The following is a 52,294-nucleotide window of genomic DNA, read 5'->3' as shown; positions in this document are numbered from 1 at the left end:
TGACTTCTTGTCACTTATATTCAGAAACTCGCATTTACTGCGAGTTTCGTGAGAACAAAAGTCAAGCGGCAAACTGGTCCAAGGCGAAGCCTTTTTAAATGACCAGTTTGCGTGGTTTTTGGAACGCAGTGACAAAAATCTATAGATTTTTGTCACTTAGTTTTTATGGCGATTCTTCCCTAAGAGAATCAGCATAATAAATCTTGCGTTTGTAACAAAATATCTTTTAAATAGTCTTTTTGGTGATTGAGACAATCTGTAAAGCCACTCAAGACTTAAAAGCTGCATCCACTTTGGTGCTCTTTTTATTGTTCCTGCATGGAAATCAAACGCTGCACCAACTCCTACCATGACACCTCTAAAAAGGTCCTTATGTTCTGCCATCCAAAATTCCTGCTTTGGAGCTCCAAGTCCAACCCAGATAATGTCAGGGTCTGCCTTGTTTATCATTTCTACAATTTCTTTTTCTTCTTCTACCGTAAGTTGTCTAAATGGAGGCGAATAGTATCCTTTAACTATAAGTCCTGGATATTTTTTTTCAATCTGAATCTGTAACTGTTTAAGTGTATTCTCTGATGCCCCATAGAAAAAGTGTGTTGTTTTTCCATCCATGGAAGCAAGAAGCATTGCCTCGACGAAATCCGGCCCAGCCATTCTGACAGCATTAGCATCAGCTTCATGTCTTAATATGCTCGCAATTGGTGCTCCATCCGGGAATGTTAATGCTGCTTCATTTTCTACATCTTTTAATGCTTCATCTTCATAAGACATAACTGTTGTGTGTACGTTTGAAAAACAAATATACTTTCCTTTCAGTTTTTTAAGATGATGTCTTACATAAAAAACAGCTTCGGAAATATTAGAAATCGTATAATTAACTCCTAAAACACCATATTTTCCAAGCATTCCTGAATAATTAAGGCTTTCGCTTCCTGCAAAAATACTGAGATTTTTCTTCTCGACCACATCTCCAAGTGCTGTAAGGATTATCTTTGATGGTATACCTTTTTTCTCAAAAAAAGATACTTCATTAAAAATTCTCTCCTGTGTATAGTCTGGAAGATATACTATAGCCTGCATGAAACTTTTATTTTTTATATCTTTTCTATCTGTAAAAACTTCAATCTCTTTTTCATCATGTGTTATATTTTTTAACTCCTTATCCGCGTCACAAAGATACACTCCTGCTATGCTGTTTCCATCTGTTACATGTATTTTTCTAATCATAAGTGCAGCATATTTCTTCTCTGTTACAAGGAGATTTCTTACTTTTTCTTCAAGCGGAAGAATATGTGACAATATTCTATAACGATAATATAATCTTACAGCTGAATCAAAAACAGTATTTAATACAAAAAATAGTCCTAAAACGGTTCTTGATACCTGCAATGTCCATTTTGTAAGAAACAGATAGAACATTACACAAATCAAAAGATAAATCTGAGATTTTACGACAATAGCAATAACTTCAAATTTCTCCTGATATGGTGGACAACTCCATTTTCTGCGCTTTAGATGATAAATAACTATTTCTGATAAAAACAAAAACAAAAATAAAGACATGTACAAATCCACTTGTATTCTCGTCACTGCATAATAGTGGCTTAGGACGAAATATCTCATAAAAAAAGCTGTTGCAAATGAAAAGATGAATGCAACAATATCCAAATACATAGTATGTCTATGGTAAATTTTTTTCAAAGTATTATTAGTCGAAACTTTCATAATTCTCTCGTATCTTTTCTTACAAAATGCGTACAAATACGCGCATTTTAACCAATTAACAGTAACTTTTATCCTTATCTTCTAAAACCAAGACTTATTCTGCATATAATCACAGCCAAGGTTACTTTTATCATATAGTAAATGGAACGTTTAGCACTAATCGAACTGTCTCCGCTCATTCTCTCATGCATTATAACCGGCATCTCATATATCTTCCCTCCATTTATAAGACCGGTTACAATTGCCTCTGGCTCGGGATAATCATCCGGGTAATTATCCGCATAAATTTTGATAAACTTCCTGTTTACCGCTCTAAATCCGCTTGTTACATCTTTTACTCTTTTTCCTGTAAGAACAAAAATAAGATTACTTAAAAATCTTATTCCGGCACGTCTCATGCCAGAAGACTGAAAGCCTTCTTTTTCAAGAAAACGCGAACCTATAACTATGTCAGCCTTGCCCTGTTCTATCATTTTCACCATTTCAGGAACAAATGAAACATCATGCTGACCATCACCATCTACCTGAATAGCTATATCATAGTCGTTATCAAATGCATAACGATATCCACACTGTACTGCGCCTCCAATTCCCATATTTACTACATGTGACACGAAAGAAGCTCCGATTTCTCTTAGGTGTTTTTTGGTATCATCGCTTGAACAGTCATTTACTATAAGGTAGTCTGCTTCAGGACACTTTGCTTTTATATTATTTATTACGTTATCTAAATTTCTGCCTTCATTATAAGCAGGAATAATCAATAAACATTTCATATTGACCTCACGATTTAAGTATCATAGCTATTCGTTTCTCTAGCTCTGTTAGTTTATCATAAATATAATCTGCTGTCTGAGGATAAAGCCTTACCTGGTTTACAAATTTCTCATAGTAAGCATCATCTTCGTTCAATCTTTTTACTTCACTTATATTATCCTTATTATCACTATCATAATTCCAGAAGATTACACTTTGCGGATTTATTAACTCTTTCTCAGGTTCGTTACAAGCTCCATGATAAATCGGAATAGTACCTGCTTTAAAAGCTTCAAATATTTTCTCTGTGCAATACCCCTTGGCATCAACATTTTCAGGACAGATATTAAATCTGAAATCAGGAAGAAGGAGCTCTTTTTCATCATTATAAACAGTCTTTAACACATCAGAATTGTTACGCCATTTTCCTGCATAAGTAATGTCTATAACGCCTTCAAGATCTCTTACAATTCTATCTCTTGTACCATAATCATCATGACTTGCAACAAGAACTGCCCCTTTAGCATTTTCTTTTACTCTTGACTCATTGAACTCTCTTACCTGTCTTTTGCATGCTTCATAATCGCTTTCTGGATTAATCAAGTATGGAATCCATTCAGGAAGTCTTAAATACTTCTCTATATCATCCCTTTCTCCCATTCCAAGAGCAAGATCAACATATTCAGTAGCATATCTTCCATAGTGTTTTTGCCTGTATTTCCAGTAGGTTAAAACACTTCTTCTAAGATTCATATCTTCGTAACAGATGTGTGATTCAAGATTTTCCCCAGAATAGAAAACTTTTGCACCTGTAAAGGAATCTTTTAAATTTCTTCCAGCTCCAAAAACAGAATAAAACCTTACAGGATACTTATTATCCGGAAAGTGACACTTCATAAATCTATAGAACCAGTCCTGTCTTGGATCAACTTTCCACCAGTTTTGGAAAGAATAGGGACTAACTTCATAATATTTACTTCCCTTATTCTGTTGATATATTCTTTTGGTTCCTTTCATGAAATCAATAATTTTCATTCAAAACCTCTACTTTAATTTTAATTTGCTAAGCGCTATGTCCAAAGGTAAGAAAAGCCCTATCTGATATACAGCCTTCTTTATCAGAGAAAGTCCTGAACGTTGCAGGTAAAATGTTCCCTCTTTCCTCATTCTATCTTTATACTCTTTCCACATAGCTTTTGTATTTTCGGCATTCCTGATTTCATAACCCACAGTAAAAAGGCTTCGGATATGCATATTGCAGGCAAGATCAAAAAGCTCCTTTTCATTTTTCTCAAGGAAAAAATCACAGGCATTTTTGGATGCAAGTATAAGATCAAATCTTCTCTTATCAAAGCCTGAATGCATTATACTTCCTACTCTGTAACGATATGCGATAAGTTTATCATCTATATATACTGTTTTTGGGGCACTGTAAAATATTCTATACAAAGTCGCCATGTCTTCTCGTACATGTCCAACTGGAAAAACTATCTTATTATCTATAAAAAGCTTTGTCTTATAAACTTTGCCCCACAATACAAAGTTTATTCCATGATAATTGTCCTCAAAAAGAGCTTTTGTTGCCTGTTTATTTCCAAGAACAACTTTGCGGGTGTCTTTGTTTTTCTCCCATATAATGTCATTATCTTCTAAAAAATTCACAAAATCTGCTGCGTAAATATCTGCATCTTCCTTCGATATATGATAATACATCTTTTCCAGAAAATCAGGCGCCATTAAATCATCTGAATCAAGAAAGGTAAAATATTTGGATGTCACTTTACTTACTGCGGAATTTCTTGCAGAAGACACGCCACTGTTTTCCTGAGTAAAAAGCTTTATTCTATCATCCTTATCTGCATACTCTTTGCAGATTTCATAGCTTTTATCAGTTGATCCGTCATCTATAAGAATCATTTCCCAGTCTTTTTTGGTTTGTGCAATAACAGATTCAATAGTATCTTTTATATAATTTTCTACATTAAAAAATGGAATTAATATTGATATCATTTCTATCACTTCTCTAATATCAGTGTTTAATATCTACCGAGCTTATATATATACTGTTCTTCAAAGCCATCGCTCAAAAACATTGCACCATAACTTCCTCCGGAAGCCCCTGCCAAAAGGAAGTTGCACATAGATGCTACTGCTATTGAAATAAGATATTCTTTGTTACGCTCATATGGTGTCTGAATCTTATTTGCAATATCTGCAATATACTTTCCCTCTGGAACTTCATAATGGTTTTGTTGATAACTGTATACTTTTTCTGGAAATTCATCTTTGAATCTTTTCCATATCTTTTCATCTTCTGTTGCAAGATAAATATACTTACAGTTATGTCTTTCCATCATCTCTTTTGCCTTATTTATAAGGTCTTCTTGCTGTGGCTGAATAGGATGATTATGAGGTTTTAACTTTATATAATCTGTTCCTCTTGCAACAATTGCCAAAACTTTATTATCTCCAAAAGTTTTTTCTTTATACTCTATTGCAGCTTCCTTATGACTTGGCAATAGTTTTAAATACTTTCTCGATAAAGAAAGCCACATATCCAGCTCTTCCTTGCTTTCTAACATGCCATAATCCGGATAAAGCTTTGGCGGATGAATTTCTCCTAAAATAACATTTTTCTTTTTGGATAAATCCTGAAGCATCACACCTTCTGGCTGCATAAAAAACTGATCCCATGCATTAACTTTTCCGTATTCATCACTTGTAAGCATAGAATTGGGGCTATTCTGCATATCTATAACCGGAATGTATCCTTTTTGCTCACATACCCTTATTGAAGCCAAATTGGTGCAGGCAAAAGAAAATAAGCCGGCATTAATATCATGCCGGCGTATTACATAATACACCTTATCTTTATCTTCTTTCCCGGGGTGAGTCATGTGTTCTCTCCAGCGAAAGTCATTTATTTTCTTTACAATTCTTAGTTTTTTTAAGGCGCTTTTCATCCTAATCCTTTTCCTGTAACAAGGCTTTTCCATTTCCTATTCTATAAACCTTATCACAATTACGAATAGTACTTAATCTGTGAGCAATAATAATAAGTGTCATCTCGCCATGAAGCGCATCTATAGCCTGCATAACTGCCGCCTCTGTATCATTATCAAGTGCAGAGGTCGCTTCATCAAGAATAAGTATTTCAGGCTCACTATATAAAGCTCTTGCAATTCCAATTCTCTGTCTTTGACCGCCTGAGAAACGTACACCATGTTCTCCAACTATTGTTTCATATCCGTCAGGCAAAGAATTAATAACATCCATAAGCTGTGCTCTCTCACAGGCTTTTCTTAATCTATCATAGTCAATATCATCTTCATCTATACCAAAAGCAACGTTTTTGGCTATTGTGTCATCCATAAGATAAATACTTTGCGGAATGTATCCGATTGCATTGTGCCACGCATCCATTCTTCCCTTGATATCAACATCATCAGCTAATATCTTTCCGCTTGTCGGAGGAAGAACTCCCAAAATAAGATCAGCTATTGTAGTCTTTCCAGCACCTGATTGTCCTATAAAGGCAACAGATGTATTCTTTTCAATATCAAAGCTTATGTCATTTAAAATCATTTTCTTCGAATCTTCATAATGGAAGGAAACGTTTTTAATATGAAGTGCATTTTTAAGAGAAAGCTTACCATCTTTTTGTCTGTCCTCTAGACAGATATCCCTTGTCTGAGTTCTCTTCATTTCTTCAAGATCATTATAAATTGCTGTAATTGCAGGCTTCTGATATACAATTGTTCCCAGGTACTCTGCTATTCTGTTTACAGAAGGAAGCATACGAACTGCCGCAACTGCAAATATAGAAATTGTAGGTATAAAGTAGTGAGTATTAACACCCATTAAAAGCTTAAGTCCTATCGTTCCAAGAAGAGCACTCATAGCTGCTGCCTCTATAATAGGCTTTGGAATAGAAACCATTGTGTGGTAGGTATATTCACTTCGTACTCTTCCTGCAAAAGCTTCATCATATTTTCTATAGAAAAAGCCCTCTTTGTTCATGACTTTAACTTCTTTAATTCCATTAAATCCCTGCTGAACCCACTTATTAACCTGTTCTTCATAATGACGGTTCTTCTCACCCATCTTCAAAAGATACTTCTTGTACACTTTCATGAATAAAAGCATTAGAATGCACATAATAAGTCCGATTGCAACGGTAATTGTTTTATCTCTAATGAATAGATAAAGAATCAGTACTGAAACGGTCAAAAACTCTGTTGTAAGCATGACAATAGCCTGAACTGTTCCAAAAAAATCAGCAATATCCTGATTAACATTTCTAAGAAGCTCTGAGCTGTTCTTTTTCTTATGGTAGCTATAAGACTGATTAAGGTAAAAACGCATAAGCTTTGTAGAAAGTTCGCGCATATTGGAATAAATATATTTATACTGTCTGTTGTACATAAATATAATATATGCGTTCTTAACAATATAAATAATGATTATGCCAATAAGCATTGCCAGCACGAACATATTCGGATCTGTTATATTAAGAAATCCTGCTATTGTACTATATGGCTCTGTAGTAAGAATTATATCTTTATCAAGAATACTATTAATAACTGGTTTGACCGCAGATACTCCTAACAGTTCTAATACAGTTCCTATTAAAATAAAAATAAGTAAAATAACGCTGTCAACTTTCTGCTTATGAGTAAAAATCGCTCTAAGCTTACGCAGTTCGTCCATTAAAAATTCCTCATTTCTTTCCTTTGCTACCAGGCAAAACTAATTTACTGACTTTGTTTAACCAAAATACCAAGCGCAAATCTGACTATAATAAGTGCAAAAAAAGCACCAAATACAGCACTGCTTATAATCCATCTTGCATACTCAAGATTAGCAGTCTTTCCATCATAACCAAACATTGGAGAAGATTCAGATATATAATCTAAAACCAGATTTCCTTTTGCTTTTTCCTCGTTAACTCTTTCTCTGGTCATATATGTCTTTGGCCACTCATCTTTTTCATTCTTGTCTTCATTAACATATACAGTTTCAGGCTTTAAAACACATACTTTGCAGGTAATTCCACATGCCACTGCTCCAATAGCACTAACTAGTAGTGCAAGCACAAATCTTTTTCTCCAAAAAGATGCTGTTTTGCAAAATGCTTCATAGATTTTCTCATAAAAGGGAACAAATCCCGGCAGTTTTTTCTCTCCAAAGCTACAGAACCTTATTTCCTTATCCATAACTAAAGAAAGCTTCGCACTTTTTTTGGATAACATATAAAAAACATACTCACCCATAAAAATAAGTCCTATGTTCTTATAAGCAAGGTTAAACATAAACGGTTCTGTCATTCCTGCAATGCTAAGTCCTAAAATAATAGCCAGTTCTGTCTTTTTATTCTCCTTTACCATATGATAAATCATGAAAAGATAAAGAAGTGTAACTACTGCAAACGGAATAAGACCTGTTTGACAAAACAAATATACCCATGAACTGTCAATTGTATAGTTAGCATTAATCGGATGAAAAACTGTTCCAAACAAAGTTGTTGGCTGCTCTGTAATGTAATATCTTGATAATTGGTATCTTGTATTGAGTGCTTTATTTATCTTATCAAATAACTCACCCTTTATTACTAAGGGTCCAATAATCATAAAAGACATGCATAATGGAGTAATTAAATTTGCCAAAACCTTTTCTATTGTACTAAAGCTTTGTCTATTTGCAAAATATAAATTTATAACAAGATATGCTGACACTGCCATAAATCCGGTCATGCTGACAGAATATAAGAAAACATATATATTTCCCAACATCAAAATAACAAACAAAATATAGTCAGTTTTTTTGTCAGTATTATTATTCTTCGCCTTTTCCATAGATACCACATATGCTACCAGACACACAAGAACAAGATATGTAATATGCAATACGTTACTATGAGGATATCCCAGCGAATGGCAAATTAAAAATCCGCCAAGCTTATAGTGAAGAAAATATATTTCACTAGCTCTTTTTCCTGTAACACCTATAAGCACCATGAAAAAGAAGCATATTCCTAGAATCACCGTTCCTAGTTTATATACCCTTTTTACAGAAACATTCTTCATTCCTGTAATCATTGTCATGCAAACTAAAAGTCCTTTTTCTCCAGAATAATGATAATTTATAAGTCCAAGCAAAAGAAGTACTGCGATACACAAAAGCTCTTTTACTGTATATTTTCCAAGCAAAAGCTTACACATATAAAAGAAAGCTCCTGCTACAAGGAGTAAATTATATAGTTTCTGACCTTCGTAAAGTCCTATAGATTTTGCGAAAAACATTACGGCAAAATAAACAAGATAACAGTACTCTTCTACTGCTACCCTGCTTACAGTTTTCACCTTTTCAAACGGCATTTTACAGTTCCTCTCCACGGTATAATTTCATGGTTTCTCCAACAACTCTGTCCCAGTTATATTTCCTGCAAATAAAATCTGAAGCTTCATCTTTATATCTTTGTATCATAGCTTCATCACCAAGAAGCATTTCGATTTTATTCTTGAGGTCAGGTACACTACTCTTCTTAAAATGAACTGCCTTATCTTCGACAACTTCCAAATTTTCCATAATGTCACTTACAAGACAGCAGTTTCCATAACTCATAGCCTCCAAAAGACTTACTGACATTCCTTCAACATCACTTGGGAGACAGAAAATCTTAGCATTAGAACATAATTCTGTAAGAACCTGATCATGGACAAAGTCTGTAAGAATAACTCTATCATCCTCTGCTGCCATTTTCTTTATCTGTTCCATATATTCAGCTGCATTGCTAAATCCTCCTGCAATAACTACTTTGCAGTCAGTATCAATTTGTTTAAATGCTTCCAAAAGGTAATGAAGCCCTTTTTCAGGGACAATTCTGCATAAAGTCAGAATATAATCGTTGCCCTTTAATCCGTAAAGCTTTGTTATTTCTTCGGGGGCATGCTTTTGCTGACGCATTATTCCATTGGAAATATAGTGAGTTTTTCTATGATATTTTTCCCAGAAATAGTCCTGAACGTTTTTGGACAAAACTATAACTTCATCTGCATGCTTTGCAGCCATTTTCTCACCTGCAAGAAGCATCTTAGATGCAAATTTCCCCCACTTGGCTCTCTGCCAGTCAAGTCCATGAATTGTTGCTATTACTCTTATCCCAAAAAGCTTAGGAATCCAAAGCATAAGACATGGACCCTCTGCATGATAATGAATTACATCATAGTGTCCAAACAAAGCTCTTATCGATGCCAAAACAGAATAAACTATAGCATTAAGCTTTCCATTTTTAAAAGTAGGGATAGTGATCATTCGGATATTATCATAATAAAATCCCGGTTTTCCCTTCTTTTTCTTATATTCTTTTTTATTTAAATGTTTTGCATAGCGATTATAGCAGTCTACATTATAACCCATTTTGTAAAGACGAGTTGCAAGCTCCCATACTACAACTTCAACGCCACCCTCTCTGGACGGAACTCTTTTTTGACCTATCATCGCTATTTTTATTTCTTTATGCTTTTTCTTTCTGGATTCAGTTTTCACATTTTCCCTGCTATTACTCAATTTCCTTCTCCCAAGCTTTAATACAATGCCTTAAACATTTTATTCTATACCATTAACACCTTTTAATGTTCCGCCAACAAGGTCACACTTATCACAGAGCATAAGTCCTTTTCTTCCTGTCTTCTTCATGGCCTTGCGGATTTCTTCATGTTTTTCACTATGCCATGCCTGCATAATAGTCATGGTATTCATATCTCCAAGGTCATATTTTCCAAGTGCATCTGCTGCGCAAAGGCTGATATGTCCTGTCGGGCGAATAATAAGTTCTTGGAATGGAAGTACACACTTGGCTTTACTTCTATGTGCTTCGTCCTTTTTGTTAGGAGACTGTCCTCCACGTGAATTAAGAATTTCATGTTTTAATCGGAGGCTGAAAAGTACCTTTTCATGAAGTTCTTCATGACTTTCAACGTAATCGTATACAGGCTGAATTACAGGTGTAATAATCTGTCTGTCATCATAAATATCAAGTACCATTTCATCAAGATATGGAATTATCTGCTTGAATTTCTCTAATCCCATAACACTTCCATTTGTATACATATGAATAAAAGCATTCGGAACCTTTTCTCTTGCATACTCATGGAACTTAATTATTCTTTCATCAAGAAATGGCTCGTTATTACTGTAGATAGCAAGCTGACCGGAATAATTTAGTTCTGATAAATCGTCAATTATTTTATAAAAAAGCTCATCGGTCATTTTAGCATATGGTCTTTGAGGCTCATGCACATTTACAGGACAAAACGGGCAATCCCCATTACATCTGTTTACTGTTTCAATTTCAACTTCAAGAGGAAGCGGAAGATTATCCATGTCATAGCTATCAACTATTCTGTCATTAAGCTTTTCCATTCCTGTTTTGAAAAATTTATGATAAAAGTCTTTTAACTTATTCTTATGTTCAAATGAATTTCTACGTTCAACACGTACCATAGTGAAAAAATCTCCTTACATTATGTGACATACAACAAAATAAATAAACAAAATCACTTACTATAACAATACTTTATGAGTTTATCAGCATATTCCTTTGTTGTGTCAAATCGCTTAACTTTGCACCCTTCTCTTAATTCATCAAGCATCTTCGTATCATTATAAAGGTTCTTTATTGTATTTGCCAGTTTTTTAGCATTTCCACTTTCAAATAATACTCCAGTTGGTTTTTTTAAACTACCTGCAACATCCTTTGATGTAAGTATAAGCTCCGGTATTCCTCCAATATCTGCCCCTATTACAGGTGTTCCATATGCTTGAGATTCCATTACAGAAAATGGACAGTTTTCATACCACTCTGAAGGATATACAGAAAAAGCAGCCTCTGCTATCAGTTTTCTCAAAGGCTCTCCTGAAAGAAATCCTTTAAACGTTACATTAGGAAGCTTTTTTACTTCCTCTTCAAGTGGTCCGCTTCCTGCAAATACAAAAGGGATATCCTGAAGAATTCTTGCAGCTTCAAGCAATGTTCCTATTCCCTTTTCTTTACTGAATCTTCCAAAATAAAGAACGTAAGGCTTGTCACTACTTACAAATTTTTCCGGAATAGAGTCCGCATCCATAAAATTGTGCATTGCTATAGTTTTATCCGCAAACATAGGATTTGTATCCATCTTTTTTTTCATAAATTCTGAAGGACACACAATACTATCAATAAATTCATATGCCTTTTTATGTTTCCAGAACTCTGCTTCCAACATTCCCACAACACTTTTAGCCATGCTCCCGTGGATGCACTTGTTTTTCATACAGTTGCTAAAATTTCCGCCAATACACTTATTGCAGTTTTCATTTTTGTTAACATCACGAAGCATATGGTTAGGGCAAAGAAGCTGAAAATCGTGCGCAGTAAAGATTATCTTCACATCTTTTTTATTCTTTTTTCTCCAGCTTTCTATCTCTACAAGTATCGATGGTGTAAGTTGATAATTAAAGTTATTAATATGACAAACATCGGGCTTAAAGTCTTCAAGTACTCTATGAAGCTTTTGTCTTGCTTCCTTTGAATAAATTGTCTTTATTGGATAGGTAATTTTGGAAAGGCTGTTTTTTCCATGAAAATCCATATCACTTGTATATTCATTAAGTCTATTACCTACAATTCTGCCTTCATGCTCCATTCCAAAGTATTGAACTTCATGTCCATTTTCTGCAAAAAATCGGCCCAATTCAAACATATATGTTTCTGAACCGCCATTTGGATGCAGAAATTTGTTTATCATTAAAATCTTCATTTCAATCTCCGCTATTAAAAATCAAGCTTAAATAAATTAACTTTTTCCACCCTGAAATTTCCTTCTGCTTTTTGCTGTGCACCATTTTTCAGAATGTTATTATTTTCCTTACTATGATCTTTTGCCGCCCTATCTGTCTCAATATACCATCTTACATCCTGTAAGAGATATCTGGCATCAGCATCGCTTTCTATATACGCGTCTTTATCAATAACTTTAAAGTTATATTCAGGCAAAAAAATTTCCAGACACATTTTCACATATCCATAATCATCACTCATGTATGCTATTGTGCTATCTGCAGGAACTGTTTTTCTTACTTCTTTACAGAACTCCACAGTTTTGTCTTCTAATACGACTCTGCACAAGTTTCTGTATGACATAAACCCTGTATGAACATCACTTATTATTACAACAAACGCAAATAAAATTCCAACTATGCTAAATAAAATATGACTCTTTTGACCAGCTCTAAAATACAAAGCTACTCCAAGATAAAACAGTACAACCGAAGCCAAAAGATATCTTGATAAAAGAATCGGTCTATTTGTCAGCTGCTCATAGATACTTCCCATCCCCCATAAAAAAAGCGGAGCAAATGTAAGTACCAGACAAACATAACCGTACTTTTTATTATCATCTTTTCCAAAGATAACGTAAAAAGCCGAAACAAGCACAAAGAATACTATTGTATATATCCAAAACTGAGCAAGTATTCCTGTAAAGTTAGAACTTCCATATGTGAACAATTCTCTAAGAGGCGCAAGTCTTGAATCTGGTTTGGAAATCCAATATGCATTGTTTACCGACGAAACCTGACGAAGCGTAGCAAACAAAAACCATGGCAAATATAAAATCACCGATATCAGGACGCTTATACAGAAAAAACTGATTTTTTTCTTATATAATTTTAGTTTTTCCTCTTTGTTTTTTCTATAATGCAAAATACCTGACAAAATTGCCACAAAAAGTGCAGCATACAAATATGCTACCATAATTAACGTGTAATAATGTGTATAAGCGCCCAATAGTCCGGTCAAAACAAAGTATGTATAATGCTTTTTTAGCTTACTTATATCTTTTTCCAATACTATTTCGCACATTGCCAGTCCGCAGCCTATAATGAACAGTTCAGACCATACATACATTCTTACTTCTACAGATTTTTGCAAAAAGAAATTATTAGACAAAAGAAGCAGCAAAAATACTATTCCACTTATCACGCCTTTCTTTTTACATATAATCCACGAAATCAGCAGAATAGAAAAAAATGCTATAACAGAAAACAGCTTGGCAAATATAAGATTATATCCAAACACACATCTGAATGCTTTGAGTAAAACATAATAAAGAGGTGGATGAACATCAAGAACTAATGTATGAATCATGTCTTTCCATGAAAGCATAGTCCATTTAACGCTGTAATATTCATCATAATTTATGGAATTGTCTATAAAAAGCAATCTAAAGGTACAAACAACCATAGCTATTACCAGCATTCCATAAACAATATATAGGGATTTTTCAAATCTTTTTTTGTTAATCTTTAATTTATCCATATTCACCTTAAAATCAGTACTGTCCCATTCGCACAACCCATATTCCGTTTATCTTCTTAATACATCCATTATTTGGATAACATGACATTTCTTTAAACTCTGTGCTGCTTAGAATATTCTCTCTTTCTTCTGCGGTAACACTTTCTGGTCTTATTCCCATGTATACTCTCAAAACAGATAATCCTACTCCTTCTGACAAAAATCCGTTTTCTAATGCAAGTCCTTCAATATCTCTATATCGCTCTCCATCTCTCATATCACTTGCAATCGGGATTTTATAGGTATCATAGTTTCCCAAAAGAATCAGCTTTTCATCATAATTGTAGCCTTCGATTTCCAGTCTTGACAAAATTCGATTATAGAAGTTGACTGAACGGTTTAACGCTGTCTGTGTTCTTAAATATGCTCCATTATCAACTTTAAAATATGCAAAAGACATCAAAAGAATACAAACTGCCAATATATAAGAAATAAACCTTGCAAATTTTACACTTTTTATCTCCAGTATCAACATCTCTGAAATCTTGATAAAATACAGGTACATACAAACATATGCAAAAGTCATTACTGTGGATGCATGTGTTACTGTAGGTGCCATAAGATATGTAAGAGACATTCCAAGAGGAAGAAGTATCAATATAAAAAGAATTGATAATACTCGCCCTATATTAGATAAAATCTTCTCTCCATTTCTTTCCATAGTAATTGTAAAAGCAGTGAAAACAAGAGTTAAAACTGAAATCAAAACATTCATAACAGTCGGAAATCCCTCTAGATATCCATGCATTGCTGTCAGAAAATACTGAGCAAATCTATGATAAGCTCTTACAAAGGCATAGATTAAATCTGTAATAGATACTTTTCCTATTTCTCCCATTCCCTTGTAGTTAGCAAGAGTCACTCCGCTTAATCCAAGCAGAATAAAATACACTCCCATTCCAAGTCCCAAGGTTACAAGGAAGTAAATTCCTAGCTTAAAATTCGTCATTAAATCTGCTTTCTTCTTATCTGCTCCAATAAGCCTGAATGCAATGATAAGAAGGAAAAAAGTTACTGCAAGACTAAAATATGCCTGATAGATCATCATGCTAAGCATAATAAAAAAAGTTCCTAAAACTACGCCTATACCAAGCGCACTTACTTTTGCTTCTTTTTCGTACTTTTTCCAGAAAGTATATGCCCAAAACACACCAAGAAGTATTAACAAAATTGCAATTTCGAATGTTGGTGACATAAAACCATAAAGAAGATTAGCTGTAACAGACGGAAATGTTGTTACTATAGCTGAAATCAAAAAAGCACTGCTATTTGTTTTTATTTCCAACAGACATACCATAACACAGACTGCTATCGCCAAAAAGAAAATGGAACTTAGTCCCTGAAGCGCAGGCGCACCCCATTTTGAAAACATTCTTTCAATATAAGGTTCCAAAAATCTTCCAAGATATTTTCCACCGCCTTCATAGGCTCCTACTCCAAGGTCATCCCAATTGGTAAGCTTATTAGTTATTATAAAAAGATGCGTCAATATTCCACATACAATCGATGTGATAAAAGCTGTTTTAACTACACTTGACATTTTTTTCCAAATATCTATTAATACTTCCTTAGAGTTTTGACAATTTCTATTCTCGCCCATTTTTCCTCCAGTTACTCAAAAAGCAAAAAACATGTTTTTCCAAACGCGAAATAAGCGTTGCTATTTTTAAAAGAATATACAAAAAGGTATTTTTTTCCTGATAAGTCTTGTTAAAATACAGTTTTGACTTCATGTATATTCTATATGTTCTCATCTCTGATAATGAATTTTTTATTGATGCGGAATGGTTGTGCCTGTAAAAAGCATCTGTAACAAGCCCTTCTTTATATTCCGGAGCAAAATAGCTTATTTTTTTTGCCAAACACATTTCCTCATAGAATAAAAAAGTATTCTCATCAAGATATCCCACTTTTTCCAAAAGACTTCTCCTGACAGCAAATAAACTTCCCTGAATTGCATCAACTGTCTGAACTCTTTTGTCTTGAATTGTATAGGGATACTTCTTTTCAAAATATCTGTTATAAGAATAAAAACATAAAAGAATTTCCTGTAAATAGGTAGGAATTTTTATATATGGTCTTTCATCGATATTTCCATCCATTTTCTGCATAATAGCACCAAGAACGCCATATTCTTTTTTTTCATCAAATGTATTTAAAATATTTCTAACTAAATCGGCATTAAATTCAACATCAGGATTGGCAATAAATACTATGTCTACACCTACTTCGTTGCATAAAAACCTGGCTCCGATATTATTCCCGCTTGCATAGCCTTTGTTTGCACCACTTTGTAAAACTGTAATTTTGTCTGATTTCTCAAGACGTTTTAGTTTTACATATGAATCATCAGTTGAACAATTATCTACAACACAAATTTTATCAAATTCTTTGATGTCTAATGATTTTCTAGCAAGGTTAACCGTTCTTGCGCTATCATTATAATTCAAAAGTACCAGTCCTGCTTTTTGCATGAAATACTCTTACCTTCACATTTCTTCTTTATAATATTTTGATAATCTATACTGTCTTAACGTTCTTATTATTCTGCAAAAAATAGTTATAAGAGGAAATGGAATCCTGTTTTCTCTAAGTGCCCTATAAGCTTCTTTAGTGTTCCTTATATAACCTTTCATGCCTTCGCTGCTTGTTCCACCTATGAACATCCTGATAAGAACTTTAGGAATATAGTTCATTTTTACCTTTTTGCTTTTTAGGATCCTTAACATGAATTCGTAATCAGATGAACTTCTATACTCTGTTTTGTAAAGACCAAATTCATCATAAACACTCTTTCTAAGATACATGGTAGGGTGAGCTGGAAGCCATCCGCTTATAATCGATGCTGGCGGCATATGCCAATATCTTTTACACTCTATTCCATTTGCATATATAAGATCAGAATATACTCCGTCGAAATTCCCCTTATTAAGCGCATTTATGAAAATAGATATGGCTCTTGTGGTTGTAAATTCATCATTAAAGACCGCTATTACATCTCCCGAAGCCATTCTGATACCCTTATTCATGCCATCATAAATACCATTATCTTTTTCAGAAACCCATTTAACACTTTTACCAGGATATTCTCCATCTTCAATCTTTGCAGAATACTCTTTTATAAGTTCCAATGTTCCATCTGTTGACTTGGAATCAACAATTATCAATTCTATGCAAGGATAATCCTGCTTGAGCGCATTCTCAATAGATATTTTGAAATGCTCCCTGCAGTTATATGTTGTCATAATGAGTGATACTTTTTCTATCAAAATCTATCTCCATAAGACAAAAAGCCCGGAACTATGCCAGGCTTTCAGTTTTTAGTGCTTATCCAAATCTGTCTTAAGCTTCTTAGCAAGTTCTTCTACTGAAAGAAATTCCTTATTATTTCCAGAAGAATACTCAAATCCCTCTTCAACTTTCTTTCCACCAGGAACAACCATTGAATCACTCCACCAATTGTAATATGGATAGATGATATAATTCTTTTCATACTCGTATGTACGAGGTGCATCTTCTGCTGTAATCATAACCTCATGAAGTTTCTCACCTTCACGAATACCAATCTCCTTAACTTCGCAATCAGGCTTCATTGCCTTTGCAAGATCAGTGATAGTAAAAGATGGAATCTTTGAAATGAAGGTTTCTCCACCCTGACTATCCTCTAATGCCTTAATAACAAGTTCAACACCCTGCTCAAGACTAATCCAGAAACGTGTCATACGGAAATCTGTGATAGGAAGAACTGTTTCACCCTGATCAATGAGATTCTGGAAAAATGGAATTACAGAACCTCTGCTTCCTGCAACGTTACCGTATCTTACTACTGAAAATCTTGGTCCATCATTTCCTGAATATGCATTTGCAGCACAGAAAAGCTTATCAGAAACAAGCTTTGTTCCTCCATACAGGTTTACAGGATTAACAGATTTGTCTGTAGAAAGCGCAACAACCTTCTTAACATTAGCATCAAGACAAGCATCAATAACATTCATCGCACCATTAATGTTAGTCTTAATAGCCTCATTTGGATTGTATTCACATGCTGGAACCTGCTTTAATGCAGCAGCATGAATAACATAATCTACACCTTTCATAGCTCTATGAAGACGTTCTGCATCTCTTACATCTCCAATAAAGAAACGAAGGATATGAGCATATTCCTTGTACTCATTCTGCATTACAAACTGCTTATATTCATCGCGAGAATAAATAATAATCTTCTTTGGTGAGTAATGTTTTAATACATAACTTACAAAATGATGTCCGAATGAGCCTGTGCCTCCGGTTACCAATATAGTTTTATTATTTAACATATTTTTTCTCCTTTATAATCAACGCCTTTTAATTATACTTTTATAAAATAGAATAAGCAAATAATTAATCGTTTTTACCTTCAAACTGAGACTTAAGATCTTCTGCAACTATTTCTTCACCACTCTTTTCTTTGAGCTGCTGCATAGATGCCTCTGAAAGTCCGTTACTTGCAGTTGCACCACATCTAAAGTCACATGTAGAACATGCATCCAGTTCCTGTTTTGTAACCTTGCCATCTCTATAATCTCTTACAACCTTTAGTTCGAACATGCTGTATTTTTTCTTTTTCCAGAAGCGAAGGAACTTATGGTGTATTACCCAAAGTGCCGGAGTCCAGATATACTTGTGCATTGCCGGAGATACTGAACCAATCATCCAGCAGTTTCTGTCACAGTTTCTTACAATTTTTCTGACCTTTTCTGCCTGCTCGCTGTTCCAGAGTTCGTCCCAACTCATTTCATTAAGGTTGCCCATTACTTCCTTTTCTTTAGTACCATTACATGGCATTACATCACCATACGGATCTATAAAAAAAGTATCAAAACTCATATCACAGGGAAGAAGTCTCTTCTGTCCATATATGTAGTTGATAAGACCATGGTTAAAATAAGCTCTGAACCATTTCTTGGGACTATTCGAATTAAGAAGTTCATTTACAAGATCTTCAAAATGCTGTCCTACCATCATTCTATCCTTGATGATATTCTTTGCTTCAACAAAATAGAAGCTATTGTGCAGACTTGCGGTTGCAAACTCCATGCCCATTTCATCAGACAATTTGTAAAGTGGTACAAGATCAGGTGCATTCTTATCCTGTACTGTCATTCCGAATCCGACATCTTTCATACCCATCTCTCTAAGCTTTTTCAACGTTGTATAGCCTTTATTGAAACCATCTTTTAATCCTCTGATTTCATTATTGGTCTTTTCTAGTCCTTCAATGGATATACGAATTCCAACATTAGGAAATTCCTTGCACAAATCTATAATTCTGTCAGTGAAAAATCCGTTTGTGGATATTACTATTCTATCGCTTATCTTCTGAAGTTCTCTAACAATATCCTTCAAATCTTCTCTAATAAAAGGCTCGCCACCTGTAATGTTGGTAAAATACATTGGCGGAAGCTTTTTGATAGTCTCAATTGAGATTTCTTCCTCTGGTTTTGACGGAGCTTTGTATCTATTGCACATTGTACAACGTGCATTACATCTATAAGTTACTATTACTGTTCCATTTAATTTTTTCATATATGCCTCTTACTTACTTTTTCCTTATTCTCTTTGTGAAAATACTGTAAAGATATCCAAACTCTTTGCACTTTCCAAATGAAACGAGAAAAATCCCATTATAAACAACAGTTATCATTATTCCTGTTATTAAAAAGTTGATTAAATTTACCCTAGGAAGTGTAAGCTTGCTTAAGTACGCACTTAGAAAAAGTGTTAATATCAGGACAACATGATATTTAACAGAATCTAAAAAGTACAATAAGCTTTTTTGCCCAAAACACTCTCGATAAATTATGACAGGTCTCACAAAATTAGCAATGACTCCGCTCACAACAGTTCCTATATATACACCTGCAAGTCCAATCTTAATAGCCAGTACAATAGAAATAACAAGATTGACAATTCCCTGTATCATTGCAAGATATTTGTCCTGTTCAAACTTACCTGCTGCTGTTTTAAAATTATTGACTACTATTCTCTCACCCTTTAGATAATATTCTATTATTATCCAAACCATTATATTAGCACCCATACTCCACTTTTGACCATATAAAATTTGAATAAGGGGTGATAATAAAATATAAAATCCTACAGCAGAAAAGCCATAAATCCATACTGCAAAAAATCTATAAACTTTAAACATTTCGTACTGTTTATTTCTGGATTCTGTTGCAATCAGATTTCCAAATCCTGGAAGGGCTGAGTTAAAAATTGTATTTACAAAGCTAGAAACAGTGTTGATAACCATATTAAAGTTATCTACAACGCCTGTTGTAAGTACTCCAATAAATGTTGTGATAATAACAGAATCTGTCTGTAGTCTGGCCGTATCACCGATTTTTAACCATAACAGAGCACTTGTTTTGCCTTTTACTTCATCCTTTTGCTTTTTTGTAAGCGGCTTTACATCCTTCTCTTCAAGATAAGGATACATTTTGCCAAGATATTTACTTACAAAAATCTTCTGAACTGTTCCAATAAACAAATCTGTCAAAAGATATGCATAAAAACTTGAAGTTAAAAACAATACTACTATCTGCATAGTTACAGATATCATTTTGGTTATAGTAATAATATTAGTTTGAATATATGTTTTTTGCTCAGCATTTACAAGACTGTACTTGTAGGCAACAAGATAAGAGGTTGCACTGTTGAACAAGAAAATCAAATAATAGCATATCAAATCTCTATCAGATACAGAAGAAGCGCCTGATGCCATTAGCCTTAAAAATGGAATCAGCATAACCCCTATAACTGCTACTACTAAAGCTATTATTCTATATGCCTTTTTGTACAAAGCCATATAAGACTTTATTTCTTCTGTATTGCCTTCTGCTATAGGCTTATACAAACTGAAATTAAGTGCAGTTCCTATTCCAAGTTCTGCTAAAGACAATGTTGATAAAATTCCTGTATAAAATCCATTTACACCCAAAAGAGTGTCTGAGAGTTTCAATATAAAAAGCTTTCTTGAAACGAAGCCTAAAAGCGAAGTTATAAGTGTTCCAAGATATCCAAAAAAGATATTTCTTATCGTATTTTTTACTCTGCTTTGATTATCCATTCCTAAGTTTACCTATAATTAGCTTCCCACTCTTCATATGGAATAGCTCGTATTGATTTTACTCCAAAATATTTTTCGTATTGAATATTAGTCCAAAATGATGGATCATCCTCAAGTTCCATAGCATCAAAAGCACAAGTATATCTGTTATTGAACTCTTCATGGAACTTAGCTACAACAATATTCTCATTTCCAAGATCTATCTGTTCTTGTATATATGCCATTCTTTCATTATAATCTCTTCTTAGTCTTCCAAGCATTGCACCGCTGTTAACAATTTCAAACGTTAATAATGTAAGCAAAATACCGGTTGCAAGACTATATGAAAATCTAAGAATCATATCTGCAGATTTTCCTGCATTTGCAGCATCAAGTTCAAGATTATCTGTGATACCTTGAATTACCGCGATTATAAGAAATATTCCTGATCCAAAAAGAGCTCTTATCTGAGGCGTTGCAGTAGCTGCGAGTGCATAATCAGTAGCCAAATGCAATGCAAAGAACAAAACTCTCAAACGTATCACATAAAGAAATGTCTTTATATCTGTTTTTCCGTTTTTACTAGTATATGTTACGTAAGTCCAGATAATAGTTGCCATTAGTATTATATACAAACAAAGAAAAGCTTGCCTGTTATATAATGTAAGTTTCTGTATTCTTGCAATTATACCTACTATTCCATGAAAATTTTCTTCTTCTGCTGTAAACTTTGCTCTTCCTCTAACTCCAGGTCCAAGGACCAAAAATCCAAGGCCTATCAGATTACCAGCAAAAGCTGTATATAAATATAAAGGATTCTTTTTCTTTTCTTTTAAGCCGATTACTATAAGAATAAGTACAAATAACAAACTTCCACCTGAAGTATTTTCATTGCACCAGCCGCCTGCCCAACCAAAGAAAAACATAAGAATTGCTATTAACAAATTCCCTTTATTATCTTTTTGAATAAGTTTCCACAAACAAGTCATGAATCCCAGGATAATGGTCATTCCCCATAAGTAAACAAAAGCTCCGCATTCCCATAGAATTGTCTGAGCAAAAGAAACCGCGAATATCCAAAGAGAAAGTTGTACAAGCAGCATTGTAAACGGATTCCATTTATCTTTTTTCTGGATATTCATGTAAATTAAGAAACCCAAGATGCTAAACACTATGCTATTTGCAAATTTCAAAACAAATTCCGGCGCACATAAAAAAATTCTAAACAGCATAAAAGTTACACTTCTGCCATTCCAGGTCATATACTGATGGTATTCTTGTTTGAACAAATCTAATAGATTTGATGCTGATCTAGCCTGTTTTGCGTACTCTAAATCATCTGACAATAGCGGTGTAAATAAATTAAACACAAAAACTGTCAAAAAAGACATTACAACGATAAGCCAAACAAGCTTTTTCTTTTTTTCCTGACTCATAACTACTATCCTTTTTACTTATTATCGAACTTGACCTTCTTCGTCGATAAGAACCCAATTTTTCCAATAATCATGCATCTTTTCTTCGATGACTTCCTGATTATTGCGCATCTTATATGGTCTGATGCATACTTTATCTTCTCTATTATTGAGCCTTGCTCCCCAAAAAGAGAAAGTTGAATTTGCGCAAATATTTACTTTGCAACAGCTCATAAGAAGCATATCGACTATACTGTTTCTTCCTGTATTCCAATCTACTATAGTGAATCTATTTTCATCACTATATTTTTTCTTTGCATATTCGCTATCATTTGAAAAGATATAAAAATGCATATCTTTTGAACATTCCAAAGCCTTTTGTATAGCACTCTCATAATACTTATCAGTTGCAATGTTACCAAAAAGTTTGAAATTAACAGGATCAGTTACATAATCACCCATTCTAAGATGAATACTGCAGGAATTCGAATTCCTCATTTCATCCATAAGATACTCATTTTTCCTGGCAATATCACTATCACTGTTTTGAGGAAATACAAAATCTTTTCTAATCTCCGGAAGTATATCTTCATAATATTTGTTACACAAAAAAAATCCCTGAAGATATCTATTATCCATATCATAGATTTCCGGATGATACATTTCTTTTTCTGACCAGATTTTGTTTTTATCTGGAAAAAGTTTGTTTAAAACCTTATGAAAAACAGATTTGTTTAAAAAAACATCTCGCTCTTTTTTAGTACATTCCTCCATAGGAAGATTATCAAAAAATTTTAATTCACACTCTCTTTTTGCAGACACATTAGTCTGATTTTGAGGTTCAAACCACGACAAGTCGAGTTTAACGTCTTTTCCTGTTTTTTTCAGCTTTCTATACATTGCATATTGCTGCATCTGGTTTCCAAGACCACCAGCTACTTGTATTATTAGCATTTTATTTCTCCACAATCAAAACTTTGCTGTCCAACATCAATATCCAATAAAGTAATGACCTTTGCATATTATAAATGAATTCGTATTTACTGCACTTTTACAAGATGTAGTCTTCGCTCCAAGGAACGAATTATTCTCTTTGCAAAATAAACACCATAAATAAACTTTCTACGAACTACCTGCAAACCTCTTCTGCATCCTGTAGGCTTAATGTTTCGTCTTGCATATGCTTTAGACTTTTTCTTGTATTCTTCAAGTTCTTTTCTACACTCATCTGCTGAAAAGAGTTTTCCTTTTCTATCCTGATAGGTTAAAAATGAGTATATGTTTTGCTCAGACGCCCAGTAACCATTGGATACATTGTGCCTTGCCCAATACTTTGGTGCTATAGCAAACTTTAACTCATCGCTTGTCATTGCAGGGAAAACTGCAAATGATGAATTTGCAAGCAGCAAATATCTTGCATTTTTGATTGTTACATAGTCTTTTCCTATATCATTGCATACAGCCTTAACTTCAGGAAGAATCTTATGAGCAGCAGCAATATCATCTGTCACCATCAAAAATTCCATATTTGGATTTTTTCTGCGCATATTCTTCATGCCGTTTATCCAGTATTTTCTATCAAGATGAAGGTCTGGATTATTCTCATAATCTCCGCATCTCATATGGATAATACAAAGATTATCGCTAGTATATTCCTTGGAATCATACTCCTTTTTTACTTTCAGCCATTCTTTTATTTCATCCTTGTATGCACCAAAATAACTCTCATCCTGAAGATTTCCATACAAAAGAGTATTGTCCTCAACTTCATGAATTTCTTTTTTGGAACCACTTATATAAGCACCGTTCTCCATATCAGACTTTGAAGTACCAACATACATGCGTGTATCATCATCATCAAATACTTTAAAACTCTTCTTATCTTCTTCTGATATTTCAATTCCTGTATCAATATCCATGAAATACATGCCTGTATTAGAATGAATATTATTTGCAAGACACTCCGGATGACAGATTCCAAATTCACAACCTCTTTCTTTTGCTATAGCTCTTGCTGTAACGTAGGCAAAAAGCTGGTTTCCTAATCCCTGTCCTTTTAAAAGTTCTGTTCCAATCATGTTTTTTCCTTTTTATCTGCATGTTTGTAGATTATTTATTAGTACACCAAATAATCATCAACAGTTTTATTTACAAACAGTATTTTTCCATCCTCTATACAGTTGCAAATAAAGCCATGGAGAAAATTTAAATAATAATATTTTCACTTTATACCCAAATGAAAGTCCTAAAAAAGTCCTATTTTTTCTAAGCGAATGTTCCAAGGATTTCTTAACAAATTCAATTGCTTCTTTTTTTTCATCTCTTGAAATGTTTTTGCTGTTTCTGGCAACTTTAGAAGCTACGAGCATAGCTGACATGCACTGAACAACTGACAGCTGAACATATGTAAATTCGCTGATTTCTCCTTTTAGTGGTAAAACTCTTTTTTCAACTTCATCCCAACATCTTATCTGATCAAGATAGGATGCTTTATATGAACTGTTCATTGCCCCCTGACTATTATCATAAATATAATGATAACTGTCATCTTCTATAACACTTATATCCTTTTCTTTTCCGAGAATGCATGCTATATCAAGCAGAAACAAAACATCTTCACCAATAGTCCATCCTTCTTTGAAAAAGATTTGATTATCAATAAGAAAATCTTTCTTATAAAGTTTTGCCCATACATGAGAATCTCTGTTAAGGATTCCTTTTTCTACATAATCATATCCCGAAGTACTACTAGCCTTCGGGATATGATTGGTCATCGTAACCATAACCGGGAATACTGATTCATTTTTTATACCAAGTTCAATGTTCTGTTTTTGCCAGTTAAGCGCACCATCTATGAGCTTTTTAAGATAATCTTTTTCTACATAATCATCTGCATCTACAAAAGTTATCCATTTGCCTTTCGATTCCCTAATGCCATAATTTCTAGCATTTGAAACACCATTATTATCAATATGGGACACACCTATTCTGATTCCTAAATTCTCATCAAAGCATCTTTTTACGTATCTTTCGCAAATTGATCCACTGCTATCAGTTGAACCATCATCCACCATTATTATTTCGAAATTTCTATAAGTCTGACTTACTATACTGTCTAGGCATTTCTCTATACTAGCCTCTGCATTATAAAACGGTATTATTACAGATATCTTATTATCAAAATCCAAACAATTAGCCGATTTCATCAAACACATCTTCCCAATATTCGTTTATTTCCATATTTGAAACATCACCTGATTTCAAACTGGATAAAAGCCTTACTTTGCCATTTTCTTCAAGTTCATTTTTCAAGCTAGTGTCTTCCGGCTCTTCATCAAGCAGGATTCTATCTGCCTTTTTAAGAAGTCTTTGTAATCCCGGAAACTCATTTTTGAAAATAAGTACTATCTGCTTGTTTTTAGTAGCAACAGGAAGACAAGGAGTTGTAAAAAGCACCCTGTCACTTCCAAGCTTAGGCAAAAGAGATGCGATACCAAAATGCTTCCATTTAAACTTCTGCCAATTGCTTTCAGGATCCTTATCCATAAGCAGGAAGGTAGTGCCTTCAACATCGAAGTCATTCTGATTGGACATATTGCCCATTACCATGATGTGATGCTCCTGATTCCTTTTGCTGTTCTCTTTTGCAAGACACTCAATTATTCTCTTTACTCGTTCATATTTAACTTTTGTGTTTTCGTCTTCTTTAATCAAAGCAAAACAATCTATTACAAGATTCATATTTCCTCTTTACGGATTAAGATGCACCGCTTCCTTTAAACACTACACTTACTGTTTTAAATAATATTTTTAGGTCAAGACCAAGCGACCAGTTGTCTATATACTGAAGATCAAGTTTCACTATTTCGTCAAAGTCTTCTATATCACTTCTTCCGCTTACCTGCCACATTCCTGTAAGTCCAGGTGTCATACTGATTCGGCGACGATAATACTCATTATACTGTTGAAATTCATTCTCGGTCGGTGGTCTTGTACCAACAAGACTCATATCGCCTTTTAATACATTAAGAAACTGTGGAAATTCATCAAGACTGGTCTTTCTGATGAATGCTCCTACCTTAGTAATTCTTGGATCATTCTTCATCTTAAACATAAGTCCTGTCATTTCATTCTGAGCTTCTAATTCTTTTTTTCTTTCTTCTGCATCAATATACATGGAACGGAATTTGTATATTTTAAATCTTCTACCATTTCTACCAATTCTAGTTTGTGAGAAGAAAATCGGACCAGGAGAATCTATCTTTATCGCAAGACCGACAAAAACTGTCAATATTCCTGTAAAGATAAGTCCTACAAGACCGCCCAATATATCAAACAAACGTTTAATTATAAGTGCTCTGTATCTTCCGGTTCCCTTCGAATAGGATACAACACTGTAACTTCCAAACATACCTACAGAAGTCTGTCCACGCATTCCAGGAAGGTCTACTCCATAATCAACTCTAACCCCCATGTCTTTGAAAGCGTTAATAACATCTTCAAGTTCATTTTGTGTACTATTAGGAGTATAAATAAATACTTCATCCAAAGGCATTGTGGTAACAGTCTTTAAGAGTTCTTTTCTATTGGAAATTATCTTAACTCCTCTAACTTCCTGCCCCTTCATATCTTTATCGATACATACTTCACCTACAATATTATAGTTAATATCAAGATGATGCTGAAGGTGTTTAATTGTTCTTTCAACATACTCTTCTTCTGTAAGCACCAAAACTTTTATAGCTGTATCACTGGTTTTCCAATATGACCACATAAGTTTTCTTACTATCTGATGCAGGAAAAGAGTTATCAAAAAGTTTATTCCTATGAAGATAAACATGACACCTCGTGAAAAGCTGTCACCAAGCTTGACTACATAGTTTGTTACAATAACGCTTACACCCAAAACAGCATTATAAATGAATACTGCATAACATTCCTGAGAAAATCTTCTTTTAATATAATCTCTATTATATTCAGCTGCAAAATTGTAAATAGTGCTAATAAGAATAATGATAACGCACACATAAAAATGCAGCTTCTTGCTGTACATATCTCTAAAGTTCTGAAAACGAATATATGTTGCAAGAACAAATGACAATACTATTGCCACCTGATCAATTATCCATAGCAAATAATTCGTTGCGTATTTATTACTGTTGTTCATCTCTTTTCATCCCCTCATGGTAATTCAAAAAATACATTGCCATTATTAACAAAACAAAATTTCTCCCTATATATACTGAAACCAAATGAGCTTCGACTACAGTATATATACTTAAAACTATCAACATTGGAACAATAGTTTTATCTTTTCTCTTCATTGCCTTATAGAATAAAACAATGATAAGAAAACAAATAATAAGCGCCGGAATCCAGCCATACCAGTAGAATAATCTGACAAATCCCATATCAAAATATACTTCGGTATCTCTTTGCGAAAAAATTTTCCAGCTTCCGATGCTTCCCGCATGACGCTCGGTTCCCCAATAAAGATTCTTGATTCTTCCTGAAAGAAATCTATCAAATCTCTCAAGCTTCTTATTCCACCATGCATCTTTGCTATTGCAGGCGCACCAGATTGAAAACAGAATTCCCGCTGTAAAGATGCTAATTCCTGCAATATATGTAATAGCCTTTTCCCCTACCTTTGTATAATGAAAAAGTGCTGCCAAAATCACAAGAAGCGTTACTCCTAATACACCACTACTGCAATCTGTACAAAGATATAATGCAATATTCATTATCATGAATATCACATAAGCATACCACTTAAGCCTATCATTATACAAATATATAAAAAGAACTAATAACATCAAAACCATACAATGGAAAGCGTTAGAATCTCCCATTCCAAGACAAAGCCGCTGCACGCCTTCTGCATCAGGACTAAACATTTTCCCATATAATCCTGTAACTGATAATATCCCGATTATAATACTACCTGAAAATATCTCCCCAAAATATATCTTCAGTTTTTGAATAATATCTAAATTCTTGCAGGCAGCACCAAACATACAAAACCTTAAAAGTTCATTTCTGCCGCTTATTTTATAGCTGACTGCCGACAGTGCCAAAAGCCCTGCTAGTATAATCAGCTCTTTTTTCTTATATTGCGATAGCGATAACACCACCACAACTAAAGATATAAGAAAAGTTACTCTAAAAACCTGACTCGGATAAGGGAATATATAATCACTCTTATCCATCAAAACAATTAAAACTTCAATTGTCAAAGCCAAAGTAAATAGAATATCTCTTATTCTTTCTACATTTTTGACTTGTTTCACTTTCTTCCCCTGTTAAAATTAAATATTTTTTAAAAAATCTTTGTACTTCTTTTTCCCTTCATTAGAAAATGTACTGTACAAGTATTTATACTCTTTTCGCACCAGTTTAGGATTATCCATACAATAGTTAGTAAGCTGCATGTCACTTATCCCAATCGAAACAAGCGGCTTTTTTGTGTATGTAAAATTCCCGTTTCTCAAACATCTAATGTACATATCCATGTCTATAAGCCATTTTAAATTAGGAGAAAATCTAAAGTTCCTATTCCTAAAAATAACAGCACTCGGAGCACCTATTGTCTGAGCCTTTATAAGCGCTTCTGCATCGTTTTCAAAGACAGTGATTTCTTCATCTGTAGTATATCTTTTATACCTCATATCTTCAGATATCTGCCAAGTACCAGAAAAGGCAAAATCATATCCTTCTTTGACCATATTTACAAAACACTCAAGTGATGTATTATCTGTAAACCAGTCATCATGAAGCATCATTTTAATATACTCTCCACTTGCCATATCAAGTGAGTTATTCCAGTTATCTCCCGGCCTTTTCGTGGATTTATGTGTTTTATAAAAAACATCTTTTATTTCAGGATGTTCTTTTTTGAATAGATCTACAATATCCTTTGTCTTTGTAGAATCGCTTTCATCTCTTACATCTTCAGAAATACAGATTTCATAATCTGTGAATGTCTGAATACTTATACTATCCAAAAGCTTTTGAATTCCATCTGGATTATTGTAGGCTGGAATACATATTGATACCGTCTTCACCCTTTAAATCTCCATCAAAATCACTTGTTTTCCCGTCTCAAAAGAACATGCATTATATGACGCATCTTTTTATAAACACGTTCAAAGACAGTCGGATTATCAAACTTTGGATACTTGGCATTTGGTCCTTCCCATTTATGAAAAGCAAATGGCACAATTCCTAAAGTTTCAGGCATTTGCTGCTCCTGACTAAGATATCTGGCAACTTCAATTGGAGCAAATTTAAGTCCATACTCTTCAAGTTCTTTGTGATGATGACAGCACAAAAATCCATCTTCATTGTACCAGCCATAAAAACTCTGCCAAGGTATATTTAATTTAGAAGGTGCCTCTAAAAGCTTCTTACTTCTTATTCCAACGCTATTACCTACTCTTATAAGTTTTCCATCAGGATCTCTAAACGTAATCTTGTCATCACTAGGCGGAATCGGCCACGGAGCACCTATATAGTCATAATCAAGGAATTCATCTCTCCAGCTTTCAGGATTAACTACAAAGCCGTCATAGTGAACCAGCATTATGTGACTAGTATTAACATACTTGTACAGTTCATAGACCATGTCATAATTAAATTTATCAATATTATCTAGCTTCTCAATTTTACCAAATCTTATGTTACTAGGAAGCCCTAAAGGTTTCCTATGTGTTACAAGAACTGCATCTTTAAAATCTACCCTTTCCATGCTGTATTTCATAGCTTTTATGGTAGCTTTTATTTTTACGCTAGTTACTGCAACGAGTGTAACATCTGGAAGCTGTAATTTCCCATTCTTAAACTCAGCCACAAATAATTACCTGCAACTCTTTCTATTATTTAAATTTGCGCATAACATGATGATAAGCTTTTCTGCAAAATCTTCCAACTGTAAGATCAAGTTTACATCTAAGTCTCATTACTTTAGTTATTCTAGGCATTATCAAATGTTCATATTCATCAATGTGTTCTAACAAATACTTTGGATATCTATTATCAACTTCAATTCGCTTGAATTTGGCAGGACGCCCAAAAATGTCTTCCCCAAGCATTAGATGATCCATTGTTTCAGCTAAAATCTCACGTTCATTATATTCCTGATGAGCTGCAGCCATAACCTTCTTGCCGATACGCTTCAGTGCATTTGTCTCTTTATAGCCGCCCATATAACCAAAATGCCAACCGCCATTTTCTACGCGAACAGATTTTTCATCAGTCACTTTTACTTGATCTCTAAGACGAACAATTCCATCCTCAGGAATCTGCAAAATGCTTGTAACCTTAGTTCCAAGCCACTTTCTTTCATTATCAGGGATTTCTGGAAACTCGCCTGCTGTTGCAAGAAGAGTACCTGTAACTTCGAGCATATTCATGAAAGCATAAAAATTATCCTGTGCAAGATGATAAACCTTGTTCTTATCAAAACCAGCAATTATCTTCTTCAATGTATCAGGATTTGGAATTTCATCACAATCACTAAAAATAAGTACATCATCACTAGTAGCATCTTTTAGACCTTCTATGAGATGATTTTTTTGAAAAATATCTCTTTCAAAAGTATTCAAATTCTCAGGATTTTCATCCACTACTATATATGTAATCTTATGAAGAAACTCTTTGAACATGTCTTTGTTTTTTTCAAAACACAGTTCTTTCTTTTGTCCCGAAAAAGTCGTAGTAGCTTCTTCAATAATAAACTTATCAACAATAGGGTCTAGTATATTAAGTCTTAGCTTTAAAATATCCAGTTCATTAAAAAACGGAATTATGTCGTAAACCAACTTTTTCTCTCCTACAATCAGTGTATTATGTGTTTTCCATCAAGTGAAGTCTTAGTTATTTTACCACCTGAAACCTCATAGATTATATCACATTTCTCAATCGTATTGAGTCTGTGCGCAATAATAATCATTGTCTTCTTTCCATGGAAACTGTTAACAGCCTGCATAACTGCTGCCTCTGTCTCATTATCAAGTGCAGAAGTTGCTTCATCAAATACAAGAATTTCCGGATTGTGATAAAGTGCTCTTGCAATTCCAATTCTCTGTCTCTGACCACCAGAAAGTCGTACACCTCTATCTCCTATCTTGGTATCAAGACCTTCCGGAAGACTTTTAATAAACTCATCAAGCTGAGCTTCTTTTAACACTTCCCATATTCTATCATCACTTATTTCTTCAGCATCTATACCAAAAGCTATGTTTTCTCTTATTGATTCATCGATAAGATATATCGACTGAGGAATATAGCCAATCTGTGAAAGCCATGATTCATAATTGCTGAAGATATTCTTAGAATCACATGTAACTTCACCTTCTTTTGCATGAAGAAGCCCAAGAATAATATCAACAACAGTTGATTTACCGGCTCCAGAAGGTCCCATAATACCTACAGATTTACCTTTTGGTATGACCATGCTGGCATCTGTTAAAATATCTTTTTCACCTTGTGGATAACGGAAAATAATATTTTTAAGTTCTATCTTATCTTTAAGGCTAAGTGCAGGTCCTGAAATCTTCTCTTTTATAGCGCGCATCTTCTTGTCAGTTTTCATTGATTCTGTAAGATTGTCATAAACATAGTTTAAGCTCGGCTCTTCATAAGCAATTTCCGACAAATATGTATTGATACGATTAACGCTTGGCATTATTCGCATTGCAGCAACACCAAATGCGGTAAGCTGAGGTATAAGTTTTGCGACATTTCCGCCATTAAGAATATAGACAGTGATAAAGCCTAATACACTTCCCATAAACACTGTTTCTATCAGATATCTTGGTATAGCATTTAAAACAGAATACTCTTTGGTAAGCTTTGCTCCTACAAGTCCGCTTTCATAGTAGTTTCTAATAAAAAAATCTTCTCTATTTAAAACTTTAACATCTTTAAGACCGTAAATTGCCTGAAGTCTCCACTTGGCAATTCTAGACTGTGTACTCTGATTTCGTGCTCCAAGCTTTGAAAGTCTAGGTTTTAAAACCTTGGTAATAAAAAGCGTAAGAATAGCAAATACGCCTACTATAAAAATCGTCATAGTAAGATTTACAACCAGAATGACTATTGCAAGGCATACTGATACTACAAGCTCCGTCGCAAGCTGCAGCATAGCTAAAACCATAGCAAACATATTCGGAATATCGCTATCTGTAATTCTAAATACAGTTGGGATGTCAGCTCCAAGATAGTCTTCATAAGGTCTATTCAAAAACTCTCTCATTACACGACTTATCATTTCATTTCGCCCATAAGAAATAAACGAAGACTGCCTTGCTGTGAGCAAAAGTAAATAGCAGTTCTTAATAAGATAAATAACAATTAAAGATACAAGCAAAGTAATAATAATCTTCTGATCTGTATTAAGTCCTATATCAGAAAGAAACTGCTTTGATCCAGGTATTCTTTGGTCTATTCCATCGATAGCTTCATGCAAAGATTTTGGTACTATAATAGCCGATACAACAGGTACAAGCATTGAAACACCAAGAGTTTCAAACAAACCGCCTATTAATATCATAATTGCAAGAATTACAAACTGACCTTTCTGCCTTCTATCAAAAACATATCGCATTTTGTGAATAACACTAAGTGATTCTGTTCCTTTTTTCCTTCTATCCTTTGTTATTATACCCATTTTCTCATCCTTACATTAAAATCATATCATCTGTATAGATATCAGTCATATTCTTATTATTTAGCCATTTTTTAGGTGCAATCGTAATTGATTTTTCTTTATCCTTGGATAGCCATGCTCCCCACCAGCTAAAACTGCTATTGGCAAGAATATGATTATGACAAAGCGCCATCAGGAAAAGCTCAGAAATATCTGCATGATTGCCATCTGCTTCTACAAATACGACATTCTGATTATCTCCATAATGCTTCCTGCACCACTCTATATCATTTGAAAAGATAAAAAACAGTGCATTTTCTTTCCTACTTGAAATGTATTCAAAACTTTTCTTGTAATAATCATCATCGCAAATACCCTGATAAGTCTCACATATACCCGGAAGAAGATAGTCTCCTCTTCTGACATGAAGACTTACTGATTCTGATTCTTCAATCATTTTCCTGTATTTCTTATTTGTATCTGTCAATAAGAAACCATTGCAGGCATCCCAGATTTTTGACCTTAATAAACTTCTGACTTCCTTACTCTGAAAATATTTCTCACTTTGATAATATCCAATTAAATAAGCATCAGAAAGTTCTAAAACTTTAGAATCAAAATTACCGTCCAAAGGCTCAGAATACTCCAGATTTTTCCTTCCGAAAATCTTCCTCCTTAGCCTTCTTACTATATCCATGTAAGCATCTCTAAGCTTTACCACTTCCTTATCAGTGGATTTATTATATGATAGCCCCAAAAGTTCAAGACATGGACTTCTGTTTTCATCATTTTCAAAGCCAAGATGTTCATCCATCTTCACTTCTTTACCAAGGCTTTCAAGTTGTTTGTATAATCCATAAAGAAAGAGCTGATTCCCCAGCCCTCCCTGCATCATAATAATAATCATAATTTCAATATTATACCACAAATCTATTTTATTTACTATTTTGGCCTAGTAGTTTAGTTAAAACATTATCGTAATATTGTTCAATAGTACTACTCTTTAATTCGTTTGTCTGATTTTTCATCGAATTTAATATTAGTTCATTTATCCAATCACCATAGTGTGTTACATCTCTGTAATTAGCTGGATCACACGTAATATTGAACATGTCATCAAATGCAAACAAATGAATATTGGGACACTGGACCATTAATTTAGCAGCCAGTTTGTAACACTCAAAATCTCTTACTATCTGACCTTCATCTATTCTCATATTCCAATAAGCTCTGCTATACGGTGGAAAAAAATAATAAAACTGCGTATCAGGATTTTCCCGTGCAATCTTAACTGCATTTTGTTCTATAGAATCTGTGAGAGTCTTCTTTTCTCTTGAAGTTAAAGCTTTCTCCATGCCTATCACATCAACATTTTCTTTAACAGGCATATCGACTGTTCCAAAAACAGCTTCTTCCATCCAGTTACTGTAATCATCAAAGCTTGTAACTCCGCTATCTGCCCCCATACATCTTTTCGCCATCATAGGAAAACAGTATTTCATTAATACATCCATATTGAGCAAATATTTCACGTCATTGAAGATATTTGAATCATACAGATAATCTGGATAAGTTCCAAGATCAGTACGCATTGAATTCTCATCTTCAAGAAGATACGTTCCATCAATTCCTCTAATGACCATTTTCACATCATGCGTTTTAACCGCAACTTCCAGATTATCATTGATTTCCTTGAATTTAGCACCGGAAAAACATACCTTTATAAACTTATGCCCAAAAAGATCTTCTGCCTGTGAAGTCTTGAAATTCTGCGTCATAGAAGTTCCTGTTATCACCGCATCATATTCAAAATTTTTAGTAATACCATCATTTTGATATCTTTCATCATCTAATTTGTAAAAAAATCCATCAAGCGGTTTGTGATAATGAAAAAAAGGATCAATAACGGCCACCATAGCACCTGTTAAAATCATTAAGCCTGCGCTTAGTGCTACGAAAGTTTTCACCCATTTTTTTGCTGTCATAGTTACTCTTTCTCTAATAATGCAAGCACCTGATTGGCGTTTTCATACGCTTTTTCTATGTAAGAAGGCATTATTTTCTTTAATCTGTTTCTGATATCATCTTCATTTTCATATAGATAGTTATAAGCTTCTATAAGCTGCTCTCCGTTTAATAAAGACTGTACCGGCAGAACATAATGTTCATGTGAGCCAAAAAGATCTTTTGCAATTCCTCTTGCCTTAACTGAATAACCAAGAACAAGCGTTGGAACACAAGTTGAATATGCAGCAATTGTTGCATGAGTTCTTGCTCCAATAAACATTCTGCAAGAAGAAATAATATACTTGATATTAGAAGCCGGCATATCACCTGTTATAATCACCCTATCTGAAGCTTCAAACAGTCTGTACAAATGATTTAACGGTTTAAGATCATCACTTCTTTCCCAAAAAACATGTGGAATAAGAGCAATCTTAAAGTCAGTTGTAGCTAAAATATACTTTATAAGGTCTTCGTACGCTTTAAGTGCTCCTCCCTTTTGCTTTGCATAATCCTCTACCAGAGGGCTTAAGTTAATACCTATAGTATTACCTTTTTCAAACCCACTAGGAAGCTGACATTCCACAACAGGAAGAGTAAATGCAGGATCCGGAACCAGCATAACTTTTTCTTTTGGAACACCTGCATCAAGCAAGGCCTTATATGTAATACTCTCTCTTGCAAGTATCTTTTCATAAAGCTTCATATCTTCTACGATATCAGGTCTTTTAACAAGATCTGGCTCAACACTGCATCCAAGGAGAATTGTTTTTGAATTTTGATGATGAAGCATCCTGTTAGTAAGTATATTGTCTTCGACCATGTAATCGTAGCAGTAGGTATCTCCCCCAATTCCTACAGCTACCTTTGGAACATTTCTTATTAATGATTTAAACCTATATCTTAAAAATGACTCCCTGTCTCCTGAAAGCTTTCTGTAAATATAATACAAAGTATGTGTAAAAAAGTGCCTTGCAATATGGTTTTCTTCTGCAATTTCACAAAGACTATCCGGAATATACTTTTCATCTTCTTCTTTTGAGTTTGTAGTAACAAGCGGTTTCAATGAAGGTCTTTTTTGCTCAAGCATCTTTGAAAGACTAACAACAATAGCCTCACAACCATGGTTACCACTTCCTGAATGCATATAAAATGCAACGGGTATATTTCTTTTTGCTCTCATATATATTCTCTTTCTTTAGTACTTATCTATGTAAATATTTGAAAAGACATCGAATAACTGCCACTCTCCATATAGCTGGCTTTTTGCAGACAAATGCAAGAAGTTTATCAGCTAATGAATTTATTTTATATGGATACTCTTCTATCATTTTTTCTGCATTTTCATTTTGGCAGTACTCTTTTATTTTGCTGGTGACAGTCAACGTTTTAGCACTACTTCGCATCTGAGATTTCACACACAAAAAAAGCAGGAATAAAAACTCATTTGTTGCCTTTTTTTCGTAATCTTCGATTCCCTTTTCTTTCAAAATAACCTTTAACTTTTCTCTAAGGCGCACACAGTTATCATAAAGTCCTTCATCAAACGAATGAACAAGTGAATCTTTATAAAAAACATAGTGATAGAAATATGACTTTTCCATAACTACTATTCTTTCAGCATCCATCAAAACAGGTGTAATCATATTGACATCATCACCCATTCTAATCGTTGTATCCAGATAATGGAGATTATCAAAAACAAGTTCAGCTGAATACAGTTTAAAACATCGTGACAAAAATATAGGGCGGTGTTCGTTTCCAATAAGATTCTGCTTTAATTTATTTAAATCATCATCTTCATATACTCCGGGAGATGCCGGCATAGTCATGAATATTTTTTTGCCTCTTACTCTATCTTCAACATAATTTGAACAGATAACTTCTTTCTTTGTACAAGATAACTTACTGCACAGCTTTTCAAGCGTATTCGGTTCTATATAATCATCTCCATCTACAAAGAAAATATACTTTCCCTTTGCATGCTTAAGTCCGCATACAACAGCAGAAGAGGGACCTCCATTAACTTTATGAATAACTTTTATTCTTTTATCTTTTGCAGCAAGTTTATCACAAATAATACCACTTTCATCCGGTGATCCATCATCTACCAAGATAAGCTCGAATTCTCCAAATGTTTGCTTTAAAATGCTGTTTACGCAGGATGCAATCACATTTTCTGCCCTATATACAGGAACTATTATACTTATCTTTGCAGGTTCTTTCTCTGCTTTCATATTGTCTCCCAAAGTGTTTCCTTTCATCTTATGCTTTCAAATAATCAAAAATTAAAATACAAAAAGCTTGTCACTTGTGATAACGACAATATACATATTATAAACAATGCAAATGTCATTATGAATGTCTTTTTATTAAGATAGTATTCTCTTTTCTGATTATTTTCAGGAACAAGGCACAAAACAAAACCTATCACCAAGAATGCCACCATACATGCTATGTAAATTCCTCTATCAGTGTAAGGAATTTTAAAAGCAGAAGCAATACTTCTAAGCCCATCTATCTTGAAACAGGCTGCAAGATCACTCTGAAGCGGAATTGTCTGCGGGAAAATCATTCTATCCATAAAGTGTTTCCATCGATATACTGCATTTGATCTAAACAAAAGCCACGCTATACTTACAAAACAAAATGTAATAATCCATTGAACAGGTTTAAACAGCTTATCAAAAACTTTTCCTGTGATTCTATGAAGAATCTGACATACTCCATGCATAAATCCCCACAAAACAAAATTCATACCTGCTCCATGCCACAGCCCGCTTATAGTAAATACAATAATCATATTTAGGTATGTACGAACTTTTCCTTTTCTGTTTCCTCCGAGAGGAAAATACAGATATTTTCTAAGGAAGCCTGTAAGAGAAATATGCCATCTTTTCCAGAAATCAGTTATAGTAAGAGCTTTATAAGGCGAATTAAAGTTTATAGGAAGCTCCATGTTGAACATAATAGAAACTCCATTTGCCATATCGCAATATCCGCTAAAGTCAAAATATATCTGAAAACTGTAGGATATTATAAGAACCACCACATCCATCCTAGACATAGAACCTGTATTTGCAAAACAATAATCTACTGCCTTTCCAAATCTGTCTGCAAGAAGAACTTTTTTTGCCAGACCTCTTACAAACATTTGTATTCCCTTAGCTATATTATCCCAGTTAACTTCTTTTCTTGTCTTATCACGAAACTTATATAAAAGGTCTTCGTGTAATACTATAGGCCCTTGACCAAACTTTGGAAAATAGCTTATAAACAGTGCATAATCCAAAAATTTTACATTTGTTATTTCTTTTCTGTATGAATCAACCAAAAAAGCTATCTGACTAAATGTATAAAAGCTTATTCCAAGCGGAAGAATAATATTCTTCTCATTAAACTTTAAATTAAACACATTATTTATACTATCTATAAAAAAGTTTGAGTATTTAAAATAAAGTAAAAGTCCTACATTAAAAAAGATTCCTGCAAAAAGAATCATATTCTTACTTCTTTTTGAAGAATCTTCTTTTTTTTCGAACATTTTCACTATAAAAAAGTTTATACAAATACTGAAAAAAAGCCAGAAAAGGTAGTATTTGCTGGCGAATGCCACAAATATAAATGACATAAGCAGCAAATAATAAAGTCCAAGTTCAGTTCTTTTCTTATTAAGGCAAAAGTACCCTAAAAGCGTTACAGGCAAAAAAGCCAAAATAAATATATATGAATTAAAAATCATTGTCCTCACCTTTGTCTGTTTTTATACGGAAGGATAAACGTATCATTTATATCTGTAAATATATTAAATAAAAGCGGATGAATTAGAAACAATCTTGTTCTAAGTTTTTGATGCGGATTCGAAACAGGTGTCGAATAAATAAAATCAAAACGCTCTTTGCTTTTTTTAATTTCTTTTCCAAGTGCACGCATCTTGGCTTTTTTTTCTCTATCTTTGGATCGTCTTGCAAGTGTATACAAAATCAAAAGCTTCTTATACACCATATAATCATGGATATCAGCAAGATCCTGTCTTCCGACACTTATAAGAATCCTATCGCGCTCTTTATAAGATGGAATCTGCTGGGTTAATATTTCCCATCTTACACCCTGATTCATGATACTATCTTTTCTATCTACGACGTACTGATACAATTTGTCACAAATAACAGCACCTTTTTTCATTTTGGATAAAAGAACTGTTGTATATACAATATCTTCATAAAGCTGATTTGGAAAACGGAGTTTACTAACAGCGCTTCTTTTATAAAGCTTATTCCAGGCACAATTCTGAATGATGAATTTCTCATCCTCTTCTACTAACGTCTTTAGCATGTCTCCAGAATCCATTACTGCAATATCACACACAAAAGACTGTTCCAAAGATTTAGTAATATCTTCTTCCAAAAGCTTTGCGCTGTCACTAACTTCTCTATAACCAGCTATTGCAATGTCCAAATCATGCTTCTTTATTACTGAGAGCATTTCTTCGTACATCCTTGGCACTATAAAATCATCACCATCCACAAAAGCTATATAATCGCCACTTGCTCTATCCATAGCATAATTTCTTGCCATTCCAAGTCCGCTGTTTTCAGTATGGAAAACTGTGATTCTGGAATCTTTTTCGGCAAATTCATCACAAATTTTCCCTGAAGAATCAGTTGAGCCATCATCTGTTACCAGTATTTCAAGATTCTGATAGGTCTGATTACATATTGAATCAAGGCATCTTCCTATATATTTTTCAATATTATAACAGGCTACTATAACTGTAATTAACTCTTTCTGATTAGATTTTTCTATTCTGTCAATCGATTGCTTCTGTAATACAACCAATTTTATATCCTCTCTTTTTTATCCTCTAAGCCACTGTTCGAACATAAGAATATACCATATCTGCGGCTTCCATTCATTTCCAGAAAGAAGTCCTTTCCACAGACTTTCGACAACATCAGCATTAAGGAATCCTTCCTGTCTGATTTTATTCTTATCAAGTAAATCCTCTGCCCATCCTTTAAGTTCTGACTCTTTGAGCCAGGTATCGATTGGTATGGAGAAACCTTTCTTTGGTCTATCCATAAGTGACTGCGGGACATATTTGTATAAAACATTTCTAAGAACTTTCTTTCCAACATTCTCATCACGAAGATAAGAGATTGGAAGCGTCCATGCAAATTCCACAATATCTCTATCAAGGAATGGCACTCTGCTTTCAAGAGATACTGCCATGGATGTTCGGTCAACCTTAGTAAGTATATCATCTGGATGATACATAGTCATATCCATGAGCATAACTTCATGATTTGTCTCAATATCTGCATTCTTTAATGCATTTACAGCATATTTAAAATCTTTTCCATAACTAATCTTCTCATCAGGTGATGCAATTCCAAGTCCCAGCATCCATGGATCCTGCTCTATCATATGCAGATTTGAAGGGCTCTTTGCCTGAAGAAGATGAGACTTTATATTAATAATCTCTTTCTTTGAAAGAGGACTTGCACTTACCGCCTTTCCAACAGCTTTCCTTAAAGGATATGGGATGTTTCCCATCTTATTCCAGATTCGTTCAATTGAACGATAGGAAGTATATCCGCAAAAAAGCTCATCTCCTGCATCTCCGCTAAGAGATACAGTTACATGTTCTCTTGTCATTTTACTGACAAGATATGTAGGAATCTGAGAACTGTCAGCAAAAGGTTCACCAAACATATTGGAAAGTTTTGGTATTACTGCTTTTGCATCAGCGTCAGTAATGTACATTTCTGTATGATCTGTTCCTAGTATGTGGGCAATTTCCTTTGCAATTGTTGCTTCGTTATAGCCCTCTTCATTCATTCCTATTGTAAAGGTCTTAACCTTATTCGATGAAATAGACTGCATTACAGACACTATTGAGCTTGAATCAATTCCTGCTGACAAAAAAGCTCCAAGCGGGACATCTGATATCATCTGTCCCTTTATCGCACTCTTCATAAGTTTTTCAAGTTCATCTGCCGCCTCTTCAAAAGATCCTTTAAAAAGATGCGTCTGGCCATAATAGGCTTTTTCTTTCATCGACCAGTAAACAGTATAAAAGTGACCTTTTTCACTACTTATCAAATCACTTGTATTATCTTTTGAAGCTTTATCCTGCGAATAGTACCAATCTAAATCTCCATTTGCAATCGGATTAAAATACTCAAAAGGAGCACGAATAGTAAGTATAGTGCCAGGTTCTAATTTATAAATATCCCGATAAATAGAGTATGGTGCAGGAATATATCCATGACTAAAATATGTTGGGAGTACTTCCCTGTTAATATCGTTATTAAACTCGGGAATCTCTCTAAAACATCCTATATCTGATGCAAAAGCAAAGATATCCTTGTTAATAAAACCATAATACAGAGGTTTTTCTCCTACTCTGTCTCTTGCAAGTGTCAATGTCTTTTCTTTTCTGTCATAAAGACCTATCGCAAACATTCCCTTGCACATAGAAAGTGTTTCATATAATCCAATTGATTCTATCCCTTCAAGAAGAACCTCTGTGTCTGATGTTCCCCTGAAATCAGAAGCCTTTACAAAGTTTTCTTTTACAAGTTTATCCAAAAGCTCCTCGATATTATAAATCTCGCCATTGTAGACCATCACAAAACGTTCACTATGCGATAACATAGGCTGGGCACCGCCTGGTGTCAAATCACGAATTGCAAGCCTTTGATGTCCAAGCGTAACCGGAAAGTCATTATCAGACCATATTCCGTTACTGTCAGGTCCGCGATCTTTCATATGCTCATTCATAGCAGCCATAACTTTTCTGCTATCGCCTTTAAAGTTTAAAAGTCCTGCGATTCCACACATAATCTAAGATTATTTCCTTTCTATCAAAAAATCAAAGTAGTCCTTCCACTTGCTATTAATAACTTCTGGAGCATACAACTTACTGATATCAGCTGCTGCTTTTCCAAGTTTCTTTGAATACTCACTGTCACTTAAAAGTCTGTCTAAAGCTCTAGTCAATGAATCGGTATCCCTTACCTTTACAAGTAAGCCATTTTTCCCATCCTCTATTAGTTCTGATGGTCCAAACTGACAATCTGTTGAAATACACGGAATTCCCAAACTCATAGCCTCGATAAGAGAATTGGGCATTCCTTCTGTATCTGAGGTAAGAACATAAATTCCCGCTTTCTGAATTCTTGCATATACGTCGCTTACCTGTCCCTCGAAAATTACTCTGTCAAGCGTTTTATCAGCCTTTTGGCTGCTTATATTTAACTTAAGATCAGCTGATAGTCTCTCAAGTTCTTTTCTATCTGGGCCATCCCCATAGATATGTATCTTTACGTCACTGTATTTATCTGAAAGCTTCGAAAACGCCTCTATTAACATTCTCTGATTCTTGTTATAATCAAGTCTTCCAACTGTTACGATACTTTTTTGCCTTTCTCCAAAGAAGGCATTACCTATAAATGCTGGATTTATAGAGTTTGGAAGTATAACAGATTTTTTCTGAATACTCTTTGGAAAGCACTTTTTGGCTCCATTTGTCTGCAAAACAACCCCTTTAGCAAATAAAAAGGACAACCGCATACTATTCCACATAAGTTTTCCGTTATACTCTTCAGAAGGCTTTGCTCTAACTGATACAACAACCGGAATTCCAAGTTTTCTACTAGTTAGAAGTGCCATAATATTCGTTTTACCAAGAAAAGAGAGAATAAGGTCTGGCTCAAGGTCTTTCCAAATTTTTCGAAGCCTATTAAATCTGGCCATAAAACCTTTGACTCTACTTAAATCGCTATCTTCTGCAGCCGAGAAAACTCTCTTTATTCCGCCATCAGCTCTTGTTTTTACTATAGCTCTGACGTTAACATCTCCTAGAACCTGTGCCAAACTTACATTGCTGTCTTTTGTTCCGAGCACATAGGCTTTTTCTTTTGAAACTATTTTCTCAACTTCCCAGGCAGCGTTTTCCACCTCGTATTCATTAGATGCCAGATACGTAGTCACAAGTGTTACATCATATCCTTGATTAAAAAAATACTCTGCAAGGTTGACCATAACTCTCTCGGCTCCACCTTTTTGCAATGAACCTATATAAAATGCAAGCTTCTTTTTCTTCAAACCAAAAACCTCTCTAACAAAAATTAATGGTAGGTGTCATACCATTTCTGAAATACAAAAAACGACCAGGCTATCTGAGAAAAATTAGCTCCAGAAGATGGACCCTTATCTCCGGTTTCAAGGTATTTATCTATAAAAGTTGTTACAAACTCTGGATTAAACAATCCCTGCTTTTTCAAAAAATCTGTTCCGCTGTAATCTAAAAGCTGTGTCTTAAGCGGTCCTCTAAGCCATGTGTCAAGTGGCACAGAAAATCCTTTCTTAGGACGTTCAAGAAGTTGTCTTGGAATATAGTCATATGCAATATCCTTTAAAATGTGCTTCTTATCGCCCTTATAGTATTTAAATTTCTGTGGAATACGATATGAGTATTCCATAACACTTGTATCTAGAATAGGACATCTTGCTTCCAGAGAATACTTCATCGTAGCCCTATCAACTTTACACAGAATATCTCCTGGAAGATATGTATCCATATCAAGAAGCATACGTCGTATAACCCAGTTATCTTCATTATATGTTGACTCAATTGGATAACGACACGGAATCATAATACCTTTTTCCTGAAGAAAAGATGTCTCTGACAGTTCCCTGTATTCTCCTGCAAACATCTGTATGTCATCCTCTTGCTTGCCGCTAATAAAAGCATTCGAAACCCTAATATAGGCTTCTGATGCAAGCTGACACTTAGTCTCAATATCTCTATTCTGGGCAATAGCTCTTACTTTGAAAGGATATTTATCCAAAAGTTTCTGATTATTTTTTAGTTTAAAATCTCCCACTCTCCATGCAGCTGCACCTAATAAATCAAGCTTTTGGGCTTTGGCAAGATTTGCATATATATTATAACCGCAGAAGAATTCATCTCCTGCATCTCCACTTAATACAACCGTAACCTTGTCTCTTGCAAGTCTTGATACCAGCATATTAGGAATCTGAGAACTGTCAGCAAAAGGTTCATCAAAATATTGAGGAATACTTACTACCTGCCTTAACATCTCGTCTTCATCTATTTTGATATCAGTATGATCTGTTCCTAAATAATCTGATATTGCTCTGGCATACTCAGATTCATCATATCTTTTATCTTCGAACCCTATACTGAAAGTCTTAACCGGCTCATCAGACAACTCCTGTGCAATAGCTGTTACAAGAGAAGAATCATATCCTCCGGAAAGAAATGTTCCAATCGGAACATCAGCAACCATACGTTTTGATACTGCTTCTTTTAACAGACGTTTTAAAGTCTGTTTTGCCTCGTTATAGTTTCTTACCTGATGAGATTTACCTTCCTTATAGGCTTCTTTAACATCCCAGTATTTCCACTTTTTTATCTGACCCTTATCAAACTCAAGAACCATTCCAGGTTCAAGTTTATACACATCTTTGTAAATAGTGTCTGGGGCGTTTATATATTGCTGAAACAAATATCTTGAAATTATTTCTTTTCTAATCTGCGGATGAAAAAACGGACACTGCATAATAGGTGCAAGTACAGAACCAAACACAATGTTTTCATCTTTTATCCAATAATATAACGGCTTAACACCTACCCTGTCACGAATAAGATACAGTTTCTCTGTCTCTCTATCATAGATAGCAATTGCAAACATACCATGAATGCGCTTTACAAAATCTATACCATATTTTAGATATCCTGACAGTATAACCTCGGTATCACTTCCACCTTTATATGGATAATCAGACAGCTCTTTCTTTAACTCTGGAAAATTGTAGATTTCCCCATTGAAAACAACACTGATTCTATTATCAGGAGAATTCATTGGCTGATGACCATTAGGAGACAAATCCTGAATAGACAGTCTTCTTTGTGCAAGGCCAACATTATATCCATTTGAAGCCTCATATATCTCAACTCCGCTGTCATTAGGACCGCGCCTTATCATAGTGTCATTCATAACGCTAAGCTGTTTTGTCGTTATCAAGTTTTTTGAAAAAAATCCGCAAATACCACACATATTCTACGCTGCCCTTTATCCTTACTTATCCGTTTACTCGTACTCGGGAAAAAACATAATCTTTCCACTTTTTATAAACAACATCACTATTTGCTATCTCACACAGTTTCTTTGCTTCTTGTCCCATTCTATCAGCTTTATCCGGATTATCCAGCATAAAGTTTATTCCATCTGCAAGAGCATTGGCATCTCCTACTGGTACTAACAGACCATTTTCTTTATCTTTAATCAAAGTTCTTGGGCCTCCGCAAGGACAATCCGTACATACAACAGGAAGTCCCATTGCCATTGCCTCCATAACACCATTAGGCATACCTTCATAATCTGATGAATACGCAAAAACGCTCGCATCAATAATATCTTTTTCAAGGGTAGAACTTGCACCCATGAGCTTTATGTAATCTTTTAAATTACCCTTTTCAAGCCTTTCTCTGACCTTAACAGGCATATCATCATCGCCGTCTGGACCGTATATTTCCAGTACAACCTCTGGATGTTTCTCATGAACTTTTTCAAAAGCATCTATAAGCAGAAGATGATTTTTCTGAGCTGCAATACGAGCAACATTTACAACTCTTTTAGTTCTTTTTTCCGGAAAAGGAAGTCCAATATATTTATCATTTAAAGGATTTAATATAATTGTAGACTTTTTCTGAAGATTTTGTCCAAAAAAGCTTTGGGCTTCTTTAGTCTGGAAGACTGCTCCTTTTGCCTTTCCCATCAAAAGAAATGTTTGAAGTTTATCTGTAAAGGCTACAAAGTCTTTTTTAGGATCATTTCTTACAGAAATAATCACAGAAACTTTAGTGTTAATCTCTGCCATAAGAGCTCTATAAATGGAGCGGTGCATAAAAGCAATAAGTACATCAGGCTTTTCTGTTTTCATAAAATCATGAAGGTACTTCACTCTTTTTATGAATTTTACAGCTCTTGTCTTTTTCTCATCACTTTTCTTAAGACCTACATGAACTCTCTTTACACTATCATCGAGCACATATTCTTCATCAGCTGTCCACTCTGTAGCTATCACTACTTCAAATCCGTCTTTAGCAAAGCTATTGGCCAGATTTGTGACTACCCGCTCTGCCCCTCCAAGTCCAAGGGAATTTATATGAAATGCTATTTTCATCGCTTTTTTAATTAAATACCTAATACTTTCTTCAAATTTTTAACATAATGCTCTTTTGAATAGATTTCAACATGATCTTTACCAGCTTTAGCCATCTTAGATGCCAGTTTTTCATCTTCAAAAAGCTCTAGCATACAGCTGGCAAGATTTTGCTCCTCTTGCGTTATATTTCCTGCATTAAAATCAGGTGTATGCGACAAATCAGGAATCAGTATTCCATACTCACCATCTATTCTTCTAGTAATTCTGCCTTTTGCCTTGTATTTTTCCTGCTGCCTGTCAGATAACAAAATCTCTCTTGGACCAGTTTTACAGTCAGTTGCAATAACAGGTATTCCCAGAGACATTGCTTCTACCAGTGCTCCAGGGAAACCTTCATGATTAGAGGTAAGAACATATTCACTTGCCTTTTTCTCATAACAAAAAGGATTCTTTTTTACCCCGGTAAATACAACACTGTCACTTATTTTCAAATCATCGCAAAGTTTCTTATATGCAGTAAAATCTCCGCTTCCAATAACAAGAAGTCTTGCATTGTCATACACTTTTCTAACCATTGAAAATGCTTTTAACAAATGCCAATAGCCCTTCTGATCATCCTCTCGCCCAACTGTAACAATTACCCTATCACTATCAGAAAATGGCATATCCAAAACTTCTTCATTTGATTTTTTATCAATGATATCAAAATCAAAAGGATTATAAATACAGTAAGCGTTCTTTTTGCCAAAGTTTTTCTTCAAAGTTTTAGTCATTTCTTTAGAGACAGCTATAACCGCATCACTCTTTCTGCAAAAAAGCTTTGTAAGGAAATGGTCTTCTAACATTATTCCGCCATGAAACCCTACAACAATTCTGTCCTTTACCCTACTTAATACGTTTATAATACTTGCAGATGAACCAAAAGAATATGTAACATCAATATTCTTTTCTTTTTTTATCTTTTTTACTGCTTTAATACGCTTATAAATATTTATAAATTTATTTAAAACTCCAGATGCTGCAGACACATTAATATTTACAACATCAAGGCCTGTAATATCGTAATGTATTTTGTAATCATCAAATATCAGAATAGAAACATTTGCCTCTTCTTCAAGATATCTTGCTGTCTGTACACACACCGCCTCATGGCCTCCCTGCCAAAGGCGCGGTACCATTAGTAACACGTTCTTCAATACGGAAATTGTCCTTTCTCATAAAAAAAGCTCATCATGTCAGCTTGAGTTTTTGCATCAAATCCTGCATTCTGAATAATCTGAGCAATATACTCGCCACTTTCTGCCCTGTCAAGGTAACGCTCTTTTGGGAAATCAAGGTCTAATTTGTCAGCTATTTTCTCTTCCTCAGTTACGGAAGATTCACCAGCTTCTTTAACTGATTTATCCGGAATACTTCCTGTTAAATCCGACATTATTTTCTTTGCCCAAACAAGTGCCCCTTCTTGTAATGACATTCTTTCTACCAAAGGAGTAATATCTACTTCTGGTGTAATAGTATCAGAAATAAGGCATTGCAAGCCTGAAGCCTGAGCCTCGACTACTGTCCCTGGAAGACCTTCATAACGCGACGGGAAACAGAAATAATCCATAGCCTGATAATAATCACTTACATTGCTGTGATTATTAAGGAACATTACCTTATCACCTATTCCAAGCTGTTCAACTTTTTTCTTTATATCATTCTGAAGAGGACCTTCTCCAAGTAGCATTAATTTCAAAGGAAGTCCATACATAATCAGATAATTATTGTCTTTATCTTCTTTAATAAGGCGCAGCATTTCTGCAAAAACATCTACCAAGAATTCATGATTCTTGGCATAATGAAAACGACCAACATGACCTATAACAATAGCATTTTCTATCCCAAGTTCTCTACGAATTTCTTCTCTTTTGGAAGGATTATACAAAAACTTTCTGACATTGATTGCGTTTGGAATAATCACAACCTTGTCTTCATCCACAAGTCTGTCTCCATACACATGTCTTGCAGCGTTCTCTGTGCAGGCAAGATAAAAATCTGCCACCCCTTCTTTTTTGAATGGTCTGCGCAAAAAATTAGTTGCTAGTCCCTTTAATCCTGGATCAGCGCCTGCGCTTCTAACATGTGATGCAGTCACCAATACTCCGTATTTCTTAGCAATAGGTAGGTAAATAGCCGCGGTACTAGTCATATGTCCCTGCACCACTCTCCAAAAGCCTTGATGTTCTGCAAAAAAACGGTCAATAGCTGTTTCATAGGTTTTCTTGTTGAAGCCTTCAAAACGCGGAACTGCATATATTCTTCCACCAAGTCTTAATACTTCTTCATCAAAATAATCAGGCTTTCTAACTGCCATAAGTTCGTCTGAACTAGGACACTTATTGCCCTCTACCGGTGTATCACAATGAACCAGAAAATCAAACTGAATCTTTGAGCGGTCAATGTTGCGATACAAATCCATTATTCTGCTTTCAGCACCGCCTAATCCAAGACGTCCAAAAACATGAAGCACTCTTATTGGTTCTTTAACCTTCTCTCTTATTTCGAGAAGTTCTTCTTCATTGTAATCACCCATTTTTTCATCTCCATAATCGTTCGAACGTGATACTTAAAACTTGCCATAGCATACTCTTTTACTCTGTGCAAAGTTTTCTTTTTACAGATTTTCTGCTCTAAAAGCTTATCATAAGATATTACCTTACCGCTTGATAATATCTTCTCGTACTGTTCATATTCCTTCTCTTTCATAGTATTAGCATGGACCACAAAAGTTACGGTTCCTTTTCTTGCAGTTGACAATGCTTTGCTTTTCCTAAATGAAATAGGATAAAAAATCATTTCCATATATTCATAGGGACAGTCTCCAAAACCATCTGTAATCCGTAAAAAGCCGTTCTTTTTAAGCGCTTTTAATGTATTCTTATCAAAGGTATGAGATGGAGCCATGAAAAAATCTGTTTTTATTCCATGACTTTCTAAAATCTCTTTTCCTTTTCTAATCATCTCGTCTTGTCTTTCAAAAGATAATCCTGCATATTCTGACTGATGATTAAGAGGAATAAGTCCGCCTTTTCTAGTAGTATAGACATGATTATACCCATGCATCGCCAATACAAAACCTTCTTCTTGAAGTTTTAGAACTTCATCCCAGAAATCACATCTTGGCATATCAATACTAAGTTTTGCATCCTTATTATCAGGAACAATCCCCAAAAGAGCTGTAACATTATATTTTTTTAAAAGACTAATAAAACGCTCAAACTTCTGATAATCCATATCAGGAGTGATATCGTCCATGCGAATAGCTATTTTCAAATCTCATCCCTCAATTAAAGATTTTGTTTGTACCATTCAATTGCAAGAGCAATTCCTGCCTTGAAATCATAGGAAGGATCATATCCAAGATTTGCTCTTGCTTTTGAAATATCTGCATTTGAATCTCTGATATCGCCTGCTCTTGTCGGTCCAAATACGGGCTCAACAAAAACTCCAAGAGCATCACAAATATCATGATAAACATCAATAAGGTACTCTCTTCCGCCAGCACCGATATTGTACATCTCACCTGCAGCATCTTCAGAAGCAAGACATGCTCTTAAATTACCTTCAATAACATTATCGATATAGGTAAAATCTCTGCTCTGTCTTCCGTCACCATTAATAGTAGGACGCTCTCCATTTAAAAGCTGCTTGATGAACTTAGGAATAACTGCGGCATAAGCACCATTTGGATCCTGACGGCGGCCAAAAACATTGAAATAGCTAAGACCATATGTATTAAGACCATATAACTTTTTATAAAGTCTTCCGTATCTCTCATTTGTCTGCTTTGTAAGTGCATATGGAGAAAGTGCATTTCCTTCTTCGCTTTCACGCTTAGGAAGCTTTGTTGAATCGCCATATACAGATGAACTGCATGCATAAGCAAATCTCTTTACACCATTTTGTCTGGAAGCTTCCATCATGTTAAGTGTACCTCTAATGTTGATTTCTTCATATAAAAGAGGCATCTCAATACTACGAGGTACAGATCCCCATGCTGCTTCGTGGCAAACAAAATCAACGTTTTCTGTAGCTTTCATGCAGCTGTCCAAATCACGGATATCTTCCTGAATGAATGTAAATCTCGGATTATCCATGAATGGTTTGATATTTTCAATATGTCCTGTAGAGAGATTATCCAATACTCTTACATTCATATCTTTTTTTAACAAAGCTTCAACAATATTAGAACCAATAAAACCTGCTCCACCTGTTACCAAAAATGTACTATTCTCTGGAAATACTAACTGTTCGTAACTCATAATACCCTTCCTATAAAAAAACTTAAGGCGCAGTAAAAGCTTTTTCCTTTCACTGCGCCCTTGCAGTAACAATCAAATGATAATTAAAGTCTCCAATAATCAAATTCAGGCATCTTATAATCATTCTTATCAAAGATTCCCTTAATATCCATAAGAACCTTTGTTGCATGCTTCTTATCATAATAAGCAGCAATTTCCTGAGATGTTAAAGGTGCAAACTCCTTGTGCGCAACTGCAATAACAATTGCATCCATATCCTTTACTGCTTCCATAGTATTAAATTCAATTCCGTAAAGTCTCTTTGCTTCATCGGCATCTGCCTCAGGATCTACTACAATAGGTGTAATACCATATTCCTGAAGTTCTCTATAAATATCAATAACCTTAGTATTACGTGTATCAGGGCAGTTCTCCTTGAATGTAAATCCAAGAATTGCCACTTTTGCACCCTTAACCGCAATATCATTTGCAATAAGCTTTTTAACAAGTGACTCTGCAATATACTTACCCATATCATCGTTAATACGACGACCGGAAAGAATAATCTGTGAATGATATCCAAGTTCCTCTGCCTTATAGGTAAGGTAATAAGGATCAACTCCGATACAATGTCCGCCTACTAGACCTGGTCTAAACGGAAGGAAGTTCCACTTTGTGCCTGCTGCCTTCAAAACAGCCTGAGTATCAATTCCCATTCTATTGAAAATCATGGAAAGTTCATTCATAAATGCTATATTGATATCTCTCTGGCTGTTCTCGATAACCTTTGCAGCCTCTGCTGTTTTGATATTCTCAGCCTTGTAAACGCCTGCAAGTGCTACGAGACTGTAAACCTTTGCCACCTCTTCAAGAGTATCTTCATCCATTCCAGATACAATCTTTGTGATAGTCTCAAGTCTGTGAACCTTATCACCCGGATTGATACGCTCTGGAGAATAACCAACCTTGAAATCAACTCCGCACTTAAGTCCGGATTCTTTCTCGAGAATCGGAACACAAATATCCTCTGTTACTCCTGGATAAACTGTAGACTCATATACAACAATAGAACCTTTTGTAAGATACTTACCAAGTGTATGGCTTGCACCCTCTACAGGCGACAAATCCGGTGTATGATCATCGTTTACAGGCGTAGGAACTGCAACGATATGGAATTTACACTCTCTAAGTTTCTCAGGATCAGCAGTGAAATCAACAGATGACTTACTGATTGCCTCGTCTCCCACTTCTCTTGTAGGATCAAATCCCTTCTTATATAACTCAATCTTAGCTGCGTTAAAATCATAACCAACAACCTTTATCTTTTTGGCATAAGCAACTGCAATTGGCATTCCAACATAACCAAGGCCAACCAAAGATAACTTTTCTTCACCAGCCAAGAGCTTCTCATATAAACCCATGACATAAACCTCCATTTGTCTCTACTGTACATTTTATGTTATACATAGTTATTTAATTGATTTTTGTCACTTAATTCCAAAAACTAAGCAAACTGGCCATTTAAAAAGGCTTCGCCTTGGACCAGTTTGCCACTTGTATTTTGTTCTCACGAAACTCGCAGTAAATGCGAGTTTCTGAATGAAAGTGACAAAAAGTCATAGATTTTTGTTTTTATGTAGTCCGTTTTGATGGTTGTATATTTCGTCGCAGACGCGCTTTCGCTTGATTATAAACGTAATGGTTCATAAGATGCTAAAAGACAGCATCTAAGAACCAACGTTTATAAACAGTTCTGCTCATGAAATATTACAA

Annotated in this window: 43 protein-coding genes; all 43 read right to left on the bottom strand. The window is 34.6% G+C overall.

The window, feature by feature from the left end:
- Positions 1-156: 156 nt before the first annotated feature.
- A complete protein-coding gene (locus G634_RS21570) occupies positions 157-1,725 on the bottom strand; it encodes a WecB/TagA/CpsF family glycosyltransferase (protein ID WP_242826797.1) in 1,569 nt (522 codons plus the stop codon).
- 74 nt (positions 1,726-1,799) lie between these two features.
- On the bottom strand, positions 1,800-2,501 hold the full coding sequence (locus tag G634_RS0108860) for a glycosyltransferase family 2 protein (RefSeq protein WP_026504993.1): 702 nt from the start codon (positions 2,499-2,501) through the stop codon (positions 1,800-1,802).
- 7 nt (positions 2,502-2,508) lie between these two features.
- On the bottom strand, positions 2,509-3,516 hold the full coding sequence (locus G634_RS0108855) for a glycosyltransferase family 10 domain-containing protein (RefSeq protein WP_026504992.1): 1,008 nt from the start codon (positions 3,514-3,516) through the stop codon (positions 2,509-2,511).
- Between the two features lie 9 nt (positions 3,517-3,525).
- Positions 3,526-4,491: a glycosyltransferase family 2 protein gene (locus G634_RS0108850; protein ID WP_026504991.1), complete on the bottom strand. Its 966-nt coding sequence runs from the start codon at positions 4,489-4,491 to the stop codon at positions 3,526-3,528.
- 26 nt (positions 4,492-4,517) lie between these two features.
- The gene (locus G634_RS0108845) at positions 4,518-5,444 is read right to left on the bottom strand and encodes a hypothetical protein (RefSeq protein WP_026504990.1); all 927 of its coding nucleotides are present in this window, start codon (positions 5,442-5,444) and stop codon (positions 4,518-4,520) included.
- Between the two features lies 1 nt (position 5,445).
- Entirely contained in the window at positions 5,446-7,191 is a 1,746-nt protein-coding gene (locus G634_RS0108840) for an ABC transporter ATP-binding protein (protein WP_026504989.1), read from the bottom strand.
- Between the two features lie 44 nt (positions 7,192-7,235).
- Positions 7,236-8,858 carry a hypothetical protein gene (locus G634_RS0108835; protein WP_026504988.1) on the bottom strand — a complete coding sequence of 541 codons (1,623 nt, stop codon included), beginning with the start codon at positions 8,856-8,858 and terminating at the stop codon, positions 7,236-7,238.
- 1 nt (position 8,859) lies between these two features.
- Complete coding sequence (locus tag G634_RS0108830) at positions 8,860-10,050, bottom strand: glycosyltransferase family 4 protein (protein WP_330364799.1); 1,191 nt, start codon at positions 10,048-10,050, stop codon at positions 8,860-8,862.
- A 39-nt stretch (positions 10,051-10,089) separates the two neighbouring features.
- The gene (locus tag G634_RS18590; RefSeq protein ID WP_051233788.1) at positions 10,090-10,986 is read right to left on the bottom strand and encodes a radical SAM/SPASM domain-containing protein; all 897 of its coding nucleotides are present in this window, start codon (positions 10,984-10,986) and stop codon (positions 10,090-10,092) included.
- A gap of 53 nt (positions 10,987-11,039) precedes the next feature.
- Positions 11,040-12,281 (bottom strand): glycosyltransferase, encoded by a 1,242-nt coding sequence (locus tag G634_RS0108820; RefSeq protein WP_026504986.1) that lies wholly within the window; start codon positions 12,279-12,281, stop codon positions 11,040-11,042.
- Between the two features lie 14 nt (positions 12,282-12,295).
- Positions 12,296-13,840, bottom strand: a complete 1,545-nt coding sequence (locus tag G634_RS0108815; protein WP_026504985.1) for a hypothetical protein — start codon at positions 13,838-13,840, stop codon at positions 12,296-12,298.
- 13 nt (positions 13,841-13,853) lie between these two features.
- Positions 13,854-15,479: a glucosyltransferase domain-containing protein gene (locus tag G634_RS0108810; protein WP_026504984.1), complete on the bottom strand. Its 1,626-nt coding sequence runs from the start codon at positions 15,477-15,479 to the stop codon at positions 13,854-13,856.
- Positions 15,466-16,353, bottom strand: a complete 888-nt coding sequence (locus G634_RS0108805) for a glycosyltransferase family 2 protein (RefSeq protein ID WP_026504983.1) — start codon at positions 16,351-16,353, stop codon at positions 15,466-15,468. The genes G634_RS0108810 and G634_RS0108805 overlap by 14 nt, the downstream gene beginning before the upstream one ends.
- Positions 16,354-16,368: 15 nt before the next feature.
- Positions 16,369-17,148 carry a glycosyltransferase gene (locus G634_RS0108800; RefSeq protein WP_051233787.1) on the bottom strand — a complete coding sequence of 260 codons (780 nt, stop codon included), beginning with the start codon at positions 17,146-17,148 and terminating at the stop codon, positions 16,369-16,371.
- A gap of 51 nt (positions 17,149-17,199) precedes the next feature.
- Positions 17,200-18,195 carry a UDP-N-acetylglucosamine 4,6-dehydratase (inverting) gene (gene pseB, locus G634_RS0108795; RefSeq protein ID WP_026504981.1) on the bottom strand — a complete coding sequence of 332 codons (996 nt, stop codon included), beginning with the start codon at positions 18,193-18,195 and terminating at the stop codon, positions 17,200-17,202.
- Positions 18,196-18,259: 64 nt separating this feature from the next.
- Entirely contained in the window at positions 18,260-19,444 is a 1,185-nt protein-coding gene (locus G634_RS0108790) for a radical SAM protein (RefSeq protein WP_026504980.1), read from the bottom strand.
- Between the two features lie 13 nt (positions 19,445-19,457).
- A complete protein-coding gene (locus G634_RS0108785) occupies positions 19,458-20,990 on the bottom strand; it encodes a lipopolysaccharide biosynthesis protein (RefSeq protein ID WP_026504979.1) in 1,533 nt (510 codons plus the stop codon).
- A gap of 8 nt (positions 20,991-20,998) precedes the next feature.
- Positions 20,999-22,405, bottom strand: a complete 1,407-nt coding sequence (locus G634_RS0108780; protein ID WP_026504978.1) for a DUF3329 domain-containing protein — start codon at positions 22,403-22,405, stop codon at positions 20,999-21,001.
- A gap of 21 nt (positions 22,406-22,426) precedes the next feature.
- Positions 22,427-23,338 carry an alpha-1,2-fucosyltransferase gene (locus G634_RS0108775; protein ID WP_026504977.1) on the bottom strand — a complete coding sequence of 304 codons (912 nt, stop codon included), beginning with the start codon at positions 23,336-23,338 and terminating at the stop codon, positions 22,427-22,429.
- A gap of 86 nt (positions 23,339-23,424) precedes the next feature.
- A complete protein-coding gene (locus tag G634_RS0108770) occupies positions 23,425-24,462 on the bottom strand; it encodes a glycosyl transferase (protein ID WP_026504976.1) in 1,038 nt (345 codons plus the stop codon).
- Between the two features lie 66 nt (positions 24,463-24,528).
- A complete protein-coding gene (locus G634_RS0108765; RefSeq protein ID WP_026504975.1) occupies positions 24,529-25,590 on the bottom strand; it encodes a glycosyltransferase family 2 protein in 1,062 nt (353 codons plus the stop codon).
- The gene (locus tag G634_RS0108760) at positions 25,577-26,125 is read right to left on the bottom strand and encodes a hypothetical protein (RefSeq protein ID WP_026504974.1); all 549 of its coding nucleotides are present in this window, start codon (positions 26,123-26,125) and stop codon (positions 25,577-25,579) included. Before G634_RS0108760 ends, G634_RS0108765 begins: the two co-directional genes overlap by 14 nt.
- Before the next feature lie 16 nt (positions 26,126-26,141).
- Complete coding sequence (locus G634_RS0108755) at positions 26,142-27,551, bottom strand: sugar transferase (protein WP_026504973.1); 1,410 nt, start codon at positions 27,549-27,551, stop codon at positions 26,142-26,144.
- Entirely contained in the window at positions 27,538-28,674 is a 1,137-nt protein-coding gene (locus G634_RS0108750; protein ID WP_026504972.1) for a hypothetical protein, read from the bottom strand. The genes G634_RS0108755 and G634_RS0108750 overlap by 14 nt, the downstream gene beginning before the upstream one ends.
- Positions 28,675-28,692: 18 nt before the next feature.
- On the bottom strand, positions 28,693-29,448 hold the full coding sequence (locus G634_RS0108745) for a glycosyltransferase family 2 protein (RefSeq protein ID WP_026504971.1): 756 nt from the start codon (positions 29,446-29,448) through the stop codon (positions 28,693-28,695).
- Between the two features lie 20 nt (positions 29,449-29,468).
- On the bottom strand, positions 29,469-30,233 hold the full coding sequence (locus G634_RS18585) for a DUF5672 family protein (protein ID WP_242826796.1): 765 nt from the start codon (positions 30,231-30,233) through the stop codon (positions 29,469-29,471).
- Between the two features lie 25 nt (positions 30,234-30,258).
- On the bottom strand, positions 30,259-31,221 hold the full coding sequence (locus G634_RS0108735; RefSeq protein WP_256379364.1) for a glycosyltransferase: 963 nt from the start codon (positions 31,219-31,221) through the stop codon (positions 30,259-30,261).
- Positions 31,221-33,053 (bottom strand): ABC transporter ATP-binding protein, encoded by a 1,833-nt coding sequence (locus G634_RS0108730; protein ID WP_026504969.1) that lies wholly within the window; start codon positions 33,051-33,053, stop codon positions 31,221-31,223. The genes G634_RS0108735 and G634_RS0108730 overlap by 1 nt, the downstream gene beginning before the upstream one ends.
- A 10-nt stretch (positions 33,054-33,063) precedes the next feature.
- Positions 33,064-33,939 carry an alpha-1,2-fucosyltransferase gene (locus G634_RS0108725; protein ID WP_026504968.1) on the bottom strand — a complete coding sequence of 292 codons (876 nt, stop codon included), beginning with the start codon at positions 33,937-33,939 and terminating at the stop codon, positions 33,064-33,066.
- A 28-nt stretch (positions 33,940-33,967) separates the two neighbouring features.
- On the bottom strand, positions 33,968-35,017 hold the full coding sequence (locus G634_RS18580) for a hypothetical protein (RefSeq protein ID WP_051233786.1): 1,050 nt from the start codon (positions 35,015-35,017) through the stop codon (positions 33,968-33,970).
- Between the two features lie 2 nt (positions 35,018-35,019).
- Positions 35,020-36,219, bottom strand: a complete 1,200-nt coding sequence (locus tag G634_RS0108715) for a polysaccharide pyruvyl transferase family protein (protein WP_026504967.1) — start codon at positions 36,217-36,219, stop codon at positions 35,020-35,022.
- Positions 36,220-36,241: 22 nt separating this feature from the next.
- A complete protein-coding gene (locus G634_RS20310; protein WP_026504966.1) occupies positions 36,242-37,273 on the bottom strand; it encodes a glycosyltransferase family 2 protein in 1,032 nt (343 codons plus the stop codon).
- Positions 37,274-37,317: 44 nt separating this feature from the next.
- Complete coding sequence (locus G634_RS0108705) at positions 37,318-38,778, bottom strand: MBOAT family O-acyltransferase (RefSeq protein ID WP_026504965.1); 1,461 nt, start codon at positions 38,776-38,778, stop codon at positions 37,318-37,320.
- Positions 38,779-38,783: 5 nt separating this feature from the next.
- Entirely contained in the window at positions 38,784-39,875 is a 1,092-nt protein-coding gene (locus G634_RS20305) for a glycosyltransferase family 2 protein (protein WP_051233785.1), read from the bottom strand.
- 18 nt (positions 39,876-39,893) lie between these two features.
- The gene (gene asnB / locus G634_RS0108695) at positions 39,894-41,882 is read right to left on the bottom strand and encodes an asparagine synthase (glutamine-hydrolyzing) (RefSeq protein WP_026504964.1); all 1,989 of its coding nucleotides are present in this window, start codon (positions 41,880-41,882) and stop codon (positions 39,894-39,896) included.
- 9 nt (positions 41,883-41,891) lie between these two features.
- Positions 41,892-43,148, bottom strand: a complete 1,257-nt coding sequence (locus G634_RS0108690) for a glycosyltransferase (protein ID WP_026504963.1) — start codon at positions 43,146-43,148, stop codon at positions 41,892-41,894.
- A gap of 23 nt (positions 43,149-43,171) precedes the next feature.
- Complete coding sequence (asnB, locus tag G634_RS0108685; protein WP_026504962.1) at positions 43,172-45,127, bottom strand: asparagine synthase (glutamine-hydrolyzing); 1,956 nt, start codon at positions 45,125-45,127, stop codon at positions 43,172-43,174.
- Between the two features lie 25 nt (positions 45,128-45,152).
- Complete coding sequence (locus tag G634_RS0108680; RefSeq protein ID WP_035799433.1) at positions 45,153-46,256, bottom strand: glycosyltransferase; 1,104 nt, start codon at positions 46,254-46,256, stop codon at positions 45,153-45,155.
- A gap of 11 nt (positions 46,257-46,267) precedes the next feature.
- Positions 46,268-47,416, bottom strand: coding sequence for a glycosyltransferase (locus G634_RS0108675; RefSeq protein WP_035799430.1), 1,149 nt, complete (start codon positions 47,414-47,416; stop codon positions 46,268-46,270).
- Positions 47,417-47,430: 14 nt separating this feature from the next.
- Entirely contained in the window at positions 47,431-48,813 is a 1,383-nt protein-coding gene (locus G634_RS0108670) for a glycosyltransferase family 1 protein (protein ID WP_051233783.1), read from the bottom strand.
- Positions 48,777-49,553, bottom strand: a complete 777-nt coding sequence (locus G634_RS18565) for a DUF2334 domain-containing protein (protein WP_051233782.1) — start codon at positions 49,551-49,553, stop codon at positions 48,777-48,779. The genes G634_RS0108670 and G634_RS18565 overlap by 37 nt, the downstream gene beginning before the upstream one ends.
- A 14-nt stretch (positions 49,554-49,567) precedes the next feature.
- Positions 49,568-50,542, bottom strand: coding sequence for an SDR family oxidoreductase (locus G634_RS0108660; protein WP_026504958.1), 975 nt, complete (start codon positions 50,540-50,542; stop codon positions 49,568-49,570).
- An 83-nt stretch (positions 50,543-50,625) separates the two neighbouring features.
- The gene (locus G634_RS0108655) at positions 50,626-51,942 is read right to left on the bottom strand and encodes a nucleotide sugar dehydrogenase (RefSeq protein ID WP_026504957.1); all 1,317 of its coding nucleotides are present in this window, start codon (positions 51,940-51,942) and stop codon (positions 50,626-50,628) included.
- Positions 51,943-52,294: the final 352 nt, after the last annotated feature.

It is taken from the genome of Butyrivibrio sp. NC3005 (assembly GCF_000424545.1).
GTDB lineage: Bacteria > Bacillota > Clostridia > Lachnospirales > Lachnospiraceae > Butyrivibrio.
Note: the sequence above shows the minus strand (reverse complement) of the source record. Positions and strands in the feature narration are given on the sequence as shown.

Coding starts and splice junctions, on each gene's coding strand:
- G634_RS21570 (WP_242826797.1), bottom strand. CDS start 1,725: ATGAAAGTTTCGACTAATAATACTTTGAAAAAAATTTACCATAGACAT.
- G634_RS0108860 (WP_026504993.1), bottom strand. CDS start 2,501: ATGAAATGTTTATTGATTATTCCTGCTTATAATGAAGGCAGAAATTTA.
- G634_RS0108855 (WP_026504992.1), bottom strand. CDS start 3,516: ATGAAAATTATTGATTTCATGAAAGGAACCAAAAGAATATATCAACAG.
- G634_RS0108850 (WP_026504991.1), bottom strand. CDS start 4,491: ATGATATCAATATTAATTCCATTTTTTAATGTAGAAAATTATATAAAA.
- G634_RS0108845 (WP_026504990.1), bottom strand. CDS start 5,444: ATGAAAAGCGCCTTAAAAAAACTAAGAATTGTAAAGAAAATAAATGAC.
- G634_RS0108840 (WP_026504989.1), bottom strand. CDS start 7,191: ATGGACGAACTGCGTAAGCTTAGAGCGATTTTTACTCATAAGCAGAAA.
- G634_RS0108835 (WP_026504988.1), bottom strand. CDS start 8,858: ATGCCGTTTGAAAAGGTGAAAACTGTAAGCAGGGTAGCAGTAGAAGAG.
- G634_RS18590 (WP_051233788.1), bottom strand. CDS start 10,986: ATGGTACGTGTTGAACGTAGAAATTCATTTGAACATAAGAATAAGTTA.
- G634_RS0108820 (WP_026504986.1), bottom strand. CDS start 12,281: ATGAAGATTTTAATGATAAACAAATTTCTGCATCCAAATGGCGGTTCA.
- G634_RS0108815 (WP_026504985.1), bottom strand. CDS start 13,840: ATGGATAAATTAAAGATTAACAAAAAAAGATTTGAAAAATCCCTATAT.
- G634_RS0108810 (WP_026504984.1), bottom strand. CDS start 15,479: ATGGGCGAGAATAGAAATTGTCAAAACTCTAAGGAAGTATTAATAGAT.
- G634_RS0108805 (WP_026504983.1), bottom strand. CDS start 16,353: ATGCAAAAAGCAGGACTGGTACTTTTGAATTATAATGATAGCGCAAGA.
- pseB (WP_026504981.1), bottom strand. CDS start 18,195: ATGTTAAATAATAAAACTATATTGGTAACCGGAGGCACAGGCTCATTC.
- G634_RS0108790 (WP_026504980.1), bottom strand. CDS start 19,444: ATGAAAAAATTAAATGGAACAGTAATAGTAACTTATAGATGTAATGCA.
- G634_RS0108785 (WP_026504979.1), bottom strand. CDS start 20,990: ATGGATAATCAAAGCAGAGTAAAAAATACGATAAGAAATATCTTTTTT.
- G634_RS0108780 (WP_026504978.1), bottom strand. CDS start 22,405: ATGAGTCAGGAAAAAAAGAAAAAGCTTGTTTGGCTTATCGTTGTAATG.
- G634_RS0108775 (WP_026504977.1), bottom strand. CDS start 23,338: ATGCTAATAATACAAGTAGCTGGTGGTCTTGGAAACCAGATGCAGCAA.
- G634_RS0108770 (WP_026504976.1), bottom strand. CDS start 24,462: ATGATTGGAACAGAACTTTTAAAAGGACAGGGATTAGGAAACCAGCTT.
- G634_RS0108765 (WP_026504975.1), bottom strand. CDS start 25,590: ATGAAATCGGCTAATTGTTTGGATTTTGATAATAAGATATCTGTAATA.
- G634_RS0108760 (WP_026504974.1), bottom strand. CDS start 26,125: ATGAATCTTGTAATAGATTGTTTTGCTTTGATTAAAGAAGACGAAAAC.
- G634_RS0108755 (WP_026504973.1), bottom strand. CDS start 27,551: ATGAACAACAGTAATAAATACGCAACGAATTATTTGCTATGGATAATT.
- G634_RS0108730 (WP_026504969.1), bottom strand. CDS start 33,053: ATGGGTATAATAACAAAGGATAGAAGGAAAAAAGGAACAGAATCACTT.
- G634_RS0108725 (WP_026504968.1), bottom strand. CDS start 33,939: ATGATTATTATTATGATGCAGGGAGGGCTGGGGAATCAGCTCTTTCTT.
- G634_RS18580 (WP_051233786.1), bottom strand. CDS start 35,017: ATGACAGCAAAAAAATGGGTGAAAACTTTCGTAGCACTAAGCGCAGGC.
- G634_RS0108715 (WP_026504967.1), bottom strand. CDS start 36,219: ATGAGAGCAAAAAGAAATATACCCGTTGCATTTTATATGCATTCAGGA.
- G634_RS20310 (WP_026504966.1), bottom strand. CDS start 37,273: ATGAAAGCAGAGAAAGAACCTGCAAAGATAAGTATAATAGTTCCTGTA.
- G634_RS0108705 (WP_026504965.1), bottom strand. CDS start 38,778: ATGATTTTTAATTCATATATATTTATTTTGGCTTTTTTGCCTGTAACG.
- asnB (WP_026504964.1), bottom strand. CDS start 41,882: ATGTGTGGAATCGCAGGACTTTTAAACTTTAAAGGCGATAGCAGAAAA.
- asnB (WP_026504962.1), bottom strand. CDS start 45,127: ATGTGTGGTATTTGCGGATTTTTTTCAAAAAACTTGATAACGACAAAA.
- G634_RS0108680 (WP_035799433.1), bottom strand. CDS start 46,256: ATGAAAATAGCATTTCATATAAATTCCCTTGGACTTGGAGGGGCAGAG.
- G634_RS0108675 (WP_035799430.1), bottom strand. CDS start 47,416: ATGGTACCGCGCCTTTGGCAGGGAGGCCATGAGGCGGTGTGTGTACAG.
- G634_RS0108670 (WP_051233783.1), bottom strand. CDS start 48,813: ATGGGTGATTACAATGAAGAAGAACTTCTCGAAATAAGAGAGAAGGTT.
- G634_RS0108660 (WP_026504958.1), bottom strand. CDS start 50,542: ATGAGTTACGAACAGTTAGTATTTCCAGAGAATAGTACATTTTTGGTA.
- G634_RS0108655 (WP_026504957.1), bottom strand. CDS start 51,942: ATGGGTTTATATGAGAAGCTCTTGGCTGGTGAAGAAAAGTTATCTTTG.